Origin of the sequence: Chitinivorax tropicus, from assembly GCF_014202905.1 — a bacterium.
Lineage (GTDB): Bacteria > Pseudomonadota > Gammaproteobacteria > Burkholderiales > SCOH01 > Chitinivorax > Chitinivorax tropicus.
Genome location: NZ_JACHHY010000002.1, coordinates 230,321 through 272,615, shown reverse-complemented (window position 1 = coordinate 272,615; position 42,295 = coordinate 230,321). Strand labels below are relative to the sequence as shown.

Here is a 42,295-nt window from a genome sequence, read left to right as displayed (position 1 = left end):
GAATGCCTTTGCCCGGTTGAAGCCTTTCCGAGCTGTGGCATTTCGATTCGACAACCTGAAGCGAAATTACGAAAGTGTCATTGCCATGGCATGCGCGCTTTTATGGCTACCAATGTGAAACGTCAACAGCCCCTAATTCCCGAACGCCTTAGACAAATCCAGCCAAGGGCAGCCTGTCCGAGCAATGAATAGGACCGCTTCAATAAAACGACGGTTACCCACCGCTCTCCCGCCCTTGTCTGTTGGCTTGTCGGGGTGTAAATGGCGACTCGTTATCATCATTCAACATTAGCTGATCCGTGAATCAGACCCAAATTCTAGGGTGCCACCACAAATCAGCCAAAGCGGTGCTACCCAGCACCGCTTTCCTCGCGTTGAGATACAAGTCACTATGTCTTCAGCCTACTTGCCGCAACCATAGCACCACGTCAGTGCCTTGTCCGACTTCTGATGTGATTTCCAGATGCCCACCCATGATCTCGACAATCTCTTTCACCAGCGACATGCCTAGCCCGGTGCCCGGGATATTGCCTGATGGATCAGCTCGAAAGAATCGTTCACAGACACGGGCCAGTTGGTCGGGTGACATGCCAATCCCGTGATCTCTGACAGAGATTCCCACCCATTTTCTTCCATTGTGCTGTTTGCGACGTAACTCCAATGTGATTTGCCCGCCGGTGGGGGAGTATTTGTAGGCATTGGACAGTACGTTGGTGAGGGCCTGGGTCAATTTATTGCGATCGACATCGACCTTGGGTGAGCGCCCGCTGATGCGCAGCTCCACCTGACGGTTGTCATTCTTCACCATGATTGCTTCCACAGTGGCATGGACGATGGGGGCCAAGGATTGGCGCTCTATGTTGAAATCCTTGCCGCCTCTGGCCTCGATCCGGGCCAGATCCAGAAGCTCATTCACCATTTGAACCAGGCGGGATGACTGTCGGAAGATTGTTTCCAGGATGTCTTTACGCTGCGCTGGTGTGAATTCTCGCCGTAGCATCAGCTCTGTGAAGCCATGGATACTGGCCATGGGTGTTCTCAATTCATGAGCTGCGGTTGATAGGAACTCGCTTTTCATCCGATCGAGCTCCATTTCACGGGTAATGTCGCGATAGTAGTAGATCAACCCGAATACATGTCCCCCTGCGTCTTTCGCTTCTCGGGCTGCGCGGATCACAACGGCAGGTCGCGGTCTGGCCAGGTAGAGTATGGTGTTGCCATTTTCATCTTGCTCGGGCGGCTTGCTGGCGTCGAGTTGTTCGGTGAATCGTTCTTCGAATGCCTTGATATCGATGCCTTCCACGTCTGGAATGGTCCAGCCCATCATTTGCAGAAAGGCGGGATTGGAATAGCTGCGGATACCTGCCTCGTTGAATGCGACGAAGCCATCCGGGCTCAGGTTGAAGATCGTGTTCAACTCGCTGGTCAAGCGGCGTAGATGTTCGTCTTTTGCACGGCGCACCGTGATGTCCCGACCAATCGCCATGTAGTTGGTCACACGATTCGCTTCATCATAGATCGGCTGCACATCCATCTGCACCCAGTAGTCCCGCCCATCCTTGGTGCGATTCAACACCTCGGCGGAAAAGCTTTGATTGTGCTTTAACTGCTCACGGATGCTGGCAACGGTTTCAGGATTGGTATCTTCACATTTGAGCACTTCACCCAACTTCAGCCCACGCATTTCATCCTGCGAGTAGCCGGTGGTACGGATGAAGCTGTCGTTTACCCATTCCACCCGCCCTTGCGCATTGGTCACTATCACTGCATTGTCGGTGCGAGAGGCCACCAGGGACAGCTTGTGCGCTTCTGCTTCTTTAACCGATAGCTGCTGATATGCCTGTTTCAGCTCCTCACGCTGCTGTTGCAGGCTTTGCATCATCTGACGTGCATCCTGAAAGGCCATTCGCTGGGATTGGACCAGTTGCAACAGGTCGATGACTGGATCGTAAGCGGCGAAATCTGAAAAGCCCAGGCCCAGTGATGCCAATTGCGCAGGGTCGGTGATCCAGGGTGAGCCGAGAAAGATGGCCACTCTCGGTCTGGGGAATACAAATTGTCCGCGTAGCAGCAGCGGCTTTTCCAAATGCTGTAACTGACAAAGGTTGATGGTGGGCAGGGTGCGCAGCATGTCCCAGCTGAAGGGATGGCTGGGCCGCCGCAAGGCAAAGAAGTCTGTGATCGAGGCGCCTTCCACTATACGATGGTCGAGCCGTTTCAGTGATCGGCCTACTTGCGTCAGCCGCATCTGCGGGTCAAGCACGACATGAAAGGGAAATGCATCGGCAAATACCTCCGGCGGCAACCCGATGGTCTGGGTGGCAGGCTGACGGGTACAGACTTCCATAATGGCCTCCTACACTTGCTGTTTGACTCTCCAAACTTGGCTGGCGAGTGTTTCAAGCGCAACAAAGTCAACGGGCTTGGTAAACACGCGGATATCACCCGGCAAGCCACCATGAAAAGCGATTTCCTCTGGTGACAATGCCGTCATTACTACAATCGGCAGATGTTGGGTTGAGGGATGTTTGCGCAACGCGGCAATCATCTGAAAACCATCCATACCGGGCATATTGAGGTCTGAAATCAGCAAATCCGGTGGCGCTTCACCGATTTTGATCAAACCTTCATAACCATTGTTGGCGGTTGAGATCTGTGCTGGGAACGGCCATCCGCGCATGACAAGCATCATCAAGGTACGCAGCCCAGGGTCGTCCTCGACCACCAGCACACGCAATGCATTTGCTACTGTGGCGCCTGCTGTCGGTGCGGACTCTGGCGCGGGCGGCTTGATCTCTTCATCGCCCGTAGCAGCCTGCCGCTTGGCCAGCAGGGCTTGCAATGAATCCACCGCTATACGCCGGTGCCCGCCTGCAGTTTTCCAGGCCCGCAAAACCCCTGACTCCACCCAAAGCTGGACTGTACGCAATGCGACGCCCAGCTGTTTAGCGGCCTCTCGGGTTGATACGAACTCTTGTGCCATATTGATTGATCTCCTTTTTTCACATTAATCATTTTTATCATTTATATCAAGTGACAATGCTCATTCGGTCAATAGAAATTTTCTTTATCTACATTACCTTACTGATAAATACCTTATCAATGGGCATGGGCGGCATGATATATAAAATTTGATTGAAATGATTAAAATTGCAGATATGATAAAAGTGAAATCGAAGCAGTACTTCGATATGCAGCGAGGTGTTCATCATGCATCCGACCATTATTCAGGTGATTGAAGGCGTATCCGAAGGGTTGATCTGGACAGGTGCCGATGCGCGAATCAAGCTGATGAACCAGATTGCCCAAACTGCTACCGGAATGCAACCCGGCCAGATCGTATCGGACAAAAACCTGCTGAAGGCGATGGCAGCTGTCCGTAAGCCCGAGCATCTCAATGGTATCGAGCAGGACATTGTCGATGCCAGTGCGCCAGGGACATTGCTCAAAGCCAAGGTCATGCCCAGTGTCAGCAAAGATGAAGCCATCATTTTGATCAAAGCCCGTCAATCAGTCGTGACCAATCTGGCTGTCGATAATCTGATGACGGTAATCAGAGAAGACCTGCGCCAGCCGGCCAATACCTTTATCCAGCAACTCAGGAAATCGCAGCAGGCTCAGGAAGGGACGGAGCTGGGCGCCACGCTCGACAAGTTGGCGGAGATCAGCGAGTTGCTCAGCAAATTGGTTGATCTTGCTCAGCTGTGGGGCAGCCAATCATTGCTGACCGATGATCGTATCTTGCTCGACCCGCTTATCAATCAAATCTGGGAGGAGCTGGCACCGCTGGCCAGTCGTCGTCGGTTGAAGGTTGCGTTGACCACACATGGCGAGGAATCCGCGCCGGTGTATGGCAGCGAGTTCTGGATCAGGCGTGTGTTCTATGAGTGCCTGCGATCCGCCATCAACAACGCACAGGCAGGCGCCACGCTGGAAATCGAGCGCAGGCAGATGGGCCCTCGGTTGATGGTGGGTTTTCGTAATTGTGGCCTGTTCAACAATGTGAAAGCACGCGCTGGTTCGGCCATGCTCGAAGCCAAGGGGAATGACCCTGCTCAGTCCTATCAGGTGATATCACCCTCCTCTGCTGATCTGGTCGGACTGCATCTCTGCCAGCGGATCATCGAGCTACACGGTGGTGTTTTGCGTGAAGACAAAGAAGATGGCGACACCAATTTTGTGATTGATCTGCCCTGCGGAGCCCCTTACCGCGCACAACATGCGGAAATTGATGCTATGCAGGCACAGCGTTATGCAGAGGATATGTCCCGGTTACTGGCCCGTAGCCGGAAAAAAGCCGCCGCCTGACCCGGGGCCGACGGCCCTATCCAACCTGACCAGTAGTGAATGGAGTGCATCATGAAAAAAATTCTGATTGTCGAAGACCAAGACGACATCCGTAAATTGATCCGCATGACGCTGGAGTTCGAGGACTTTGAAATCCATGAAGCACCCGAAGGCGCCACTGGGCTCAAGATGGTGGAATCAGTCAGGCCGGATCTGGTTTTGTTGGACGTGATGATGCCCGGTGAGTTGGATGGCTTCCAGGTATGCCAGCGCATCAAATACAACCCTGGTTGGCAGCATATCAAGGTCATCATGCTGACCGCCCGAACCCAGAAAATGGATCGATCAGTGGGTGAAGCCATGGGCGCCGATGGCTACCTGACCAAGCCTTTCAGCCCTTTGGAGCTGATCGAGACCATTGAGAATCGACTGGTGCAGGTCTAGATCATTTCACGGATCGGTACTGTCAACGGCGTGCACGCATCAGGCTGCGAAAGGAGCATCATCATGCAGATCACATCGAATATCCGCCCCAGCGGCAATCTCGGCACAACCCCGCCCGACAGTGCCCAGATGTTGAAGCAGCTCGAAAAGTACAGCCGCGACATCCATCTGCTTTACACCGAGCGTAATGAAGCCCGTATGGCATTGGCGGACTCTCATAGCCGACTGGTACTGCAGCTGGTACTGGTGGCCGAGCTGGGGCAGGACGAAACGGCAGAACACATTACCCGCGTGGGTCTGTTTGCTGCGCAGGTGGCCAATACCATGGGCGAATCAGACACCTTCTGCCAAACACTAAGGCTTGCTGCTGCTTTGCACGACATCGGCAAGGTTGGTATTCCAGACCATTTGCTGAACAAATACACCCTTGACCCGGATGAACATGCAGTCATGGCTGGGCACACCATCATCGGCTCCTACATCCTGGGTCACTCAAATGTGCCTTTGATGCAATTGGCTGCTGACATTGCCCTGACCCATCACGAACGTTTCGATGGCCTGGGTTACCCAAGCCGCCTGCAAGGTACCGATATCCCTTTGGGGGGCCGGATCGTCGCGCTGGTTGACTACTTTGACGAGCTCACCCGGCAGGATGCCAACCGTCCACCGTGTTCAGATATCGATGCGATGGATCGTATCGCCGGAATGCGGGGATCACACTTCGACCCTGATGTCGTTGACCCGTTTCTGCGTAGCATGACGGATATGCTGGACATCCGGGACAAGGTCAACCGGGGCCAATATGGTGTCGATTGCTTGATCCAGCACCCCTCCACCCCGTGACCGATAGTCGGTATGCCCTGCACGCCCAATACACACTGGCCACAATTGCAAACCGAGGAGTCACGCCATGTATGGACTGGTCAACAAAGCCATTGAAGGCCTGGTCAAATCTCAATTCGGGGAGGCAGCTTGGATCGCCATCCGAGCCAAGGTCGGCTGGGAAGATGACGGCTTCATCTGCCTGGAAACCTACCCTGACGAACTGACCTACCAATTGGTTGGCGCTGCCGCCGAGGTGCTGCAGATGGATGGCGATGCCATTTTGGAAGCATTTGGTGAATATTGGACGCTATACACGGCCAAGGAAGGGTACGGGGAGTTGTTCAAAGCCAATGGCCGTAATCTTCGCGAGTTTCTACAGAATCTCAACGTTATCCACAGCCGCATCGAAATGATCTATCGAGACATGATGCTGCCCAACTTCCATTGTACCCACGGCCCACAGGGGCGTTATTACCTGCACTATCAATCCAGCCGTGTCGGCCTGAGCCCGATGGTCATCGGGTTGGTCAAAGGTTTGGCCAAGATGTTCAACGAACCCGTAATGATCAAGCAAATCAAATTCATGCGGGAGGGCAATGCGGAGGACGTGTTCGAGATATCCCCTGCCTGATCCTGCCAACCTGGCATCCAGAGCCATGCCAGTCGGCGTTGGGGGCACCCGACACCGAGAAAGCAGCCCTGCCCCACTATCCAGACCGTGATACAAGATTTAACAGAGCACTCAACCCGTGATGATACAATTGTCATAAAAGAGCGATGGAAATGGCTCTTGACCTGGACATGATTGAAGGGGAAATAGATGAAGCTGCTCAAGAAGTTTGCGGTTTGCCTGTTTGGTTGTATTTCCTTGGTTGGCATATCCCATGCGATGCCGGCAAAAATGGGGCAGAACCTGATTGTGAATGGGAATGCGGAGTCTGATGGGATTGGAAGCCGCCATGGGGCCGATGTCATCCCAGGGTGGGTCACTCAGCAGCAAGGGGTGGCGGTCGTGGCTTATGGTAGCCAAGCGCACCTTCCCTCCATTCAACATAGCCAGCAGATCCATGGTGGCCGCCAGTTTTTTGCTGGTGGGACGATGAAGGATACGGTTCTGGAACAATTCATCGATTTGTCGGACTACTCAAGTTGGATTGACCAGGGCATTGCGCGTTTCGTTGCATCTGGCTGGTTTGGGGGATTACTGGATAAGAATGATGCGGCAGGGGTGTCCTTTACCTTTTTGAATGCGCAGCAGGACATTGTTTCGTATCGGCTGGGTGATATTGACGCATTTGCGCGACACGGCAAAACGGGCTTTGTTTTCCAAGATCTCACAGAATTGATCCCAATTGGCGCAACCCAATTGATGGTTACAGTAGGGTTCAATCAAATGGGTGGCGACTATAACCACGGTTATGCGGACAATCTGTTCTTTTCCGTGAATGTGGTGCCAGCACCAGCGAGCTGGGTACTCGTGCTGTCCGGTTTTTTGGCCGCAGCCGCGCTATCGACTCAGTATAGGCCATCCCCCAGCCAGATCAAGGAGCCAGGCCTGGTCGGATAATCCTTTGCGGGCAATATCATAAGCCCTCAGATCAGGACGTGATGCGAAGAGGAAAGTGGTTCAGGCCACTGAAGCTTCTGAATTGTCAGAAGCGGGGCAAAATAGCCATGCTCTTTGCTGGCGACCGTGGCGGTTCCAGCGCGCCAGGGTGCCGCAGCACACGAGACAAAGTGAGATGCGGCACCAGTCAATTTCAAATGCCCGATATCAAAGGGCTTTTCGACCACGATGATTGGATGGCAATCTAAAAATTTTCGGTCATGGATTGCTGGTATTCATACTGCATTGTTCAAAGTGCATCTGCACTTTAAGCAAATCACTATAGATCTTTGAGTATGTCTATACGCTTCTGGCGATATTCATCATCAGAGATCAGATTTTTGTCGCGTAAACTTTGCAATGATCTCAGGCGATCTTCAACCGAGCGGTTCTCACGCGGTGTGATTGTTGGTGAGGGTGCTACAACCGGGGTGGATACCACTACCGGCTGAGGCGCTTTGCCATTGGCGCTGTTGGGTGGATTGGGTGCCACGGTATTCGCAGTGGTCTGCACAGTGGCTGTTGGCTGCTGCAATGACAATGCGACCCAGTCGTTGCGCACCTGCTGGCTGCCAACAGACTGGGCTTGGCGATTCAATTGCAAGGTGACCTTTGAAGCCGTTTGCCGATCACCCATCGAGAAATTTCGTTTGAAGCCGGTCATCCGGTACTGGGCTTGATATTCCACATGGGCATCGCCAATGATGACGTGCAGGCGGTTATCTTTGATGAACATCCTGCCGCTGGTGCCAAGCTTAGGGGCCAGTAAGCCCAGGGCACCATGCCGATCGGTGGTCATGAAGGTGATGTCCTGGCCGGGCGAGGCTTTTGAGAAACCATAGCTGATCGGTGCAGACAGCACAGTCAGCTCATCCTCGGTAAACAGTGGCAATGATTTGCTGTCGCCGGTCTTAAGCTCGATATCGGCCAGCGTGGCTTTCAGTTGCTCGGCAGATATCTGTACAGGATGCTGGTTGCCAGGGGCATCTGTGGCTGTCAGGCGAACGATATCGAATTCGTTTGCCTCATAGAGCTTATCGCCGGTTTTGGGCGGGGTGTATTCTGTTTTGCCGAACAATCCTTCCAGCAATGTCACAGCATGGCTGGCTGGGGCTATCAGGCTCGTGGCTATCAGCAAGGCGATTAGCGGGGCACGGCGTTGCATACTGCTCTCCTTCTTATTCGGCAAAGTTGCCATTGTTTCTGATGGATTGTGAAATTGGCAAGCGGTCATACCCAGGCTATTTCCCTGTGATGCCAAGGCGCTGTGCGATTTGCTGCATGCCGGCTCTGAATTGGTTTGCCCCACCCATGGCGGGATGTCGTACCGTTGCAAATGGTGTGACGCTGATCAGATTGAGCGCCTGTTGTGCTTTGTTGCCGACAGCAATCAACAAGATGTCTTTGCCAAATGAATCGAGCAGCATCTGGAGGTATCCTGCTCCCAGCTTGATCTCGCTGGTGGTTGGTGTGCGATTGCTGAGCGCCGTCCCTTTGTGAGGGTGAAACGGCAGAGTATTCCAAAGAATGGTCTGCTCCTCCAGGCCGAGCTGATACAGTGCGCCCCACACGATGGTGGCGGAGGGCTCGCAGAATGGAAGATGTCTTGTGGTCAGGCGCTGTGTGGGTTGAGGCAGCCTGGGAATGGAGCCAGCCAGCAATAGTTTCTCACTGGTGAAGGTGATGCCAGAGTATCGGCACCCCTGATAGCCAGCTGCTTCGCCCAACAAGATGATCTTGGCGCCTGGATTGTCCAGATGCTTGGCCAGCCTGGCGGCCTTCTGCTGAGGGGCGTCTTCTGTGGTATCAAACTCCTCGCACTTGGTCCGCCAAGGGTTGAACAATTTGTCGGCGCCATCAAAGGCGGTGAGTTCAGCTATCAGTCGATCAATGGGCATGCGGCAAGGAGTATCTGGAAATCGGTCGGGCGAGGATAGCTTGTGCGCCCGAAGATGTCACGTATATGGATCGCCCAGCCTCAGAATGTCCGGTTCTGTCGGCATGGACTCATCCCCCGTCCGGAAGCCCTTTCGACAGAATGTGGGACATTGCCTGCCGTGTTTTCGGTGGCAGGCAATGGTGCTGGTGTCAGGCGACCCTTGCTTCTGAGCTTGGGTCAAAGAAGACGGCCTTGGACATATCAAAGGCCAGCTGCATCCGCTCGCCTGGGCGCTTGGCTTCGGATGGGTGGACGCGGCAGACGGCTTCCTTGCCATTGAGATTGATGAAGGTCAGGGTATCGGGCCCGGTAGGCTCGACAATCTCAACCTTGCAATCCGCCTTGGTGATATGGGGGTTGTCTTGCTGAATATTGACTGTACCGGTGATTTGCTCTGGTCGAATGCCAAACACGATTTCCTTGCCCACCCAGCTACTGAGCTTGGCAGCGGCATCTGCACGCAAAGGCAGGACAAACTGTTTATTGCCGCTTTCGACCTTAACGCCGACGCCTTCCTGAGTCTTTTCGACAGTGCTGAGTATGAAATTCATCGAAGGAGAGCCAATGAAGCCGGCCACAAACATATTGGCTGGGTTGTCGTAGATGTCTTGCGGGCCGCCAAACTGCTGGATGATGCCGTCTTTCATGACGGCAATCCGATCGCCAAGGGTCATGGCCTCGATCTGATCATGTGTGACGTAGACGACCGTGGTCTTGGTGCGTTCGTGGAGTCGCTTGATCTCGGTCCGCATTTCCACACGCAGTTTTGCATCGAGGTTCGACAAAGGCTCATCGAACAGGAACAGGCCGGGATTACGCGCCAGTGCACGCCCCATGGCCACGCGCTGCCGTTGCCCGCCTGACAGCTGGCTGGGCTTGCGATCCAACAAATGCTCTATCTGCAGCATCTTGGCCACGCGAGCAATGATTTGCTCCTGTTCTGCCTTGGGCACATTGCGCATTTCCATGCCAAAGGCGATGTTCTGTTTCACATTCATATTGGGATAGAGCGCATAGCTCTGGAACACCATCGCAATGTCACGATCCTTGGGGGCGACATTGTTGACCATGCGGTCACCAATCCAGATTTCACCGCTGGTGGTTTGCTCCAGGCCAGAGATCAGGCCCAATAGTGTGGATTTACCACAGCCGGATGGGCCGACCAGAATCAGGAATTGCCCGGCATCGATTTCCAGGTCGATGCCTTTCAGAATGTCTGTACCACCGTAGCTCTTGCGAACATGCTTGATTTTCAACGCACCCACTTCATTCTCCTTGTGCATGGGCAGCCTTGTTGGCCACGCCTGCGAAATGTCATTAGCCCTTCACAGCGCCGGCAGTCAGCCCACGCACAAAATATTTTCCGGCCACCACATAGACGAACAGGGTCGGCAAGCCCGCAATGATCGCAGCAGCCATGTCCACGTTGTATTCCTTGACGCTGGATGAGGTGTTGGCCAGGTTGTTCAAGCCAACCGTGATAGGCTGGGAATCGCCTGCGGAGAACACCACGCCAAACAGAAAATCATTCCAGATCTGGGTGAATTGCCAGATGGTGGTCACCATGATGATGGGTGTGGAAAGCGGTAGGATGATGCGGAAGAAGATCCGCCAGAACCCAGCACCATCCAGTGTGGCGGCCTTGATCAGTTCGTCAGGAATGCCGACATAGTAATTTCGGAAGAACAGCGTGGTGGAGGCAATCCCCATGACGCAATGGACGAAGACCAGACCTGTCGTGGACTTTGCCAGGCCAAGCCAGCCTAGTGTCTGTGCCATAGGCAACAGGATGACCTGCAAGGGCAGGAAGACACCGAACATCATCATGGCAAAGATGACTTCAGACCCACGGAAGCGCCATTTCGAGAGGATGTAGCCGTTGACCGCCCCCAGCATGGTGGAAAGGATGACCGATGGCACCACCATTTTGACCGAGTTCCAGAAGTAACCTTTCAACCCATCACAAGCGACACCTGTGCAAGCCTCGCCCCATGCCTTTGCCCAAGCGGCGAAACCGGGGGCGCTGGGCAGGGCAAGCAGATTGCCTTCCCGAATTTCATCCATGCTTTTCAGCGAGGTGGTGACCATGACATAGAGCGGCAACAAATAGTAGATCGCCACCGTAAACAGCACCGCATACAAGATGAAGCGCCCCGGCCCCGGCAGCCAGCGTGTGATGAAACTCATGGATTGGCCCTCTGTCGTACTCGGTGCAATCGGCATGGTTGCCGTTGCGGTCATATTCTGAGTATCAGCCATGTTTGCTATTCCGCAATTCTGAATATAGATAAGGAACGACCAGCGCCGCCAATGTAGCCAGCATCATCATCGCGCTGGCGGCCCCCATGCCGATCTGGCCTCGTGTGAACGCCATCGAGTACATGAAGGTGGCGGGGACGTCTGAAGAGAAACCTGGGCCACCCGAGGTCAGCGCCATGACCAGATCAAAGCTCTTGATTGCCAAGTGGGCAAGAATCATCAATGTCGAGAAAAAGACCGGGCGCAAGCAGGGCACAATGATGCGCCAGTAAATACGTGGCAACGAGGCGCCATCGACTTGGGCCGCTTTGATGATCGAATCATCAATGCCCCGGAGACCAGCCAGGAACAAGGCCATGACGAAGCCAGACGACTGCCACACCCCCGCAATCACCACCGTGTAGATGGACATGTCTGTGTTCACGAGCCAGTCGAAGGTGAAATTCTCAAACCCCCATTGGTGCATCAGATGCTCCAAACCCAGGCCAGGGTTCAGAATCCATTTCCATGCCGTGCCGGTGACAATGAACGACAGGGCCATGGGATAGAGATAGATGGTACGTAATGCACCCTCCATCCTGATCTTTTGATCCAGGAAGATTGCCAACAGCAAGCCGAGCGCCATCGAGACACCCATGAACAGCGAACCGAAGATCCCCAGGTTCTTGACCGCAACCCACCAGCGCTCATTCTCGAACAGGCGTTCGTATTGAATCAGACCCGCCCATTCGTAATTCGGCAGAATGCGGGAGGGGGTAAAGGACAGGTAGCCGTTCCAGATGATGAACCCATAGACGAACACCAATGTCAGAACGAAAGAAGGGGCCAGAACCAGCTTTGGTAGCCACTTGTCAAACGAGCCATAGTTGGCAGCAGCAGGTTGAGACATGTTTCACTCCTAGCGCATCGGTACGGTGACATACCCGATTCGATTTTAGGCTCTGTTGGGTGATTGACAGGCGAAGCCAATCAAAAAGTGCCGGCGGCGGGCAAGCCGCCGGGGCGTCAGCCTGGGCACGATGTGCTCAGGATCAGCAAACGGGTCTGCATGCCCCCGATGCGATATGAACACCCCATACTCTGCATGGCTGTACAGAAGCATGCGGGCTCACATCGTATCGATGACAATGCTGACCACGGCAGGTAAACATCAAGGTGAATCAAAAGAGTGTGAGCAGTCCGCCCAAGCTACGCCTATCGGACCTTGGCCGCAGCGGCAATCTTGTCCACCGCTTGCTTGGCGGTCATGCTGTCTGTATTCCAAAACTGCGAAATCGCGTCTTGAATAGCGCCCTGTGTAGCTGAATACATCGCCATGCCATGTGCCCATGACGGCAACAGCCCACCGGATTTGGAAGTCGCAACAAAGTCTTTTGACGATTGTTTTCCGCAATCATCAAACTTGGCCATGTCCATATTCAAGCGGGCAGGGATGGAGCCTTTGTTCAAGTTGAAGACTTCCTGGAATTGGGGGCTCATGATGGCAGCGGCCAGGTCTTTCTGCGCTTTTGCTGAGTCGCCAGACAATTTGAACATGGCAAAACTGTCGATGTTGAAGGTGAAGGCATTGCTGGTGCCGGGGGCGGGTGTACAGACGAAGTCTTTGCCAGGGACTTTGTTAGCGGCCAGGAATTCCCCTTTTGCCCAGTCACCCATGATCTGCATCCCGGCTTTGCCCTGGATGACCATTGCTGTAGCCAGGTTCCAGTCACGGCCTGGGCTATTCTTATCAACATACTTCTTCAGCTTCTTGTATGTCGTCAGCACCTCTTCCATTTTTGGGCTTTTCAGGGTGGCCTGATCCAGTTGCACAAACGCTTTTTTGTAGAAGTCGGTACCGCCTAGGCCCAATGCCACGGCTTCGAAAACCGTGGCGTCCTGCCAGGCCTGGCCACCATGGGCAAGTGGCACGACACCTGCTTTTTGCAGCTTTTCAGCGGTATCGAAGAATTCATTCCAATTGGTGGGAACCTTCGCCCCCGCTTTTTTCAGCACCTCTGGGTTGACCCACAGCCAGTTGACACGGTGCACATTCACCGGTGCGGCAACATAATTGCCTTTGTATTTCATGACATCGGCCACGACTTTAGGCAGCACGGTATCCCATTGTTCAGCCTTGGCGACATCATTCAGATTGGCCAGGACGCCTTCATCACCCCACTCCTGGATGGAAGGGCCTTTGATCTGTGCTGCCGCAGGTGGGTTGCCGGACACCACGCGGGATTTCAGGACGGTCATGGCGTTGTCGCCTGCGCCACCAGCCACGGCAAAGTCTTTCCAGGTGTGCCCTTTGCTTTGCATGATCTTCTTCAGCTCGGCTGCTGCTTTGGCCTCGCCGCCTGAAGTCCACCAGTGCAGCACCTCCACCTCACCGGCTTGAGCTGCCATTGCAACACTGACAAGACCTGCCATGGACAGGAATTTAAGCGATTTTGACATCGTGCGAATCATGGCCATCTCCTTCCAACCTTGTGGAAATATATGATTTGTATGGTTTTATAGCTGTATATGGTAAGCCAACCGCTTTGAACTATAGTTCTACTCTAAATTTTTGTAAAGCAAAATGTAAGGTATGAGTAAGCTTGTGTAATGATCAAGTAAAAATGACCCATCAGGGCGCCCAACTGAAGGAAATATAGGTAATCAAGGCCCACTTGACCGAACAGGATGGAGGCGAATGAGGAGTCGAGCGGGCGTGGCATGAGGCCATCGCCACTCGATAGTTGAAGTACCGGCACCGCTCGATGTGGCGGTATTCGGTGGGAGGAGAGGGAAATTGAAATGGAGGGAGGGCTTACATATCGCCCCATAAAGCTTGTAACGCCGCCATGGTTGCGACGGCAGCCGTCTCAGTCCGCAAAATACGGGGGCCGAGGCTGATCGGTTGCCAGCCCTGTTCGATGGCCACCGCCTCTTCACTCGCCGTCAATCCACCCTCTGGGCCGGCCAGGAGCGATAGCTGGGTTGAGAGCTCCAGTTGCTTCAATTGCCTTGTTCCCTGCGGCGAGAGCATCAGGTTCACACCTGCTGGGTGTGGTTGTTTGACCCACTGTGCAAAAGGTTGCAGTGGTGAGACTTCTGGCACGGTGTTCCGACCACATTGCTCGCAGGCGCTGATGATCACACCTTGCCAGTGTTGAATACGCTTCTCGGCGCGTTCACCTTGCAATCTGACCACCGACCGTTCACTGATGACCGGAATGATGCGTGATACCCCTAGCTCAACTGCTTTCTGCAATGTGTAATCCATGCGATCCCCACTGGATACCGCTTGCACAAGGGTAATGTGCAGTGGCGATTCGCGGCTGATCTGTTGTAAGGTATGGGTCTGCACTGACACACGTTTTTTGCCCATCTCCACAATCGTGGCATCGGTCTGGCTGCCCGAGCCATCAAACAAGGTGATGGTGTCATCTTGCTGTAGACGAAGCACTTGAATATGGCGGCAGACTGCTTCCGGAAGTGTCAATAAAATGTCCGTAGCGAGTGGAGTATCTATATAGAAGCGTGGCATTGTGTTGTGAAAAGCATGTTGGGTTTGTCTGGTCAAGCAATGAGCAAGCAGGTAAGGCAGTGAGCCGCATTGTATCTTCTCGCGATCCAGCAATCGACACCGCTTTTCACCACGGCTCTGTTGACATGGCTTCATGGCCTACACGGCCTACCAAGCAGAGCCATATCGCACTGAGGCGTTGCATACAGTCATACTTAAAATAGAAGTGGAAACCCGATGTACGACGTGAACTGGAATACGCTGGAAGCAACCATCGCCGCCGTCAAGCGGATTGCGCAAAGCGAGGTCATGCCTCGTTTTCTGAATGTTGCCTATTCGCGGAAATATGATGGAACCTTATTCACGGAAGCTGATTTAGCCTCACAGGAGGGGTTGAAGCGTGAATTGCCCGGTATTCTGAATGCACCGGTACTGGGCGAAGAAATGAGCGATGAAGAGCAGCTGGCATTGTGGGAAAGTGGCCATGATGGCCTGTGGTGTGTTGATCCGATTGATGGCACCACCAATTTTGTGCATGGCTTGCCTTATTTTGCGATATCAGTGGCATTTCTGCAAAAAGGTCGACCCGTTCTGGGCGTGATCTACAACCCCTGCTCAGATGAAACGTTCTATGCAATGCAGGGAGTGGGTGCCTTCATGAATGGCACCCGCCTGCCGCTGAAGAATCATCGACCCGCAATATCGGAAGCCGTAGCCGGGGTCGAGCTAAAGTGGTTGCCAGGCAAACTGCCCGCCCGGCTGATGACGGTTGCGCCATTCGGCAGCCAACGGAATCTTGGGGCAAGCACTTTGGACTGGTGCTGGGTAGCGGCAGGGCGTTTCGATCTCATTCTGCATGGCGGTCAGCGGCTGTGGGACTACGCAGCAGGGGCATTGATCTTGATAGAGGCTGGTGGGCGTCTGGGCAGTATCCACCATGAGGATTTCTGGTCCGACAATATCTGGCGCCGCTCAGCCATTGCGGCACTGGACCCTGCATTGTTCGAGTGCTGGCAGCATTGGGTGCATACCAATAAATGATGCGTTTGCTGAGAATATGGGTTTTGAAAACAACAATGTCATGAAACGCAGTATAATCTGCCAAATATGATATATGCCGGAGATGAGCAATGAAAAAATGGTTCCCCGTCCTTGCCTTGCTGTGTTGCGGTACCGCATTGGCAGATACGGATAATGGTTCCGCCAATTCAGCGGGTTGGAAAGTCGGTGGCGGTGTTGGCGTCACCATGGGCGGGGATGAGTTTGGAAAAATCCATGTCGTTGATAAAACAAACGGCAAAGTGGTCAATAATGAGAACCTGCGGGCTGGTCGGCTCTTCCAGCTCGATTTTGGCACGAAGTACCGCTTCAGCAACCTGCCGGTCTCACTCCAGACGACATTCGGCTATCACTTTGATACTGTCCAGGGGGATGACCCGCTGAACAATGGTGCCAAAGTGAGCTACCAGTTTTTCCGGTACCCCATCGAAATCATCCCGGCTTATCATTTTGATAAGCACTCTGTAGGCTTGGGGCTTCGATACGATCTGCGCCCGACTTATGAGTTTACGGGCCGGTTCAACTATAAATTCAAGAACGCACCGGGCTTGATTTTGCAGTATGAGTACGAGGCAACCGACAATGTTTCTGTGGGTTTGAGGTACACCGCCATCAAATACAAGTTTCAAAAAGAAGAGGATGGCTCACAAACCTTCAAGGGCAACCATGTGGGCATGAATGCCCACGTCTGGTTCTGATCGATCCATTCAACGGTTGTGTTTCAAAATGGCGCTTGGGTTTTCCCAAGCGCCGTTTTGTATTGGCTCACTCATGATTGGTTGAGCAGGCCTGGGCTGTGAGCAGCAATGGCCTGGGCCAGTCGATCGGTTTGATCAACCGGCAAACCTGCAAGATTGATCCGCCCGCCTTTGATCAAATAGATTGCCGCCTGAGCACGTAATGCCTCCAGCGTCGGCTCGCTCAGTGGCAGCATCGAGAACATGCCGCGATGGGCAAGCAGATGGCGTGCGTTCATGTCGTACTTGGCCAATGCGTTGACCAGTGCGTGCCGGGTCTGCAGGATTCGTTGGCGCATGGCAGCCAGCTCCACTTCCCAATCCTGGCGTAACGCGGCATCGGTCAGAATGCGCGCCACGATCTCGGCCCCGTGGTCAGGTGGCATGGTGTATTGACGCCTTGCCAGCTCAAACAGCTTGTGGCGAATCAGTGATGGCTGCCGACCTTTGACCAGCGCTGCGCCAGTACGCTCTCGATACAGCCCGAAATGTTTCGAGCAGGAGTACACAGCCAGTAGCTGCTCGCACGCTTGATCCATGATGCGTAGCCCACCAGCATCGGCTTCCAGCCCATCCCCAAAACCCTGATAAGCCATATCGATGAACGGTACGAACCCCTGCCGGCTGGCGAGCCCCGCCAACATCTGCCAGTCGGCTGGTTCCAGATCGACCCCGCTTGGGTTGTGGCAACTGCCATGAACCAACAACACGTCGTCAAGGCCGAGTTGGCGCACATGATCAAAAAAGGCCGCCCGATCGAGGCTGCGCATCTCGGCATCGAGATAGGGGTAATGTCTGACCGTCAGCCCTGCCGCTTGCATGATTGGCGCATGATTGGCGTAACTTGGGTTGCTGATCCAGACCGTGGCATGGGGCCGGCTGGCGGCAATCAGATCGGCCAGCAATCGTAGCCCCCCGCTGGCGCCTGGGGTCTGCACGGTAACCCATTGGTCGGTCGGCGCGGCCTGCCCAAGCATCAAGCGTGTGATGGCCGCATTGAATTGGAGGTTACCCGCCGGGCCCAGATAGCTCTTGGTACGCTGCTCAGAGGCCAATGCAATGGCAGCAGTCTTGACTGCCCGCATGATAGGGGTGTGGCCCAGGGTGTCCCGGTACACGCCAATGCTCAGATCCAACTTGTTTGGGCGGCTATCGTGCTGAAAAGCTTCTGCAACGCTGAGAATAGGGTCAATGACCGCCGGTGGCAGATGGTGGAACATGGGGTGTCTCCAGTTTATTGTTTTGTTGTGACGTGTGCCGTATTGGGGCGGCTTGCCAAGATGACACCGATGACAATCACCACCATGCCCAGAAGCGAAGGCAGGCCTGGTGTCTCGTCGAAGATGATCACGGCCAGGAGCGAGGCCAGTACGGGAGTGAGCGCCCCAGCGGCGGCGGATTTGGGGGCGCCCAGCTTGGTGATGGCGTAGGCGTAGGTCAGGGTGGCGAGTAGCCCGACGCCGATTCCTTGAACCAGCGTATGAAAAGCCAGCGCTGAAAGGGGCATGTTGCCAAGCTGCGTTGGTGGGTGCCCGGCCACGAACCAGACGAGCAGGACGAGCAATGAGCTGATCGCAATCACCGCCCCACCCTCTGCGGGTTTGAGCCCAGACAACCGTAAGCATAAGGTGAAATTGGCCCACATCAGGCTACCCAGCAAAAACAAGCCATAGCCATGCAGCAGATCACCTTGTCCATGGTTGAACAATAAAATGATGGCTGCACCTGCACTGATCAGGCCAAGTGCGACATAAAGGTGGCGTGGGGTGTGTTGCTTGTAGAACAAGGTGCCGATCAATGCGACGAAGAGCGGAATGGTGCCGGGGATCAAAGTGCTGCCATCGCTGACAGGGGCATGGCGCATGCCCATGCAGGCAATCAGGAAATAGGGCAATCCACCTGTCGCGATCATGCCCAGCAGGTAGCGCTTGGGTACGGTAATAATCCGATGCCAGCTATGGATCAAGGTTGGCAAAAAGCAAAGGCCTGCAGGACCAAAGCGGATCAGTGCCAATTCTGCGGCAGGCAGCTGCGCTTTTGCGCCAGCCCGCAGTGACAGAAAAAAGCTGGCCCAGATCAAGACCGTAATAGCCAAAGCGATCATGCCTGCATGGGAGGAGGCAGGGCGACCAATGCTGGGAAGGGGTAGAGCAATCGCGGCTTTCATGAGCGCTTGGGTCAAGTGGAAACAAGTGTATTCTCCGCTCACTTGAGGAGTGTTTTTGGACAAAATTACCGATCCATGGGTGAAACTTTGGTGAATTCAGGCAAGAAACTGTTTAGAATTAGTTGAAACCACCAGGCTTACAAAAATGGATAGAATTGATCGTCAGCTATTGACGCTATTGCAGGCAGATGGTCGTTTGACGGTGGCGGAGCTGGCCGAGAAGGTGTCGCTGTCCCCATCTCCCTGTGCGCGGCGGCTCAAGCGATTGGAAGAAACAGGTATCATCAGTGGTTACCGGGCAACACTGAACCGCAATCGCCTGCAACTGGCCACCACCGTCTTTGTAAATGTACGGCTGATGCATCACCGTGAAGATGTGGCACGGCTGTTTGAAGAGGCGGTGCTGCACATGGAAGAAGTCATCAGCTGCTACGTTGTGTCGGGCACGTATGACTATCTGTTGGAAGTGGTGGTTCGTGATCTGCCAGACTACGAGAAACTGGTGCGAAAACTGCAAACCTTGTCCATGGTGCAGGATATCACCAGCAATTTTGCGATACGGACTGTCAAAAGCGGTGCGCCGCTGCCCTTGTCGTTCGTCAGCTGAGCTGACTTAGACACTGAGCGGCCCAATCAGGCCGGAAAGAGAATCAACCATGTTTTACCATTCCCCCCAGACCGGCACCAATAGCGGTGCCATCAAATTGGCCTTGCGTAAGGGGTATTCACTGTCCAGCGAAGTATGCATTGCAGTTGGTGAGCTACGCGACCTGGATGGCTCAATCAGCGAGGTGCTGGGCGAGCGGGCCATCAAGTTCTTGAAAAAGGATCGCAAGGCACAGTATTTTGGCAAGACCATCAAATTATTGACGCCCAAGGCTGATCCAGGCCCGATTTTTGGCCCGCTGATCGCAGCATTCGTTCCGTTGCCCATACTTGAAGCATGGGCAACGCAGTACCCCAAGCTGCACATCATTTACCTGCCACCGGATGACGCCTCACTTGCGGCCTACCAGGCGCAGTATCAATCGATGTCAATTTGATCAAGCACCAGGCGGTTGCTGACTGCCCTGGCACAAACCGGCTTCCAGAAAGCAGAAACACCATGTCACAAGACAAATACGAAATCCGTCCGGGCCAGTCCATCGAGCTGCTGAAGGCGCTCCATATTCTGACCCGTGATGGCAAGATGAACCAGGACAGCCGGCGTAAGCTCAAACAGGTCTATCATCTGTACCAATTCATCGAGCCCTTGTTGAATGAAGTGAAAGGCCGTAAAGCTGCTGTCAGCCTGGTTGACCATGGTGCCGGCAAATCCTACCTGGGCTTCATTCTGTACGACCTGTTCTTCAAAACGCTGCACGACACCTCACATATCTATGGCATCGAGACACGGGACGAGCTGGTGGACAAATCCACCGAGCTTGCCAGCCATCTGGGCTTCCCTGGCATGTCGTTCTTGAACCTGTCGGTTGCTGATTCGATCACCTCAGATCAGTTGCCCGCGCAGATCGATGTCGTCACAGCCTTACATGCCTGCAATACCGCTACCGACGATGCCATTCATTTCGCACTCAACAAGCAAGCCCGGCACATTGTATTGGTGCCATGTTGCCAAGCTGAAGTGGCTGCCGAGTTGCGTAAAAACAAAGCTGCAGCATTGGTCAACCCATTGGCTGAACTATGGCGTCACGCCATCCATACCCGGGAATTCGGCAGCCACGTGACCAATGTGTTGCGCTGCTTGCAGCTGCAGGCACATGGTTATCAAGTCACCGTCACAGAGCTGGTTGGCTGGGAGCACTCGATGAAAAATGAGCTGATCGTGGCGCAATACACCAATCAACCCCGCCGCAAGCCCGCTGAACGCCTGACGCAGATGTTGGAGCAGCTCGGGCTGCAGTCGTTGTCATCCAGATTCTTCATTGGCTGATGTGATGCCTGCTTACTTCATACGATACGCACAATAGCCGGGGCGCGGCCCGATCTGTGGGTGATTGCGGCAGGTGTTGGGGCGCCTGTCATAGATCCCGCAACGACGGGTCTTTGCATCGAGAAATACACAGTCACCATTGGCCCGGCGGGCCAGGGTAAAGGTACTGGTCTTGAAATTGAAATGGTCAATCGTGCCCGCCTTGATCAGCCGCTTGGCAATCTGCTTGGGCGCATCAGTCTCGGCTTCAAAGCTGTCTACCAGCTCCATCCTGACCAAGTCGGCCAACTTGACCTCTGCTGGCATGGTGCAACAAGTCGCAATACAGCCATCACAGAGGCCTGAACGATATTTCAGCCAAGTATCGGTACGATCCAGATTCGACAGGTGGATGACTTTCTGAGAAATGGCGGCCATGGGGATGAATGAAAAATCAGCGATTATCCATAAAAATCCTTGGCTTGGCGAATGATTGCCTGGGCTGCATGGCGGTGCCCTTGTGCAGCCGCCTATTGATGAGCAACCAAGCCAATGGAGGCCACCTCAAGTTGTGAGGGCATTGCTGAGTATCGTTCAGCTTGCCCGTGCCGAGGCCTCACTCCCCGATATCAGGGGGCCAAACCCACCACGATTGGTGAGCGGTTCGCTTGTTTATCCATGCCGTTTTGTGCATTTCTGACGTACATCTGCCAATTTTCAACAATTCCAGACTGCGCTGAAAAAGGGTGGGCAACATATATTGAGGTTATTTATTAGAAGGATCTCATATTTGATTCTAATAATATCTGCCAATATTCATATTTTTTGCACATTACTGTCATGTAATTTCTTAAGTCATTGACAGTGCATATGTAAACACGCAACAGGGCTTGATTTTCCGCTGATTCGATATTCAGTTGATTTGACTAATTTTTGATTCGCCAATATGATTTTCTGGACCTTAACAACGTTCAGGAAAAAAATTGAAATCACTCAGCCTAATTGCCATCAGTGCGCTCATTTCTTCCACCGTCTGGGCTGGCACGGCTTGTCCTGAACATTTTGTCAACGGTGATACACCCAAGATCAATGACCGCAAGCTGATGGCCAAAACCAAGAATCTCTGCTTCGAGGGATACGCTACGCTGCATTCCGGTGTATCACGTACACCAGTGTGGGTTGCAGAGCATTTGACAACAGAGCGTCTTGAAGATGCACGCCAGATGCGCCGCAAGAACAGTTTCCACGCCGAGGAGCAATTGCCGGAAGAAGACCGCGCCGAGCTGCGTGACTACAAACGCTCGGGCTTCGATCGGGGCCACATGGCACCTTCCGGTGATATGCCAGATGCTCAGGCACAGTATGAAAGCTTCTCGCTGGCCAATATGATTCCGCAGAACCCCAACAATAATCAGCAGTTGTGGGAAGGTATCGAATCATCGGTGCGCCAATGGGCATCGGACAGTGGCGAGGTGTATGTTGTCAGCGGGCCGTTGTTTGAAGGTCGCCGCCTGCAGCGCATCAATAATCGGGTACTGGTACCTACCTATGTCTTCAAGGCGGTGTATGATCCGAACAAGGGGATTGCTGGCGCATATGTGACCCCGAATGAGGAAGGCGATACCTACGAGGTGTTGTCAATCAATGAGTTGGAACAGCGTACTGGTATTGATGTATTCCCCTCGCTGTCCGCCAAGATTAAAGAGCGTCGCCCCAACCTGCCCAAACCGAAACAGCGTGGCGGTCGCCGCTTCGTTAATGATGAGGAATGAGTTGTGACTGAGATGGTTCCCTTTGCAAATGAGTCCGATTGCCTGCAGCTGGATGAGTTGACCATTGAAAACCGTGAAGATCGCCTGGAGCTGTATGGCAGTCTGCAGATCACGCGTGATAAGGTTGGATTGGATCTGGCCAGGCAATTGCAGCAGCTGTTGAACGCCACGGTGGCGCAGTTGGAGTCTGAAGACCTGCCCGACCAGCTGCCACCACCAGCGGTTGATGAGGTAGACAACCCGTTTGCATGAGCTGGGATACAGATGAACAAACCGTCCGACAGGACGGTTTTGTTTTTATCAGAGTCGATAAATCTCGTAAGCTTGCGCTTTTGCTCCTGGCCATTGATCCATGCATCGGCGACGTTTTCTGCAGTCCCTGCCCCTTCTTGCGTTGACAGGCTGTCAGCGTGTTCCACGTCTGGGATTGCCGATCGATGTCCACTACCCTGGTATGCAGATTGGTCACCAGCTGCGTGATCAGAGGCGCTCAGCGGTAACAGTCGAGACAAGGCGGGTGGGAACGCTTGTGGTCGGGAGTGGGCTGGGCGGGCTGACGGCGGCCTGGAAGCTACATCGGGAGGGCTATCACGATTACATGCTGGTGACCGGGCCGGAGCCAGGTGGCAATGCCGCAGCGGGCGTAATGGCAGGTATCCCCTACCCAAGGGGGGCGCACTACCTGCCACTGCCATCGATGGAATCCATTCATATCCGCGAGATGCTGGCTGATCTGGCCATCATTGAGCGGGATGCGCTGACGCCGCATCCATATTTTGATGAGCGGGTTTTGCTGCATGGGCCTGAAGATCGGCTGCTGTGCAATGGCCAGTGGCAAGATGGAGTCATGCCAACCCATGGTATCAGCCAGGACGAGCTGGCCCAGCAGCGACGGTTCCTGGCACAGGTGGATACCCTGCGCCATGCTACTGGGCAGGATGGCAAGAAGGTCTTTGCCATCCCGATTGTGCATGCCACGTCCGATCCGCAATGGCGACGCCTGGATCAACAGTCCTTCAAGACTTGGTTGACCGAGCAGGGGTATACCGCCCCCAGCTTGCACTGGTACGCCAATTATTGTTGCCGTGATGACTACGGGGCGGATTATGACCGTGTATCGGCTTGGGCAGGTTTGCATTATTTCGCGGCGCGGGCGGGCCATGCTGCCAATGCTGACGACGGGGCGCTGCTGACCTGGCCAGACGGGCTGCATGGCTTGGTAGCCAAGCTGTGGGCGAAGCTGCCCTCTCAACAGGTGATCCAGGGCTCGGCCTATCATATTCGCCAACACGGCCAGCAGGTCGAGGCATGGGTTCATGCGTCGGATAAGCCGCTCAGGATCGTGGCAGACCAGCTGGTCTGCGCCATGCCTCTGCATGTGGCGAAACATGTGATCCCCAATCTGGCCGAGTCTGGCTTTGACCCAAGACGCCACATGCCGCCACATGCGCCCTGGCTGGTTTCCAATTTTCTGCTCGATGGTTTCCCGGCAGAGCCTGAGCATACGCCCCTGGCCTGGGACAATGTGGTCTATCAAGGACGGGGGCTTGGCTGGGTGGTAGCGACCCATCAATGGATTCGCGCCGCCAAACCAGCGCAAACCGTCTTCACTACTTACCACGCCTTATCAGCAGGCGACCCGGCAGCCCACCGGCAATGGCTGTTGAAAGCTTCTGCCGATGCGCTGTATGAGCTGGCGGCGTGTGATCTGGAGCAGGCCTATGGTTGGCGGCTGCGGCCCTATTTACGCCATCTGGAGATCACTGTAAGGGGGCATGCCATGGCCTCGCCTGTGGTGGGCTTCCTGAGCAACCCAGGCTTACAGGCACTACGCCAGCCATGGGGGCGCATCCACTTTGCGCATGCCGACGTATCGGGGTATTCGGTGTGTGAGGAAGCGGCCTGGTGGGGCTATCAGGCAGCCCAACGGATTCTGGCTGCCTGAATCACCTCGGCCCGCCACCCGGCGGGGCACACCCTACCGGATGGCGATGCAGTGCCCGGTCACACCTGCTGATAGGTGGTGTAGAAACTGTGATAGTCGTTGTCTGCTTGGAAATTGATGAACGACAATGTGACGCTTGGTGCCAAGCCCTCTACATAATGCCAACAGCCAATAGGGAGGAACAAGATCTCTCCTGGTGACAAGGTGCATTCCATCAACTGAGCCTGTTGCATGCGCGGAAAGCGTTGATAGTCGATGTGCCCGCCATCCACCTCGGTGTAGCAGTGCATGTGATTGTAGATATTGGCGATCTCGCAGGCTGGCACCAGCCGCACACGTTTGCTGCCCATGACCTGAGCCATGAAATTGTTTGTCAGATCATGATGGAAGGGCGTCAGCGTGCCAGCTGGCCCTAACCAGAAAAAGCCCGTATCAGGCGAATCCGGGTTCAGATATTCAGGCACCAGCCGAACATCATCCCATAGCTCTTTCAAGGCCATTTTGTTCTGAGAGCTATTATTGGCAGTCATGTAGAAATCATTGGTCTTACCCGCCCGCTCAACCATGTCAACATAGTCGCCAAAGCGCATGGTCTGTTTGTGCTGCACGCAATTGATTTCATATTGGGCATCTTGGCTGCGGCCCATTTGAACTTCAACCTGGCGGTCGCCATAGTGCTGGCGGAAGAAGTCGAAATTCCATTTCTGCAGGGCGGGCCAATCATCCATCATGCCGGTGATGACGACCGGACGATTGGTGAAAAAGTACTGATCATAGAATTCGTCGCGACTGAGGCGATGGCGGCGCGGAATCTCGCCCCCATTGGGTCGCTGCTGATTCAGCTTGCGGTAGATATCCAACACCCACTCACGTTTACGCAGCCTATTGTTGAGCCGTTCCATGCTGCGCAGAGCCGCCGCGACATAGGGGCTGTTCATGGCTGCCAACACTTCTTGCTGCGCGAGCGACGGTGAGTAGCCATTGCTCACCAGGGTGCCCACCAAGGATTCTGGTGGAATGTTCAACAGCAGGTTTTCCGCGATCCAGCCGCGCCAATTGTCGCTCATGGCGAGTTTGGTCTGCATGGCATAAGCGTAGTTTTGCATGGGGATCAGATCTCCAGATCAGGTTTGGTGGAAAGCTATTTGCATTGATGGCACGAGACCCACTCCATAGCTGGCCCTGGGACGATTACACCCACAGATACGCCAAGGCTGGTGGCGCCAGCTGACAATGCTATCGTCATTGAATGGATTCGTCCAGCGCCAGTGGATGCTTGATGGAAGAAGGTTTTCTCATGGCAAATGGTTGCCCGGATGACAGAAACAACAAGGGGATCGGATACTGTCCGTACCCGATCCCCTGTCAAACTGACCAGCAGTGTTTGCCTGGTCACAGGTGTGATCAGCAGTTGCCGACTACTTTCCAAGCACTCCAGTCACCACCTTGGGCGGGGTTTTCACCCTTTGTCCACCACTTGGCTTCGTACAGCTTGCCCTGGTGAGCTACACGCTGACCTTGTGTGTAGGACTTGCTTGCATCCCAGTTGTCGCCGCTGCAGGTTGGCTTAGGCGTGGGAGTAGGCGTCGGTGTACCTGCCGTACGCAACTCGAATGCCTGGCTAGCCGAACCACTGCAGGTGCTCTGAACCAAGCCTGCGCCGGTGTTTTCCAGGCAGAGGTTGCTATGAGCGGCGCGAATCGTGTAAGCGTTACCATTCTTCTTGAACGTGAACTGCTGGTGCTGGCCACCATTGAATGCCCAGAGGGTGACAGGGGTGCCAGGAGTCTTCTTACGGCCAGAGACGTCCAATGACTTGCTGCCAGCAACATTGGTCACCTTGTAGACAGCTGTGCCAGTGGAGGAGATGTCGAATTGCTGCGTGTTTTTACCATTGCAAGCAGCAGCATTGACTTTGGCACCGTTGGCAGCGCTTGCCGCAGTCAGGCATTTTGCACCATTGACCAGGTTGTACTGACCAGCAGGGATCACATCGCCACCTGGTGTCGGTGTTGGCGTAGGTGTCGGGGTACCGTTCACACCCAGCTCAGCCGCCAAGGTCTTCAACAAGGAGGTATTGCCAGCGCCTTTCACGTCACCGGACATATCCCAGAACATCCCGCCGCCCAGCTTCTTCGACTTGATGTAGTCTGTCTTGATCTTCAACGATTGTTGATCTTCGTAGCTGATCACCATGCCAGTGCTGGGGTTGTACATCCAAGGTACTTGCGCCTCGGCATCCCAGTAGCGCTGGAAGCCGCTATTGAGCTTGTTCAACAGATCCCAGTAGTCATACACGCCATTTTCCCAGGTGCCTTGTGGCGGGTTGGCCGCAGTGGCTTGGAACAGACCATGGTTGTCGCTGCTGGTCGCGGTCCAGCCACGGCCATAGAATGGGATACCCATTACCAGCTTGGAGGCAGGCGCGCCAGCCTTCAGCAGGTTGTTGATGGCAGCATCGACGTTGTAGTTGTCGCGCAGAGGCCCTGGGCTTGGATCACGGCTGGAGCGATACAGCGGTGCGTGGTGGTTGCTGACCTTTTCCCAGCCACCGTGGAAGTCGTAGGTCATGACGTTGGCGAAATCGACTGTCGCCATGAATTGCGGTACTTCCAGATTGGCAATCTTGTCATGGCCCGCACCCAGCGCTGCGGTCAGCAGATATTTCTTGCCGTCGATACCGCCCTGGGCATTCAACTCTGCACGCAATGCTTGCATCAGCAGGGTGTAATTGTGCTTGTCTTCCGGACGGTAGCTGTTGTCGGGCAAACCGCCGCCAACTGGGTATTCCCAGTCAATATCGACACCATCAAAGCCATATTTCGCTGCGAATGCTACACATGACTTGGCAAATTTGGTCCGTGCGGCTTCCGTAGCTGCAACATCCGAGAAGTACTTGGACCATGTCCATCCACCGATCGACATCAATGTCTTGAGATGCGGGTGTTGCTGTTTCAGCTTGTTGAGCTGGTTGAAGTTGCCCCGGAACGGCTGGCTACCATCCCATTTATCACCAGGATAGCCCTTGTCGAGATCCGCGAAATTGTCGCCAGTGATACATTGGCCATCGCTGGAAATATTGATGAAGGCGTAGTTGAGGTGGGTCAGTTTCTCAACTGGAATGTCGCTCGGCTGGAAATTACGAGCGTAGATACCCCACTGGGTAAAGTAACCGACGATCTTGTAGCTATCCGCAGCGTATGCAGTGTTGACCGCCATTGCGCATTGCGTCAGGGTTGCGGCCAGAGCAATGGCCTTAAGTGTGCGTTTCATGTAATACATTCCTTTCCGTTTCAATTAGCCACCCCGGCTTGTGCCAGGGTGGTCACGTTATGGGTTGATTACTTTTTCACAACCGGCAGATTCGGCTGCTCGGCGCGGGTTGCATAAGTGCCGCCGCCAAAGCTCACGGTAAAGTTGGATGGCCCGGAGATCGGCAGTTGATACACGAAGCTGACATCGGTCGATTCGCCAGGGTTCAAGGTCTTCCAGCCGGGCAACTTGATGGACAGGCGGTGGTAGTCACCTTTCAGGCCACCAATGTTGTTGCCATCATGACCGCTTTGAACCAAGCTCAGACCGAAGCCGGACTGGTCTTTGGCATTGGACGGCGCGCTGGTCGGAATATCGAACTGGAACTCGGTGCCGCCAGGCAGCGTAACGTTCGAGCGGTTGGTGATACGCAGGTTGGGGTTGATCGGGTAGTTGCTGTCACCCATCTTGTGCTCCAACAACTCGAAGCCAACATCGATCGCGGAGGCAGGCACTGGGCGTGTGCTACGCTTGTTGCCATACGGCGCAGCGTTGGCCAGTGTGCTGGTGATGAGGTTGGTCAGCTTGTTACCCATGAAGAACTCACCCTTGCCACCGTTACGGCTCGGATGCCAGTCATAGTCACCTGCCAGTTCCCAGACCATGACACCACCAATGCCCTTGCTGTTGATCCACTGGGCTTTCTTCTGCGCGGACTGCTCATCTTCCATCGACAGGAAGACTTGCTTCTGCGGGTTCCACAGCCAAGGTGCAACCAAGTTGCTGTCATAGTAGCGGGTATAGGTTCCGGTCAGTCGATCTTCCAGATCGCTGTCTGGTTTCAAACCATACGATGCGATGTAGCTGCCTGACAGGCCCTTTTCGAGGTTCTTGGCATGCCACATCGGGTTGGAGCCTGCACCCAATTCCTTGCCTTGAGCATCGTTGTCATGCCAGAGATTGTCGATACCGCGTGCGCCATCACCGCAAGCCGTCAGACCGGTCGGGCAGTTGCTACCGACAGAGCGGCCCCACAGACCATTGGTGCCGCCTGCGACATTACGCCAGCCACGGGTGTAGTAAGGAATACCGATATTGATCCGGCCAGCTTGCATCGCGCCACGGAAGAAGTGGTATGACCAGTCGGTGTTGAGGTAGCCGATACCACCATATTGCGGTGTGCCATAGACATTCCACTTGGCCAGCTCAGCATCCTTGCCGTCATCGAACAGTGCTGCATTGGGGCCGACGAATTCGTTCCAGGCGCCATGCAGGTCATAGCTCATGATGTTGACGTAGTCGAGGTACTGCAGAGACTGGTAGTTCTCCATGCCACGCAGCAGATAGCCAGAAGCTGGTGCCGCAACAGTCAGCATGTAGTGCTTCTTGCTTGCCGCGCCAGCTGCATCCAGCTTCTCACGCAGTGCCTTCATCAGCGCGTTGTAGCTTGCATTCAACCCAGCACGACGAACATTGGAGATCGCCCAATCGTCAGGGTTGCCAGCATCCTTCATCGAAGTTGGGTATTCGTAGTCGATATCCACGCCATCAAAGCCATACTGCTTGAGGAATGCCACGACAGAGTCGGCAAAAGTATTGATACCAGCTTGGTTGATGGAGCCATCGGCATTGGTGGTCATGCTGAAGAAGCCACCGCTGTTGACGCGCTTACCATCCGACCCGAAATAGCCACCTGTTTCAGCCCAGCCGCCTACAGAGATCAGGGTCTTCACATGGGGGTACTTCTTCTTGTACTTGTTGAGCAGGTTGAAGTGGCCCTTGTATGGGTAGGCAGGGTCCATCTCAGCGCCTGTGACACCGGGCCACTGCATGCTGGTTGCGGCATTCTTGGCATCAGCTGCATTGCCGATCGAGATGCGGTTGTTTCCATCTACGTGCGCAAAGGCGTAGTTGATGTGGGTGACTTTGTCCCAAGGAATGTCCTTCACCAGATAGGCAGGTGAACCATCGCTACCATTTCGCCAGCTGGTGAAGTAGCCGATCATCCGACGCTTGGCCGTACCCATCTTTTCACGGCCTTCGTTGTCATAGACCGTGCAGTAGGGAACATCGACGCCTGGTGTGCGGTACAGGCCTTCTGGACGACATTGCTCATTGCCACCTGGTGTGGGCGTAGGTGTCGGTGTCGGCGTGGTGGATGACTTCAGCAGGAAGCGTTGGCTGGTGCTGTTGTTGCAGGTGTTTTGAATCAGCTGCGCGCCATCGGCATTGCCGGTGATTTCCAGGCACAAGTTGCTATGTGCAGCACGGATGGTGACTTGATCGCCATTCTTCTTGAACAGGAACTGCTGGTGCAGACCACCACCATAAGCCCACTGGGTAACGGGTGTATTGGGCACTGTCTTGCGACCGGACACATCCAATGCCTTGCCGCTGCTGACGTTCACCAAGCGGTAGGCACCACTGCCTGTGGAGACGACATCAAATGCCTGGGCTACGCCGCCATTGCAGCTTGCCTGGCTGACCTTGGCACCATTCGCAGCACTTGCCACGGTGACACACTTGCCATTGACCTGCAGGCCATATCGACCCTCTGCAATGGTATCGCCACCAGGTGTCGGAGTAGGCGTCGGTGTTGGGGTAGGTGTCGGTGTCGGAGTGGGCGTTGGGGTTGGTGTCGGGGTAGGTGTGGGCGTTGGGGTGCTACCAGCACCTAAGTCCTGCCACAGCGTGGGCGTATCTTTAGGATTCCAATTAGAGCCAGGATGTGCGACATGGGTCACCAAGCAACGGTAGTCATGCCCGTTGTAACTGACGACTGACCCAGCGTTGTAAGTACTGCCTTCTTTCCATACTGGGGAGGCTACCGCTGCATGTTGGGCCGGCCCTGCAGCGAAAGCGGCGGATACAGCCAAAGCGCACTGACTGACTACAGAAACCATTGCCAGTGCACGCATCGTAACTTTGATATTCATTTACTGCTCCTACTGACTCAAGAAGAGAGGAAAGGTGCGGGCAGCATTGGTAGTCGGTTTGCCAACTATAAAAGCTAGCCTTAACCCGCATTTAGCATCTATTTTTGTGCGTGGCCGCATGCCATGTGAATACGTAAATTTACCTATCCACTTGCATACCACTTGCAACATACTGATTTTAAATAACTACTTAAAATTCAGTTGTCATTTGAAAACAATCTTTGCATAAAGAAAGGCCCCTGAACGGGGCCTTTTATATGCCATTTGAATCTGTTGCGCAAGCTACTTACTTCAGCTTGATGCTCCAGTTCTTCTCGACACACTTCTCATAATCGCCAGGAATCAGTGCGCTGTAGGAAGTCTGGTAATCAACCAGCATACACTTGTACTCCTGCCCACCACGCCAGTCTTTTTCCCAGAAGATCGGCTGAGAACCAGCGCCATTACGATCAAACGGACGCTGTTTGGCGCAAGACAATTGTTCACCGGTGATGTTGACACCGAATTCGCGTGCGAATTCCTTGTAGTAGCTGATTCGGTTGGCAGCTTGTGGCTGATCCTTGTTGGAATTGCACTCGATACCACCATTGATGATCATGATGGTGGACGCAAACGAGTTGGTCGCACCATTTGCCTGGTCAGCTGCATTGGGCTTCCAGGTGCCATCGATCACATGCAACATGGACGGCTTCGGCGGCTGCGGGTAGACGAAGAAGAATGTCGCTGACGCCAGATTCAACCAAGTGCTGGCGACCAGATCCGGCTGATCCAACAGATTGCGGACGCTGCCGAACATGATCTGCGAGAAGGGGCCATAGTTAAAGTTGTAGGACAACTGCTTGGCACCGCGTCCGAAGTACTTCTTCCAGCTGCCATCAGGGTTCTTGCCGCATGGCCAGGTTTCGGAAATCCAATCTCTGGATGAGCATTCACCGTTGTATCCACAACCTGCCCCGGTCTCGGTACATCCCATTTCACGCAGATAGACCAAACCTTGACGCCATTCGGGAACGTTCTCGTTTGCCGCATGGCCGCCAGTTTCCTGGGCGAAGTGGGCAAACATGGTGGCCAACGAGCGGCCACAAATTGCATCGGCATTGCGGCCATCGGTGTAATCGCCGCATATTGCTGGGAACTTCGCAACGGCCTGCAGGAAGCGGGTGTAGGTGTAGCTTGCTTCACGCTTGGCAAACAGGTAATCCCACTTGCTTGAGGACATCAGCTTTTCAACCCGTTTGACGTTGGATGGGTTGGTTGCCTTACCGGGTGCCACCGCTTCCACCACGCTGTTCGGCGCTGTCCGGATGGAGGCCTTGATATTGCGGAACAACGCTGTGTTGGTGATTTCAACCTCGGCTGCCCTGGCTTGAGCCAGTGTTGGCGCCCCAGTAGGTGTTGGCGTTGGGGTAGGCGTAGGTGTTGGTGTTGGAGTAGGTGTTGGCGTAGGTGTTGGGGTGGGGGCTGAGCAGTTTGCCAGCGACTTCCACACCCCCCACTCACCAGCTTGGGTTGGGTTCTCGCCTTTAGTCCACCACTTGGCCTCATACGGTTTGCCTTGGAAGACAACCCGCTGTCCACCATTGTAGGACGCGTTGCTATCCCAAGCGGGGTAATTGCATGCACCAGGCGTAGGCGTAGGTGTGGGTGCAGGCGTTGGGGTAGGCGCTGGCGTTGGAGTTGGATTCGGCTTTGGAGTTGGGGTCGGGGTTGGGGTCGGTGCTGGCGTTGGTGTTGGTGTTGGAGCAGGCTTGCCCAACGCTTGCCACAGCGTAACGGAGTCAGCCGGGTTCCAGTTGGCACCAGCATAGGCGGTATGGGTTACCAGTGCTTTGTACTGTTGATTCTTGTAGCTGACTACTGTGCCAGCATTATAGGTATTACCTTCTTGCCAAGCGGGTACGGCAGCGAGGGTTTGACTGACTGGCTCAGCATAGGCAGTAGAAACAGCCAATGCACATTGGCTGATCAATGAAACGGCCGCCAGGGCACGAATCATGGGCATCAAGGACATTTCGCACTCCAAATCATCATTTCAATATCAACAGAACGCGGGCTGATATAAGCCATACGCCTGTCACGAAAGGGCCGCACCGAATAGACTTGACCCACCACCGAGTCGGGCGCAAACAATCTAGGGGTGCTGGACAGCATCCACTTTGTCGTCGCACGACTCGGCACAGGGAAAGGCACCCAGGTGATAAGTGGCCGTGGTGAAAGCAAACAAAGCCTCAACCCCCGCTAGGGAGGATTGAGGCGGGTACATCATGGCAAACTGTTCAGATACGAACGGTGTGCGTTCGAGAAATTGAACCCGTCAGCACGATCCCAGTTGATCGACCAGGTCATCAGGCCGCGGAAGGTCGGGTAGGTCTTGGCCGGTTTGTATTGGCCACATTGGGTACCTTTGACAAGGCAATCCACTGCTTTTTGAGCTTCGGCTGGGCTGGTGAATCCACTGGATGCGGAGCGAGAACCTGATGGCAGGCCAAATGCCAACTGGTCAGGACGCAAAGGCGGGAAGCGCTTGCTCGCATTGCCACCCAGGTTGAAGCCAGTCAGCATCATGTCAGTCATGGCAACGTGGAAATCAGCGGTGCCAGGGTTGTAATTTCTACCATCCGCACCTGCCAACCCACCGGTGTTGTAATGCTGAACATGCAGGATGGTCAGCTCATTACGCAGGCCATGGATGACTGGCAGGTATGCACCCCAGATACCGGCATAGCTGATTTGCCCACCTTGGACATACGCGGTTTCCGGTGCCATGGTCAGGATGAATTTGCTGCCGAAGCGTGCCTTGAGCGCTTTGACGGCAGAAATCATGTTCACCACGGCTGGAGTGGTTGGGTTGTTGAGGTCGTTGTCACCACTGGCAAGCGCCAATGAGCCACCTTCCAGGTCGATGTCCAAACCATCCAGACCATAACGGTTGATGATGTCGCCCATGGTGCGGACAAAGTTATCACGGGCAGCGGCTGTGTTGAGCTGGATGTGTGCGTTGGCACCGCCCAGTGAAATCAGCACTTTTTTGCCTTTGGCTTGTTGCGCCTTGATACCCGCGATGAACTCTTCCTCGGTTTCCGCTGCGCTGCCACACTCTCTGACCGGGCATAAGGTAAAGGCAACTTCGCCCTCAGCACCACCAACTTTGTTTTCAGCAAATGAAAGATTGATGATGTCCCAAGCCGGGGCCACATCTTTCATCTTGATATAACCAGAGCCATTCTCGAAGTTATGCCAATACCCAATCAAAGGATGCTTTGGCACCGATCCTGTTGGCGTTGGCGTTGGTGTTGGAGTAGGTGTTGGAGTAGGTGTTGGAGTAGGCGTTGGTGTTGGTGTCGGTGTCGGAGTAGGCGTCGGTGTCGGAGTACCGCAGTTCGATACTACCTTCCATACCCCCCACTGACCGGACTGAGCTGGGCTCTCGCCTCTAGTCCACCACTTGGCTTCATAAATCTTCCCTTGATAGCTTACGCGCTGCTCCCCGGTATACGATTGTCCGGCATCCCAGGCTGGTGATTGGCAGTTGGAAGGCGTCGGGGTGGGGGTGGGTGTAGGCGCTGGCGCTGGTGTCGGGGTTGGTGCTGGGGTACCTGTCGATGCGCCGATATCCTGCCACAAGGTAGGGGTAGCAGCCGGATTCCAGTTCGCACCGGCGAAAGCGGTGTGGGTGACCAGTGCTTTGTAATTGTGGCCGCTGTAGCTGACTACTGCACCTGCATTATAGGTATTACCCTCTTGCCAAGCGGGTGCGGCAGCGGCTTGGGTCTGGGCTGCGGGTGCTGCATAAGCAGTGGATACGGCGAATGCGCATTGCGTCATTACTGAAATGGTGGCGAGTGCGCGGATCATAGGCATCATGGCCATGTTCAAGCTCCTTGTTGACATAAGCAGTCGCATTACCAGAGCCGGTGCATCGACATACTTTTGAGTTAATGAAACGACCCCGGCGATCAGGTCGGGGTGGCGATGTCAGGGCATGGGGCTGAGGCGGCAAACTGCCAAATCATGATGACACCTGCCTGACAGGCAAACCGCATCATCGGTCAACAATATTATTGTTGATGTCAATATGCCATGTGAATACGCAAATTTACTTATGGCAATCGACATACTTGCTGAACGGGTAGATTCAGGTTTTCACCGTTATGTATGTGATCAGCGCTAATACGCGTTGAAAGCGCCCCGTGCTATGATTTTTTATCAAAATAAACAATGATTTATTCTAAATTAGCCTAGGCTTGGAATCCGTCTGGCCCATTATGGGTGGGCAGCCGGGGCTATGAAAAGTTCATTTCCTGATTGCTTGGTTTGCATCTGAGCAGCCTGTGGTGGCAGGGGGGCCTTGTCAGCACGATGCAAGCCATATGACATCAGTATGAGCGAGGGGAAGTGTGGGTACTTGGAATACCTTAAAGCCATGGCAGCTGGGCCATTTCATCATCTGCCAAAAAGGTGGGATTGCAGTTGTGAGATTGGTCACACCGCCTCGTTTTCTTCTGGAGTAGTCGGTTCGACGGCAAGAGGAATGGAAACGACGATACTGGCGCCAATCAGTGAATTCTCAACCCGTAGATCGCCACCGATTTCTGCCAACACCGCTCTGGAGATCTTCAAGCCCAAGCCCATGCCGCCCGCCTTTGTGGTGTGGAAGGGCTCGAAAAGGCGCGGCAGGCGTGCTTCATCGATACCTGGGCCGCTGTCAGAGATCCGACAGCATATCTGTTGATCCTGACAGTAGGTTTCGACAACGATGATCCGTTCTTCGGCCTCATAGTCTGCCAGCGCTTCATGGGCATTGCGCAGCAGGTTGACAATCACCTGTTGCACCAAGACCGGGTTGCCCCATGTGTCGGGTAAATCGCCAGCCAGCCAGTTCCGGATGTGAATGCCCGCCTCTTCGCAGGTGGGGCGCAGCCATGCGATGACATCCCGCACGCAATTGTTGAGATTGAATACGCTCCCCACCTGAGGCTCGCGGGCGAGAAAGGCCCGTAGTCTTTCAACCAATAGCGTCGCGTGCCTGGCGGTATCCTGAATCCGGCTCAATACACCCGCCACTGCGTCCGGGTGGGCATGCTGCTGTGTCAGCCGCAAACCTGCCTGAGAATAGCTGAGCATAGCCGCCAGGGGCTGTTTCAGCTCGTGGATGACGCCTGCACTGAACTCTGAGCCAATATGCAGGCGAGACAGGCGTGCCAGGAAGCGGTGCCATTCACGCTCATGTTCAAGCGATACCATGCCTCGCACGGTCACGAGGGCTTGTTCCTGTCTGATCTCTGCCCAGTCCGCATGGGCGTGTAAATCTGCCTGCAACATCTGTTGCGACAGCTGATGCTGAGCGGTGACGGCCTGTAGTTGCAGATTCTGTTGCATGCAGGCGTGCTCCCAATCGCCCAGCTTGATCAGTGTGCGGGCCAACAGCTCGTGAAAGTGTGCTGACGCTACACTGCCAGGCTGGGTGCGCCAACGTTGTAGCACTTGCAGGCTACGTTTCGTTTCCCCCTGGGCAAGCAGCAGCTCGGCGCGGATGATGTCCCTGCGTTGCAGGAATGCCGGTGAGGCGGCTCGAATCGACATGGCTTGTTCAAGCCAGTGGTCTGCAGTGGCGGGATCGTGGTGTTGAAGATACGCCTCGGCTGCCTGTAACCAGCCCGTGGCGCGGCTGATTGCGTAGCGATCCTCCTGGGTGGCCGGCCAGTGTTGCTCCGTCAAGACGGCCATGGCCTGCGTGGGCTGGCGGGTCGCCAAGTAGGTGTCGATGAGGGCAATGCGGTAGTTGCACAGGTTGCGCCCTGCGGAGATAGCGGACAGTTGCGTCAACCCAGCTTGCAGATAGCGGCTGGCTTCCAATGGCAGCCCGTGCTCGGCAAACCACATGCCTAATCTACACGCAATATCGCCTTGGCTGGCTTCTGCTTGGATCTGTTGTGCGTGATCCAGGGCGATATAGCTGTCACGTAGCGCACCACGGAGATCGCCTTGCTGATAACGCGCCCTGGCAAGCCAGTCGTGGCAGAAGACCAGATCCAGTTTTTCCAGTTGATTGGCCGGAAAGCGGCTGAGTGCCTCCAGCATGGAGATGGCTTGCTCATCTTGTCTGCAGACCAGTAGTTGTGCTTCACAAAAACGCCGTAACCAGTCGATCCGTGCGCCAAGACGCAGTGGATTCCATTGCCGACTGGCGCCCAGGTAATTGATGGCGGCATCAACCTCACCCAATTCAAAACAGCAACTGGCCAAATAGACGGTCAGCAGCGCACGCCGGGAGAGCGGCATGGCTTCTACCTGCATGGCGGTCAGGCTGTGCCCCACCCGCTCCGGATCAACGGAATGATACATCCAGCAAATCGAAAGTTCGGCATAATTAGGGATTGCCTTGGCGTTGGAATCAAAGTCGTCTTGCTGCATGATGAAATCACTTGCTACGGGTTATTTTATGAAATGATGGCATAATGTATAACAGATGTTATTTATTTAATCGCCATTATGTAAATATTTCTTGAATCAATACTATTATGACATAACCATAATTTATATGGCGCATTCAATTCAAATAATAGAAAAGCACTCTATGGCTTGGCATCCGTTGCCGGGCGCGGGTTGCGTTGAAATGCAACCCTCTGTTTACAGGTGGGGTGTTATATGGCGCAAGCTGTATGACTGTGTCAACAGGACTGGTCAAGCCGTTGGTGACGGCAAAACGACCATTCGAGAGCCGAAAGAAAGCAGATGGTAGCAAGCTCGGTATCCTGCCAGGGCACAAGATCCCCATGCTCACTCATTGATGAAAACCGCTGGCTCGGTAGTGTGTGATATGGATCACTTTGATTACATCCAGAACCAATCTTCTATTGAGGCGCTTCTTTCATGCCTTTTGCACCCAAACTCCGCCATATTGCAATGGGCGTCGCCATGAAGGTGGAGTGCGCAGAACCCAACGCTGGGTCACAGCACATGCCGATTCTGATTGTGGAGGATGACGCCGCGCTACGAGATGCGTTGTGTACGCTACTGCAGGTCAATGGATTCCCGGTACTGGCCTTCGAAAACGGCGGAGCACTGTTGGATTTGCAACAGTGGCCGGAACAAGCCTGCATATTGCTGGATCTGAATTTGCCGGATATCAGCGGGCTGGAGGTGCTATCGTTGATTCGCCAGCGGCATTCCAAAGTGCCTGTGATCATGATGACTGCCAAGGGCCAGATCAAAACGGCGGTCGAGGCGATGAAACTGGGTGCGCTGGACTTTCTCGAAAAACCTTTGGAGGAAGCTGTATTGCTGACACAGCTGGAGAAAGCGCATCAGCGGTATCTGGCGCTTTCCGGGTGCAATGTGGGCATACGGTTGCTGTTGAGCCGCCTGACCACTCGCGAACGTGAAATCCTGGCTTGTCTGGCGGAGGGATTGACCTCGAAAGAGGTGGGGCAGCGGCTGGCGATCAGCCCGCGCACAGTGGATGTGCATCGTGCCAATATCCTGGCCAAACTGGAGGTGAAAACAGTTGCAGCTGCTGTCCAGCTGCACGTCAAACAGACGGTTGGTCAGCAAGGTACGGATTTGCAGTTCCAGTGACATATCAGCGGGCGCCTAGAGCAGGCCGCCAATCCGATCACCGAACCCATCGGCCCACCGCAAAGTGGGCCGATTGGCTGCATGAGATGCATCCGGCCATATCAGCCGGACCGACAGACACCGCCGTGATCAGCGGCTGATGGGCTTGTAGCGGATACGTTTGGGTTTCGCGCCCTCTTCGCCCAGGCGTTTCTTCTTATCTGCTTCGTATTCCTGATAGTTGCCATCAAAGAATGTCCACTTCGAATCGCCTTCGCAAGCCAGGATATGAGTGGCGATCCGGTCGAGGAACCACCGGTCATGGCTGATCACCATCACGCTGCCAGCAAATTCCAGCAATGCATCTTCCAGCGCCCGCAAGGTTTCCACGTCCAGGTCGTTTGATGGTTCGTCAAGCAGCAGCACATTGCCGCCCGCGATCAAGGTCTTGGCCAGGTGCAGGCGCCCCCGCTCACCGCCGGACAGGTTGCCCACGATCTTTTGCTGATCCGCACCCTTGAAGTTGAAGCGACCGATATAGGCGCGGCTTGGAGTTTCAAAACGGCCTACCTGCAGGATATCGCGACCTTCGGCAATTTCTTCGAATACGGTCTTGTCTCCATTCAATGCGGCGCGGCTCTGGTCAACAAAGGCCATTTTCACTGTGTTGCCGATCTTCACCTCACCACTGTCTGGTTGTTCCTGACCGGTGATCATGCGGAACAAGGTGGATTTACCGGCGCCGTTCGGGCCGATGATGCCGACGATCGCACCGGGTGGCACTTTGAAGCTCAAGTCATCGATCAGCAGACGGTCGCCAAAGGCTTTGCTGACATTGTTGAACTCGATGACCTCGTTGCCCAGCCGATCCGCAACAGGGATGAAGATCTCCTGGGTTTCGTTGCGTTTCTGGTATTCCTGGCTCGACAGCTCTTCAAAGCGGGCAATCCGCGCCTTGGATTTGGCCTGGCGGCCTTTCGGATTCTGGCGTACCCACTCCAGCTCTTTGTTCAATGCTTTCTGGCGGGCGGATTCCTGTGATTCTTCCTGCTTCAGGCGTTGCTCTTTCTGCTCCAGCCAGCTGGAATAATTGCCCTTCCAGGGAATACCTTGGCCACGATCCAGTTCCAGAATCCATTCTGCGGCGTTGTCGAGGAAGTAGCGATCGTGGGTGACCGCCACGACGGTGCCGGGGAAGCGCACCAGGAACTGCTCCAGCCAATCTACTGATTCTGCATCCAAGTGGTTGGTGGGTTCGTCCAACAACAGCATGTCTGGCTTGGAGAGCAGCAGCTTGCACAAGGCAACACGGCGTTTTTCACCACCCGACAGATGGCTGATCTGCGCATCCCATGGCGGCAGGCGCAATGCATCAGCGGCGATTTCCAGTTGCAATTCAGCATTGTCACCAGCGCCAGCGGCAATAATGGCTTCCAGGCGGGCCTGCTCTTCAGCGAGCTTGTCGAAATCGGCGTCCGGCTCGGCATAGGCGGCATAGACTTCTTCCAGCCGTTTTTGGGCTTCCATCACTTCACCCATGCCTGATTCGACCTCTTCACGCACAGTCTTGCTTGGGTCGAGCTGAGGCTCTTGAGCCAGATAGCCGATCTTGATGCCGGGTTGCCATTGGACTTCGCCTTCGAATTCCTTTTCGACACCGGCCATGATCTTCAATACGGTGGACTTACCGGCACCGTTCAAACCCAGCAGGCCGATTTTGGCGCCAGGGAAGAAGCTCAGCGAAATATCCTTGATGATTTGCCGCTTGGGCGGCACGACTTTGCTCACACGGAGCATGGACATGACATATTGGGCCATGGTGGCGTTGGTCGCTTTCAATGAGGTTGGTGGAATAGGTTCAGCTCGACCCCTGCCCGCCAACCAGTCAATATGGTCGGAGAAGGTCGCTACGATAGACCCTGTGGATCGAGCCCCTGAAACGGTGCAAGTTTAGCAAAGACCACTGATTAACACCCCTTTTCTTGAGTCACTGCCGACAGGGTGGATGATGTGGGCAGGCAGAATGGTAGGTATTTGTCTTGTGTTACATCTATGGCTGGACTAGGCTGAAAATCCGCAATGACTACGTAGGGTGTAGGGGGAAGCATGAAGAAAATCGTGGCCGTAGCTTGTTTGTTGGTGGCCGGATCTGCATCCGCCGTAGGGGTGGGCCTGCGGGCGGGCACAACAGGTGTGGGGGGCGATGTCGGCATGAATCTGATCCCGATGCTGGATGGCCGGCTTGGCTGGAGCGGGCTGAATTACAACCGTACCATCAATGACACAGATGTCGAGTACGACGGCAAATTGCGCATGCGTAATTTCAGTGCACTGGTGGATTTCAGTGTGGCGGGGCCTTTCCGGCTGACGGGCGGGTTGGTCTATGCCGACAACAAATTGAAAGTCACGGGCAAGCCGAGAAATGGCACCTATACCTTCAATGGCCGAACCTATACCGCTGCTGAGATCGGCTCGGCCAGTGGTGAGGTGAAAGGTAAAAACACCATCGCGCCGTATCTGGGTGTTGGCTATGGCAGTGTGGCGGGTGCCGGGGTGAATTTCTATGCCGATCTGGGCGTGATGTTGGCCGGTGGTAGCAAAACCAGCCTGACCGTAGACTGTGGTACGGCCATCATCGGCACGCCACAGTGCACGCAGCTGCAGGCGGACGCTGAAGAAGAGCGTCGTAAGTTGGATGACAAGGTGAGCGGCTTCAAGGTATGGCCGGTCATCAACATCGGCGTGACCATCGGCTTCTGATCCCGGCTGGCATCCGTTACCACGCCATGCCTACCAAGTCTGGGTCAATTGCCCTGCCGTTGTTTCAATACCCGCGACTGAGAATCCAGGCCCGTGCCAAGCACGGGCCTGATCACTGCTGGCGGGGGCGGGGCTCGGGCAGTTGGGCGTTATTGGCATCCATGCCATAGGGGGCGTAGTCATAGCGCTCGACAGGAAGGGTGTCCACCCAGGCGGCCACGCCGAGTTGATCTTGTGTCAACGCAACAGGGATGGATTGTGGCTTGCTGGCGATGGCCTGCACCCGCCCCCAGTCAAAATCGTTCCTGGGCAGCGCCTGGACCGGGGTTTGGGCCAGCTGCTGCCCCAGCCTGAGCAACGCGCGGCTGAACAATGATAGGGAATTGGGGTATTCGGCAACCGGCTGATATGTGGCCATGACCCATCTGCCGCGATCATTGCCGACCAATACAGGTTCATCGATCACCTTCACCGGCGTGTTTTGACCCAGCAGGGGGAAGATCTCGGCGGCATCTTCCGGATATAGATGCAGGCAACCGTGGCTGGTGCGCAGCCCGATTCCCCAAGGTCGATTGGTGGCGTGGATGAAAATCCCGGCAAAGCCAGTCTTCATGGCCAACATGCCCATCGGGTTATCTGGCCCTGGGGGGAAATACTCTGGCAACTCCACCCCCTCGTCACGTAGATGTTCTTCCTTGATGCTTTTGGGTACGAACCAGCTGGGATCTTTGTATTTTGCGACGATCCGTGTCTCGCCCAGTGGCGTGGACCAACCTTCCCGCGCGATACTGATCGGGTAGGTGAGTACCTTGGCCGCTTGGCCTTTTTTGGCGGGTGGAAAATAATACAGACGCCGTTGTGGGATGTTGATCACGATCCCTTGCCAGGGCTTGGGCGGCAGAATGAATTGGGTGGGAATCACAACCTGTGTGAATTCACCGGGCGTCCAGACGGATACCCCGGGGTTGGCCGTGGTGATTTCCTCGTAGCCGATGTCAAAATGGCGCATTACATCCAGCAGGGTATTGCCCTTGCTGGGTACCACTACCCGTACTTGTCCGACAACGGAGCTGCCATCGGTGGGCAGATCGAACGTTGCTGCCAGGGTCGGCTGGCTCAACCACCCCAAGGCACAGATCACGGTTGTCAGGAAAGATCGCTGCATGTTGACGAATACACTCAAATGGCTGTTGTTATGGACTGCACCGGCCATGGCGGCACCGGATGATTGGGTGCGGATCGACACCGGTCAGCAAGTGCTGACGGTGTTGTCGGCACAAGGCGAGATCCGTGCCCAGTTTGCTGATATCTCGATTGGTCGCGGGGGCGTGACCAAAGTGCATTA

General features: G+C 54.7%; 37 protein-coding genes and 2 pseudogenes (1 of these 39 only partly in view). 17 read left to right on the top strand and 22 right to left on the bottom strand.

Annotation, left to right across the window (positions count from 1 at the left end; translation table 11 throughout):
* A pseudogene (locus tag HNQ59_RS02540) lies at window positions 1-118 on the top strand (IS5/IS1182 family transposase); the annotation flags it as partial.
* Between the two features lie 14 nt (window positions 119-132).
* On the opposite strand, the gene HNQ59_RS19980 reads toward HNQ59_RS02540, so the two are convergent.
* From HNQ59_RS19980 to HNQ59_RS02525, 3 genes are all read right to left on the bottom strand, one after another.
* The gene (locus tag HNQ59_RS19980) at window positions 133-279 is read right to left on the bottom strand and encodes a transposase (protein WP_425491319.1); all 147 of its coding nucleotides are present in this window, start codon (window positions 277-279) and stop codon (window positions 133-135) included.
* 118 nt (window positions 280-397) lie between these two features.
* A complete protein-coding gene (locus HNQ59_RS02530) occupies window positions 398-2,347 on the bottom strand; it encodes an ATP-binding protein (RefSeq protein ID WP_184034768.1) in 1,950 nt (649 codons plus the stop codon).
* A 9-nt stretch (window positions 2,348-2,356) separates the two neighbouring features.
* Window positions 2,357-2,983 (bottom strand): response regulator, encoded by a 627-nt coding sequence (locus tag HNQ59_RS02525; RefSeq protein ID WP_184034765.1) that lies wholly within the window; start codon window positions 2,981-2,983, stop codon window positions 2,357-2,359.
* 227 nt (window positions 2,984-3,210) lie between these two features.
* Here HNQ59_RS02525 and HNQ59_RS02520 point away from each other — a divergent pair, with 227 nt between their 5' ends.
* The 5 genes from HNQ59_RS02520 (at window position 3,211) to HNQ59_RS02500 (ending at window position 7,123) form a co-directional block, all read left to right on the top strand.
* Window positions 3,211-4,308, top strand: coding sequence for a histidine kinase (locus tag HNQ59_RS02520; protein ID WP_184034762.1), 1,098 nt, complete (start codon window positions 3,211-3,213; stop codon window positions 4,306-4,308).
* Window positions 4,309-4,359: 51 nt separating this feature from the next.
* The gene (locus tag HNQ59_RS02515) at window positions 4,360-4,731 is read left to right on the top strand and encodes a response regulator transcription factor (RefSeq protein WP_184034759.1); all 372 of its coding nucleotides are present in this window, start codon (window positions 4,360-4,362) and stop codon (window positions 4,729-4,731) included.
* Between the two features lie 63 nt (window positions 4,732-4,794).
* Window positions 4,795-5,574, top strand: coding sequence for an HD-GYP domain-containing protein (locus HNQ59_RS02510; protein WP_184034755.1), 780 nt, complete (start codon window positions 4,795-4,797; stop codon window positions 5,572-5,574).
* 67 nt (window positions 5,575-5,641) lie between these two features.
* Window positions 5,642-6,187 carry a heme NO-binding domain-containing protein gene (locus tag HNQ59_RS02505; RefSeq protein ID WP_184034752.1) on the top strand — a complete coding sequence of 182 codons (546 nt, stop codon included), beginning with the start codon at window positions 5,642-5,644 and terminating at the stop codon, window positions 6,185-6,187.
* 189 nt (window positions 6,188-6,376) lie between these two features.
* Entirely contained in the window at window positions 6,377-7,123 is a 747-nt protein-coding gene (locus tag HNQ59_RS02500) for a hypothetical protein (RefSeq protein WP_184034749.1), read from the top strand.
* 319 nt (window positions 7,124-7,442) lie between these two features.
* Here the strand turns inward: HNQ59_RS02500 and HNQ59_RS02495 are convergent, their stop codons facing one another.
* The 7 genes from HNQ59_RS02495 to HNQ59_RS02465 all read right to left on the bottom strand — a co-directional run bounded on the left by HNQ59_RS02495 (window position 7,443) and on the right by HNQ59_RS02465 (window position 14,874).
* The gene (locus HNQ59_RS02495; protein ID WP_184034745.1) at window positions 7,443-8,327 is read right to left on the bottom strand and encodes an SHOCT domain-containing protein; all 885 of its coding nucleotides are present in this window, start codon (window positions 8,325-8,327) and stop codon (window positions 7,443-7,445) included.
* A gap of 76 nt (window positions 8,328-8,403) precedes the next feature.
* A complete protein-coding gene (locus HNQ59_RS02490; protein WP_184034742.1) occupies window positions 8,404-9,060 on the bottom strand; it encodes a uracil-DNA glycosylase in 657 nt (218 codons plus the stop codon).
* A 190-nt stretch (window positions 9,061-9,250) separates the two neighbouring features.
* Complete coding sequence (locus tag HNQ59_RS02485; RefSeq protein WP_343074189.1) at window positions 9,251-10,366, bottom strand: ABC transporter ATP-binding protein; 1,116 nt, start codon at window positions 10,364-10,366, stop codon at window positions 9,251-9,253.
* A 52-nt stretch (window positions 10,367-10,418) separates the two neighbouring features.
* Window positions 10,419-11,288, bottom strand: a complete 870-nt coding sequence (locus tag HNQ59_RS02480; RefSeq protein ID WP_184034803.1) for a carbohydrate ABC transporter permease — start codon at window positions 11,286-11,288, stop codon at window positions 10,419-10,421.
* A 64-nt stretch (window positions 11,289-11,352) separates the two neighbouring features.
* The gene (locus HNQ59_RS02475) at window positions 11,353-12,249 is read right to left on the bottom strand and encodes a carbohydrate ABC transporter permease (RefSeq protein WP_184034737.1); all 897 of its coding nucleotides are present in this window, start codon (window positions 12,247-12,249) and stop codon (window positions 11,353-11,355) included.
* A gap of 305 nt (window positions 12,250-12,554) precedes the next feature.
* On the bottom strand, window positions 12,555-13,799 hold the full coding sequence (locus tag HNQ59_RS02470; protein WP_425491318.1) for an ABC transporter substrate-binding protein: 1,245 nt from the start codon (window positions 13,797-13,799) through the stop codon (window positions 12,555-12,557).
* Window positions 13,800-14,154: 355 nt separating this feature from the next.
* Window positions 14,155-14,874, bottom strand: a complete 720-nt coding sequence (locus HNQ59_RS02465; RefSeq protein ID WP_184034735.1) for a 16S rRNA (uracil(1498)-N(3))-methyltransferase — start codon at window positions 14,872-14,874, stop codon at window positions 14,155-14,157.
* A gap of 216 nt (window positions 14,875-15,090) precedes the next feature.
* Between HNQ59_RS02465 and HNQ59_RS02460 the strand changes: the two genes are divergently transcribed.
* Both HNQ59_RS02460 and HNQ59_RS02455 read left to right on the top strand, forming a co-directional pair.
* The gene (locus HNQ59_RS02460; protein ID WP_184034733.1) at window positions 15,091-15,894 is read left to right on the top strand and encodes an inositol monophosphatase family protein; all 804 of its coding nucleotides are present in this window, start codon (window positions 15,091-15,093) and stop codon (window positions 15,892-15,894) included.
* 89 nt (window positions 15,895-15,983) lie between these two features.
* On the top strand, window positions 15,984-16,610 hold the full coding sequence (locus HNQ59_RS02455; protein ID WP_184034731.1) for an outer membrane beta-barrel protein: 627 nt from the start codon (window positions 15,984-15,986) through the stop codon (window positions 16,608-16,610).
* A gap of 71 nt (window positions 16,611-16,681) precedes the next feature.
* On the opposite strand, the gene HNQ59_RS02450 is transcribed toward HNQ59_RS02455, so the two are convergent.
* A complete protein-coding gene (locus HNQ59_RS02450) occupies window positions 16,682-17,869 on the bottom strand; it encodes an amino acid aminotransferase (RefSeq protein WP_184034729.1) in 1,188 nt (395 codons plus the stop codon).
* Window positions 17,870-17,883: 14 nt separating this feature from the next.
* Complete coding sequence (locus tag HNQ59_RS02445) at window positions 17,884-18,816, bottom strand: DMT family transporter (RefSeq protein WP_184034727.1); 933 nt, start codon at window positions 18,814-18,816, stop codon at window positions 17,884-17,886.
* Window positions 18,817-18,961: 145 nt separating this feature from the next.
* Here HNQ59_RS02445 and HNQ59_RS02440 point away from each other — a divergent pair, with 145 nt between their 5' ends.
* The 3 genes from HNQ59_RS02440 (at window position 18,962) to HNQ59_RS02430 (ending at window position 20,749) form a co-directional block, all read left to right on the top strand.
* Window positions 18,962-19,423, top strand: coding sequence for an Lrp/AsnC family transcriptional regulator (locus tag HNQ59_RS02440; protein ID WP_184034725.1), 462 nt, complete (start codon window positions 18,962-18,964; stop codon window positions 19,421-19,423).
* A 49-nt stretch (window positions 19,424-19,472) separates the two neighbouring features.
* The gene (locus tag HNQ59_RS02435; protein ID WP_184034722.1) at window positions 19,473-19,859 is read left to right on the top strand and encodes a hypothetical protein; all 387 of its coding nucleotides are present in this window, start codon (window positions 19,473-19,475) and stop codon (window positions 19,857-19,859) included.
* A 62-nt stretch (window positions 19,860-19,921) separates the two neighbouring features.
* Complete coding sequence (locus HNQ59_RS02430) at window positions 19,922-20,749, top strand: class I SAM-dependent methyltransferase (protein ID WP_184034719.1); 828 nt, start codon at window positions 19,922-19,924, stop codon at window positions 20,747-20,749.
* Window positions 20,750-20,761: 12 nt separating this feature from the next.
* On the opposite strand, the gene HNQ59_RS02425 is transcribed toward HNQ59_RS02430, so the two are convergent.
* Window positions 20,762-21,166, bottom strand: coding sequence for a YkgJ family cysteine cluster protein (locus HNQ59_RS02425; RefSeq protein WP_184034716.1), 405 nt, complete (start codon window positions 21,164-21,166; stop codon window positions 20,762-20,764).
* A gap of 545 nt (window positions 21,167-21,711) precedes the next feature.
* Between HNQ59_RS02425 and HNQ59_RS02420 the strand changes: the two genes are divergently transcribed.
* The 3 genes from HNQ59_RS02420 to HNQ59_RS02410 all read left to right on the top strand — a co-directional run bounded on the left by HNQ59_RS02420 (window position 21,712) and on the right by HNQ59_RS02410 (window position 24,445).
* Window positions 21,712-22,500: a DNA/RNA non-specific endonuclease gene (locus tag HNQ59_RS02420; RefSeq protein ID WP_184034713.1), complete on the top strand. Its 789-nt coding sequence runs from the start codon at window positions 21,712-21,714 to the stop codon at window positions 22,498-22,500.
* Between the two features lie 12 nt (window positions 22,501-22,512).
* Entirely contained in the window at window positions 22,513-22,752 is a 240-nt protein-coding gene (locus tag HNQ59_RS02415) for a hypothetical protein (RefSeq protein ID WP_184034797.1), read from the top strand.
* Window positions 22,753-22,852: 100 nt separating this feature from the next.
* Complete coding sequence (locus HNQ59_RS02410) at window positions 22,853-24,445, top strand: NAD(P)-binding protein (protein ID WP_184034710.1); 1,593 nt, start codon at window positions 22,853-22,855, stop codon at window positions 24,443-24,445.
* 59 nt (window positions 24,446-24,504) lie between these two features.
* On the opposite strand, the gene HNQ59_RS02405 is transcribed toward HNQ59_RS02410, so the two are convergent.
* The 7 genes and pseudogenes from HNQ59_RS02405 to HNQ59_RS02380 all read right to left on the bottom strand — a co-directional run bounded on the left by HNQ59_RS02405 (window position 24,505) and on the right by HNQ59_RS02380 (window position 37,047).
* Window positions 24,505-25,551, bottom strand: coding sequence for a cupin-like domain-containing protein (locus tag HNQ59_RS02405; protein WP_184034707.1), 1,047 nt, complete (start codon window positions 25,549-25,551; stop codon window positions 24,505-24,507).
* 298 nt (window positions 25,552-25,849) lie between these two features.
* Window positions 25,850-27,718, bottom strand: a complete 1,869-nt coding sequence (locus tag HNQ59_RS02400; protein ID WP_184034703.1) for a glycosyl hydrolase family 18 protein — start codon at window positions 27,716-27,718, stop codon at window positions 25,850-25,852.
* Window positions 27,719-27,786: 68 nt separating this feature from the next.
* The gene (locus HNQ59_RS02395) at window positions 27,787-30,237 is read right to left on the bottom strand and encodes a chitinase C-terminal domain-containing protein (protein WP_425491317.1); all 2,451 of its coding nucleotides are present in this window, start codon (window positions 30,235-30,237) and stop codon (window positions 27,787-27,789) included.
* Between the two features lie 153 nt (window positions 30,238-30,390).
* A pseudogene (locus tag HNQ59_RS19975) lies at window positions 30,391-30,600 on the bottom strand (carbohydrate-binding protein); the annotation flags it as partial.
* Between the two features lie 319 nt (window positions 30,601-30,919).
* A complete protein-coding gene (locus HNQ59_RS02390) occupies window positions 30,920-32,644 on the bottom strand; it encodes a glycoside hydrolase family 19 protein (RefSeq protein WP_246490814.1) in 1,725 nt (574 codons plus the stop codon).
* A 251-nt stretch (window positions 32,645-32,895) separates the two neighbouring features.
* Window positions 32,896-34,503 carry a chitinase gene (locus tag HNQ59_RS19790; protein WP_281397162.1) on the bottom strand — a complete coding sequence of 536 codons (1,608 nt, stop codon included), beginning with the start codon at window positions 34,501-34,503 and terminating at the stop codon, window positions 32,896-32,898.
* A 612-nt stretch (window positions 34,504-35,115) separates the two neighbouring features.
* Window positions 35,116-37,047, bottom strand: a complete 1,932-nt coding sequence (locus tag HNQ59_RS02380; protein WP_184034697.1) for an ATP-binding protein — start codon at window positions 37,045-37,047, stop codon at window positions 35,116-35,118.
* A gap of 459 nt (window positions 37,048-37,506) precedes the next feature.
* On the opposite strand from HNQ59_RS02380, the gene HNQ59_RS02375 reads away from it, so the two are divergent.
* Entirely contained in the window at window positions 37,507-38,211 is a 705-nt protein-coding gene (locus tag HNQ59_RS02375; RefSeq protein WP_184034694.1) for a response regulator transcription factor, read from the top strand.
* A 129-nt stretch (window positions 38,212-38,340) separates the two neighbouring features.
* Here the strand turns inward: HNQ59_RS02375 and ettA are convergent, their stop codons facing one another.
* A complete protein-coding gene (ettA, locus tag HNQ59_RS02370) occupies window positions 38,341-40,008 on the bottom strand; it encodes an energy-dependent translational throttle protein EttA (protein ID WP_184034789.1) in 1,668 nt (555 codons plus the stop codon).
* Between the two features lie 288 nt (window positions 40,009-40,296).
* On the opposite strand from ettA, the gene HNQ59_RS02365 reads away from it, so the two are divergent.
* Window positions 40,297-40,950 carry a hypothetical protein gene (locus tag HNQ59_RS02365; protein WP_184034691.1) on the top strand — a complete coding sequence of 218 codons (654 nt, stop codon included), beginning with the start codon at window positions 40,297-40,299 and terminating at the stop codon, window positions 40,948-40,950.
* A gap of 112 nt (window positions 40,951-41,062) precedes the next feature.
* Here the strand turns inward: HNQ59_RS02365 and HNQ59_RS02360 are convergent, their stop codons facing one another.
* The gene (locus HNQ59_RS02360; protein ID WP_184034689.1) at window positions 41,063-42,115 is read right to left on the bottom strand and encodes a L,D-transpeptidase family protein; all 1,053 of its coding nucleotides are present in this window, start codon (window positions 42,113-42,115) and stop codon (window positions 41,063-41,065) included.
* Between HNQ59_RS02360 and HNQ59_RS02355 the strand changes: the two genes are divergently transcribed.
* Window positions 42,114-42,295, top strand: partial view of a L,D-transpeptidase family protein gene (locus HNQ59_RS02355; RefSeq protein ID WP_184034687.1) — the beginning only. It continues 361 nt past the right edge of the window; the window shows 182 of its 543 coding nt (coding positions 1-182); it begins with the start codon at window positions 42,114-42,116; its stop codon lies beyond the right edge, outside the window. The two genes, HNQ59_RS02360 and HNQ59_RS02355, sit on opposite strands and share 2 nt — an antisense overlap.

What these genes read in the sequence shown, in the direction of transcription:
- HNQ59_RS19980 (WP_425491319.1), bottom strand. Translation starts at nt 279, where the DNA reads ATGATAACGAGTCGCCATTTACACCCCGACAAGCCAACAGACAAGGGC.
- HNQ59_RS02365 (WP_184034691.1), top strand. Translation starts at nt 40,297, where the DNA reads ATGAAGAAAATCGTGGCCGTAGCTTGTTTGTTGGTGGCCGGATCTGCA.
- HNQ59_RS02525 (WP_184034765.1), bottom strand. Translation starts at nt 2,983, where the DNA reads ATGGCACAAGAGTTCGTATCAACCCGAGAGGCCGCTAAACAGCTGGGC.
- HNQ59_RS02470 (WP_425491318.1), bottom strand. Translation starts at nt 13,799, where the DNA reads ATGTCAAAATCGCTTAAATTCCTGTCCATGGCAGGTCTTGTCAGTGTT.
- HNQ59_RS02410 (WP_184034710.1), top strand. Translation starts at nt 22,853, where the DNA reads ATGCATCGGCGACGTTTTCTGCAGTCCCTGCCCCTTCTTGCGTTGACA.
- HNQ59_RS02455 (WP_184034731.1), top strand. Translation starts at nt 15,984, where the DNA reads ATGAAAAAATGGTTCCCCGTCCTTGCCTTGCTGTGTTGCGGTACCGCA.
- HNQ59_RS19790 (WP_281397162.1), bottom strand. Translation starts at nt 34,503, where the DNA reads ATGGCCATGATGCCTATGATCCGCGCACTCGCCACCATTTCAGTAATG.
- ettA (WP_184034789.1), bottom strand. Translation starts at nt 40,008, where the DNA reads ATGGCCCAATATGTCATGTCCATGCTCCGTGTGAGCAAAGTCGTGCCG.
- HNQ59_RS02360 (WP_184034689.1), bottom strand. Translation starts at nt 42,115, where the DNA reads ATGCAGCGATCTTTCCTGACAACCGTGATCTGTGCCTTGGGGTGGTTG.
- HNQ59_RS02405 (WP_184034707.1), bottom strand. Translation starts at nt 25,551, where the DNA reads ATGCAAAACTACGCTTATGCCATGCAGACCAAACTCGCCATGAGCGAC.
- HNQ59_RS02435 (WP_184034722.1), top strand. Translation starts at nt 19,473, where the DNA reads ATGTTTTACCATTCCCCCCAGACCGGCACCAATAGCGGTGCCATCAAA.
- HNQ59_RS02475 (WP_184034737.1), bottom strand. Translation starts at nt 12,249, where the DNA reads ATGTCTCAACCTGCTGCTGCCAACTATGGCTCGTTTGACAAGTGGCTA.
- HNQ59_RS02390 (WP_246490814.1), bottom strand. Translation starts at nt 32,644, where the DNA reads ATGTCCTTGATGCCCATGATTCGTGCCCTGGCGGCCGTTTCATTGATC.
- HNQ59_RS02530 (WP_184034768.1), bottom strand. Translation starts at nt 2,347, where the DNA reads ATGGAAGTCTGTACCCGTCAGCCTGCCACCCAGACCATCGGGTTGCCG.
- HNQ59_RS02460 (WP_184034733.1), top strand. Translation starts at nt 15,091, where the DNA reads ATGTACGACGTGAACTGGAATACGCTGGAAGCAACCATCGCCGCCGTC.
- HNQ59_RS02465 (WP_184034735.1), bottom strand. Translation starts at nt 14,874, where the DNA reads ATGCCACGCTTCTATATAGATACTCCACTCGCTACGGACATTTTATTG.
- HNQ59_RS02520 (WP_184034762.1), top strand. Translation starts at nt 3,211, where the DNA reads ATGCATCCGACCATTATTCAGGTGATTGAAGGCGTATCCGAAGGGTTG.
- HNQ59_RS02510 (WP_184034755.1), top strand. Translation starts at nt 4,795, where the DNA reads ATGCAGATCACATCGAATATCCGCCCCAGCGGCAATCTCGGCACAACC.
- HNQ59_RS02400 (WP_184034703.1), bottom strand. Translation starts at nt 27,718, where the DNA reads ATGAAACGCACACTTAAGGCCATTGCTCTGGCCGCAACCCTGACGCAA.
- HNQ59_RS02440 (WP_184034725.1), top strand. Translation starts at nt 18,962, where the DNA reads ATGGATAGAATTGATCGTCAGCTATTGACGCTATTGCAGGCAGATGGT.
- HNQ59_RS02445 (WP_184034727.1), bottom strand. Translation starts at nt 18,816, where the DNA reads ATGAAAGCCGCGATTGCTCTACCCCTTCCCAGCATTGGTCGCCCTGCC.
- HNQ59_RS02415 (WP_184034797.1), top strand. Translation starts at nt 22,513, where the DNA reads ATGGTTCCCTTTGCAAATGAGTCCGATTGCCTGCAGCTGGATGAGTTG.
- HNQ59_RS02480 (WP_184034803.1), bottom strand. Translation starts at nt 11,288, where the DNA reads ATGAGTTTCATCACACGCTGGCTGCCGGGGCCGGGGCGCTTCATCTTG.
- HNQ59_RS02490 (WP_184034742.1), bottom strand. Translation starts at nt 9,060, where the DNA reads ATGCCCATTGATCGACTGATAGCTGAACTCACCGCCTTTGATGGCGCC.
- HNQ59_RS02450 (WP_184034729.1), bottom strand. Translation starts at nt 17,869, where the DNA reads ATGTTCCACCATCTGCCACCGGCGGTCATTGACCCTATTCTCAGCGTT.
- HNQ59_RS02495 (WP_184034745.1), bottom strand. Translation starts at nt 8,327, where the DNA reads ATGCAACGCCGTGCCCCGCTAATCGCCTTGCTGATAGCCACGAGCCTG.
- HNQ59_RS02380 (WP_184034697.1), bottom strand. Translation starts at nt 37,047, where the DNA reads ATGCAGCAAGACGACTTTGATTCCAACGCCAAGGCAATCCCTAATTAT.
- HNQ59_RS02425 (WP_184034716.1), bottom strand. Translation starts at nt 21,166, where the DNA reads ATGGCCGCCATTTCTCAGAAAGTCATCCACCTGTCGAATCTGGATCGT.
- HNQ59_RS02430 (WP_184034719.1), top strand. Translation starts at nt 19,922, where the DNA reads ATGTCACAAGACAAATACGAAATCCGTCCGGGCCAGTCCATCGAGCTG.
- HNQ59_RS02505 (WP_184034752.1), top strand. Translation starts at nt 5,642, where the DNA reads ATGTATGGACTGGTCAACAAAGCCATTGAAGGCCTGGTCAAATCTCAA.
- HNQ59_RS02515 (WP_184034759.1), top strand. Translation starts at nt 4,360, where the DNA reads ATGAAAAAAATTCTGATTGTCGAAGACCAAGACGACATCCGTAAATTG.
- HNQ59_RS02375 (WP_184034694.1), top strand. Translation starts at nt 37,507, where the DNA reads ATGCCTTTTGCACCCAAACTCCGCCATATTGCAATGGGCGTCGCCATG.
- HNQ59_RS02500 (WP_184034749.1), top strand. Translation starts at nt 6,377, where the DNA reads ATGAAGCTGCTCAAGAAGTTTGCGGTTTGCCTGTTTGGTTGTATTTCC.